General features: G+C 72.2%; 44 protein-coding genes (1 of these 44 only partly in view). 18 read left to right on the forward strand and 26 right to left on the reverse strand.

What is annotated here, in order from left to right:
* The first annotated feature begins 210 nt into the window (after positions 1–210).
* The 3 genes from ACZ6ZQ_RS30240 (at position 211) to glpK (ending at position 3980) form a co-directional block, all read left to right on the forward strand.
* Complete coding sequence (locus ACZ6ZQ_RS30240; RefSeq protein ID WP_469771696.1) at positions 211–1398, forward strand: lipid-transfer protein; 1188 nt, start codon at positions 211–213, stop codon at positions 1396–1398.
* Positions 1399–1653: 255 nt separating this feature from the next.
* Positions 1654–2415 (forward strand): MIP/aquaporin family protein, encoded by a 762-nt coding sequence (locus tag ACZ6ZQ_RS30245; RefSeq protein WP_469771697.1) that lies wholly within the window; start codon positions 1654–1656, stop codon positions 2413–2415.
* Between the two features lie 44 nt (positions 2416–2459).
* Positions 2460–3980 (forward strand): glycerol kinase GlpK, encoded by a 1521-nt coding sequence (glpK, locus tag ACZ6ZQ_RS30250; protein WP_469771698.1) that lies wholly within the window; start codon positions 2460–2462, stop codon positions 3978–3980.
* A gap of 63 nt (positions 3981–4043) precedes the next feature.
* On the opposite strand, the gene ACZ6ZQ_RS30255 is transcribed toward glpK, so the two are convergent.
* From ACZ6ZQ_RS30255 to ACZ6ZQ_RS30270, 4 genes are read right to left on the reverse strand one after another with little or no spacing between them, the layout of a single operon-like run.
* Positions 4044–4649, reverse strand: coding sequence for a GTP-binding protein (locus ACZ6ZQ_RS30255; protein WP_469771699.1), 606 nt, complete (start codon positions 4647–4649; stop codon positions 4044–4046).
* On the reverse strand, positions 4630–5034 hold the full coding sequence (locus ACZ6ZQ_RS30260) for a DUF742 domain-containing protein (RefSeq protein WP_469771700.1): 405 nt from the start codon (positions 5032–5034) through the stop codon (positions 4630–4632). Before ACZ6ZQ_RS30260 ends, ACZ6ZQ_RS30255 begins: the two co-directional genes overlap by 20 nt.
* A 10-nt stretch (positions 5035–5044) precedes the next feature.
* Positions 5045–5479, reverse strand: a complete 435-nt coding sequence (locus ACZ6ZQ_RS30265; protein ID WP_469771701.1) for a roadblock/LC7 domain-containing protein — start codon at positions 5477–5479, stop codon at positions 5045–5047.
* Positions 5476–8352, reverse strand: coding sequence for a nitrate- and nitrite sensing domain-containing protein (locus tag ACZ6ZQ_RS30270; RefSeq protein ID WP_469771702.1), 2877 nt, complete (start codon positions 8350–8352; stop codon positions 5476–5478). Before ACZ6ZQ_RS30270 ends, ACZ6ZQ_RS30265 begins: the two co-directional genes overlap by 4 nt.
* A gap of 487 nt (positions 8353–8839) precedes the next feature.
* Here ACZ6ZQ_RS30270 and ACZ6ZQ_RS30275 point away from each other — a divergent pair, with 487 nt between their 5' ends.
* Positions 8840–9256, forward strand: a complete 417-nt coding sequence (locus tag ACZ6ZQ_RS30275) for a hypothetical protein (RefSeq protein WP_469771703.1) — start codon at positions 8840–8842, stop codon at positions 9254–9256.
* A 21-nt stretch (positions 9257–9277) separates the two neighbouring features.
* Here ACZ6ZQ_RS30275 and ACZ6ZQ_RS30280 read toward each other — a convergent pair whose 3' ends face one another.
* From ACZ6ZQ_RS30280 to ACZ6ZQ_RS30295, 4 genes are all read right to left on the reverse strand, one after another.
* Positions 9278–14404, reverse strand: coding sequence for a hypothetical protein (locus ACZ6ZQ_RS30280; protein WP_469771704.1), 5127 nt, complete (start codon positions 14402–14404; stop codon positions 9278–9280).
* A 41-nt stretch (positions 14405–14445) separates the two neighbouring features.
* The gene (locus ACZ6ZQ_RS30285) at positions 14446–15357 is read right to left on the reverse strand and encodes a hypothetical protein (protein WP_469771705.1); all 912 of its coding nucleotides are present in this window, start codon (positions 15355–15357) and stop codon (positions 14446–14448) included.
* Positions 15358–15658: 301 nt separating this feature from the next.
* Positions 15659–17203, reverse strand: coding sequence for a hypothetical protein (locus ACZ6ZQ_RS30290; RefSeq protein WP_469771706.1), 1545 nt, complete (start codon positions 17201–17203; stop codon positions 15659–15661).
* Between the two features lie 298 nt (positions 17204–17501).
* Positions 17502–18212, reverse strand: coding sequence for a GntR family transcriptional regulator (locus ACZ6ZQ_RS30295; RefSeq protein WP_469771707.1), 711 nt, complete (start codon positions 18210–18212; stop codon positions 17502–17504).
* Positions 18213–18426: 214 nt separating this feature from the next.
* On the opposite strand from ACZ6ZQ_RS30295, the gene ACZ6ZQ_RS30300 reads away from it, so the two are divergent.
* Genes ACZ6ZQ_RS30300 through ACZ6ZQ_RS30315 form a run of 4 tightly spaced genes read left to right on the forward strand, consistent with a single transcriptional unit; the run spans position 18427 to position 21969 of the window.
* Positions 18427–19707, forward strand: a complete 1281-nt coding sequence (locus ACZ6ZQ_RS30300; protein WP_469771708.1) for an MFS transporter — start codon at positions 18427–18429, stop codon at positions 19705–19707.
* Between the two features lie 14 nt (positions 19708–19721).
* The gene (locus tag ACZ6ZQ_RS30305) at positions 19722–20486 is read left to right on the forward strand and encodes a LamB/YcsF family protein (protein ID WP_469771709.1); all 765 of its coding nucleotides are present in this window, start codon (positions 19722–19724) and stop codon (positions 20484–20486) included.
* A complete protein-coding gene (gene pxpB / locus ACZ6ZQ_RS30310) occupies positions 20483–21109 on the forward strand; it encodes a 5-oxoprolinase subunit PxpB (RefSeq protein WP_469771710.1) in 627 nt (208 codons plus the stop codon). The genes ACZ6ZQ_RS30305 and pxpB overlap by 4 nt, the downstream gene beginning before the upstream one ends.
* A complete protein-coding gene (locus tag ACZ6ZQ_RS30315; RefSeq protein ID WP_469771711.1) occupies positions 21106–21969 on the forward strand; it encodes a 5-oxoprolinase subunit C family protein in 864 nt (287 codons plus the stop codon). The genes pxpB and ACZ6ZQ_RS30315 overlap by 4 nt, the downstream gene beginning before the upstream one ends.
* Positions 21970–22040: 71 nt before the next feature.
* On the opposite strand, the gene ACZ6ZQ_RS30320 is transcribed toward ACZ6ZQ_RS30315, so the two are convergent.
* The 6 genes from ACZ6ZQ_RS30320 to ACZ6ZQ_RS30345 all read right to left on the reverse strand — a co-directional run bounded on the left by ACZ6ZQ_RS30320 (position 22041) and on the right by ACZ6ZQ_RS30345 (position 31761).
* Positions 22041–25727, reverse strand: coding sequence for a hydantoinase B/oxoprolinase family protein (locus ACZ6ZQ_RS30320; protein ID WP_469771712.1), 3687 nt, complete (start codon positions 25725–25727; stop codon positions 22041–22043).
* Complete coding sequence (locus ACZ6ZQ_RS30325; protein ID WP_469771752.1) at positions 25724–26659, reverse strand: SGNH/GDSL hydrolase family protein; 936 nt, start codon at positions 26657–26659, stop codon at positions 25724–25726. Before ACZ6ZQ_RS30325 ends, ACZ6ZQ_RS30320 begins: the two co-directional genes overlap by 4 nt.
* A gap of 419 nt (positions 26660–27078) precedes the next feature.
* A complete protein-coding gene (locus ACZ6ZQ_RS30330) occupies positions 27079–28233 on the reverse strand; it encodes a glycosyltransferase (RefSeq protein WP_469771713.1) in 1155 nt (384 codons plus the stop codon).
* Positions 28230–29345 (reverse strand): glycosyltransferase family 4 protein, encoded by a 1116-nt coding sequence (locus ACZ6ZQ_RS30335; RefSeq protein WP_469771714.1) that lies wholly within the window; start codon positions 29343–29345, stop codon positions 28230–28232. Before ACZ6ZQ_RS30335 ends, ACZ6ZQ_RS30330 begins: the two co-directional genes overlap by 4 nt.
* 385 nt (positions 29346–29730) lie before the next feature.
* Positions 29731–31149, reverse strand: coding sequence for a HEAT repeat domain-containing protein (locus tag ACZ6ZQ_RS30340; RefSeq protein ID WP_469771715.1), 1419 nt, complete (start codon positions 31147–31149; stop codon positions 29731–29733).
* A gap of 219 nt (positions 31150–31368) precedes the next feature.
* Entirely contained in the window at positions 31369–31761 is a 393-nt protein-coding gene (locus tag ACZ6ZQ_RS30345) for an ankyrin repeat domain-containing protein (protein ID WP_469771716.1), read from the reverse strand.
* Positions 31762–32051: 290 nt separating this feature from the next.
* Here ACZ6ZQ_RS30345 and ACZ6ZQ_RS30350 point away from each other — a divergent pair, with 290 nt between their 5' ends.
* Positions 32052–32246, forward strand: a complete 195-nt coding sequence (locus ACZ6ZQ_RS30350; RefSeq protein ID WP_351224353.1) for a hypothetical protein — start codon at positions 32052–32054, stop codon at positions 32244–32246.
* 46 nt (positions 32247–32292) lie between these two features.
* The gene (locus ACZ6ZQ_RS30355) at positions 32293–33990 is read left to right on the forward strand and encodes a hypothetical protein (RefSeq protein WP_469771717.1); all 1698 of its coding nucleotides are present in this window, start codon (positions 32293–32295) and stop codon (positions 33988–33990) included.
* Positions 33991–34113: 123 nt separating this feature from the next.
* On the opposite strand, the gene ACZ6ZQ_RS30360 is transcribed toward ACZ6ZQ_RS30355, so the two are convergent.
* Complete coding sequence (locus ACZ6ZQ_RS30360) at positions 34114–35613, reverse strand: SCO1417 family PLP biosynthesis transcription factor (RefSeq protein ID WP_469771718.1); 1500 nt, start codon at positions 35611–35613, stop codon at positions 34114–34116.
* 101 nt (positions 35614–35714) lie between these two features.
* Here ACZ6ZQ_RS30360 and yczE point away from each other — a divergent pair, with 101 nt between their 5' ends.
* The 4 genes from yczE to ACZ6ZQ_RS30380 all read left to right on the forward strand — a co-directional run bounded on the left by yczE (position 35715) and on the right by ACZ6ZQ_RS30380 (position 39224).
* Positions 35715–36392, forward strand: a complete 678-nt coding sequence (yczE, locus tag ACZ6ZQ_RS30365; protein WP_469771719.1) for a membrane protein YczE — start codon at positions 35715–35717, stop codon at positions 36390–36392.
* A 5-nt stretch (positions 36393–36397) separates the two neighbouring features.
* The gene (locus ACZ6ZQ_RS30370) at positions 36398–37162 is read left to right on the forward strand and encodes a glycerophosphodiester phosphodiesterase (RefSeq protein WP_469771753.1); all 765 of its coding nucleotides are present in this window, start codon (positions 36398–36400) and stop codon (positions 37160–37162) included.
* Between the two features lie 51 nt (positions 37163–37213).
* Entirely contained in the window at positions 37214–38581 is a 1368-nt protein-coding gene (locus ACZ6ZQ_RS30375; RefSeq protein WP_469771720.1) for an MFS transporter, read from the forward strand.
* A 268-nt stretch (positions 38582–38849) separates the two neighbouring features.
* Positions 38850–39224, forward strand: a complete 375-nt coding sequence (locus tag ACZ6ZQ_RS30380; protein ID WP_003959706.1) for an RNA polymerase-binding protein RbpA — start codon at positions 38850–38852, stop codon at positions 39222–39224.
* Between the two features lie 179 nt (positions 39225–39403).
* Here the strand turns inward: ACZ6ZQ_RS30380 and fxsA are convergent, their stop codons facing one another.
* From fxsA to ACZ6ZQ_RS30400, 4 genes are all read right to left on the reverse strand, one after another.
* Entirely contained in the window at positions 39404–39985 is a 582-nt protein-coding gene (gene fxsA / locus ACZ6ZQ_RS30385; protein WP_469771721.1) for an FxsA family membrane protein, read from the reverse strand.
* Between the two features lie 78 nt (positions 39986–40063).
* Positions 40064–40831: a polyprenol monophosphomannose synthase gene (locus ACZ6ZQ_RS30390; RefSeq protein ID WP_469771722.1), complete on the reverse strand. Its 768-nt coding sequence runs from the start codon at positions 40829–40831 to the stop codon at positions 40064–40066.
* Positions 40832–41342: 511 nt separating this feature from the next.
* Positions 41343–42965 (reverse strand): amidohydrolase, encoded by a 1623-nt coding sequence (locus ACZ6ZQ_RS30395; protein WP_469771723.1) that lies wholly within the window; start codon positions 42963–42965, stop codon positions 41343–41345.
* 191 nt (positions 42966–43156) lie between these two features.
* Positions 43157–43597, reverse strand: a complete 441-nt coding sequence (locus tag ACZ6ZQ_RS30400) for an Lrp/AsnC family transcriptional regulator (RefSeq protein ID WP_453661929.1) — start codon at positions 43595–43597, stop codon at positions 43157–43159.
* 203 nt (positions 43598–43800) lie between these two features.
* On the opposite strand from ACZ6ZQ_RS30400, the gene ACZ6ZQ_RS30405 reads away from it, so the two are divergent.
* Entirely contained in the window at positions 43801–44214 is a 414-nt protein-coding gene (locus ACZ6ZQ_RS30405) for a hypothetical protein (protein WP_469771724.1), read from the forward strand.
* 21 nt (positions 44215–44235) lie between these two features.
* Here ACZ6ZQ_RS30405 and ACZ6ZQ_RS30410 read toward each other — a convergent pair whose 3' ends face one another.
* The 3 genes from ACZ6ZQ_RS30410 to ACZ6ZQ_RS30420 form a co-directional block, all read right to left on the reverse strand.
* The gene (locus ACZ6ZQ_RS30410) at positions 44236–45306 is read right to left on the reverse strand and encodes a phosphotransferase family protein (RefSeq protein ID WP_469771725.1); all 1071 of its coding nucleotides are present in this window, start codon (positions 45304–45306) and stop codon (positions 44236–44238) included.
* Between the two features lie 283 nt (positions 45307–45589).
* The gene (locus tag ACZ6ZQ_RS30415) at positions 45590–46693 is read right to left on the reverse strand and encodes an Rv3169 family protein (RefSeq protein ID WP_469771726.1); all 1104 of its coding nucleotides are present in this window, start codon (positions 46691–46693) and stop codon (positions 45590–45592) included.
* A gap of 483 nt (positions 46694–47176) precedes the next feature.
* Positions 47177–48349, reverse strand: coding sequence for an acyl-CoA dehydrogenase family protein (locus tag ACZ6ZQ_RS30420; RefSeq protein ID WP_469771727.1), 1173 nt, complete (start codon positions 48347–48349; stop codon positions 47177–47179).
* 334 nt (positions 48350–48683) lie between these two features.
* On the opposite strand from ACZ6ZQ_RS30420, the gene ACZ6ZQ_RS30425 reads away from it, so the two are divergent.
* Complete coding sequence (locus tag ACZ6ZQ_RS30425) at positions 48684–49958, forward strand: glycoside hydrolase family 18 protein (RefSeq protein ID WP_469771728.1); 1275 nt, start codon at positions 48684–48686, stop codon at positions 49956–49958.
* Positions 49959–50053: 95 nt separating this feature from the next.
* Here ACZ6ZQ_RS30425 and ACZ6ZQ_RS30430 read toward each other — a convergent pair whose 3' ends face one another.
* Together ACZ6ZQ_RS30430 and ACZ6ZQ_RS30435 are read right to left on the reverse strand one after the other, a co-directional pair.
* Positions 50054–50194: an SCO1431 family membrane protein gene (locus ACZ6ZQ_RS30430; protein WP_453667182.1), complete on the reverse strand. Its 141-nt coding sequence runs from the start codon at positions 50192–50194 to the stop codon at positions 50054–50056.
* A gap of 125 nt (positions 50195–50319) precedes the next feature.
* Positions 50320–51675, reverse strand: coding sequence for a peptidase C39 family protein (locus ACZ6ZQ_RS30435; RefSeq protein WP_469771729.1), 1356 nt, complete (start codon positions 51673–51675; stop codon positions 50320–50322).
* A 166-nt stretch (positions 51676–51841) separates the two neighbouring features.
* Between ACZ6ZQ_RS30435 and ACZ6ZQ_RS30440 the strand changes: the two genes are divergently transcribed.
* Complete coding sequence (locus ACZ6ZQ_RS30440; protein ID WP_469771730.1) at positions 51842–52480, forward strand: uridine kinase family protein; 639 nt, start codon at positions 51842–51844, stop codon at positions 52478–52480.
* 381 nt (positions 52481–52861) lie between these two features.
* Positions 52862–54766 (forward strand): AAA family ATPase, encoded by a 1905-nt coding sequence (locus tag ACZ6ZQ_RS30445; RefSeq protein WP_469771731.1) that lies wholly within the window; start codon positions 52862–52864, stop codon positions 54764–54766.
* A gap of 60 nt (positions 54767–54826) precedes the next feature.
* On the opposite strand, the gene ACZ6ZQ_RS30450 is transcribed toward ACZ6ZQ_RS30445, so the two are convergent.
* The gene (locus tag ACZ6ZQ_RS30450; protein WP_469771732.1) at positions 54827–55930 is read right to left on the reverse strand and encodes a hemolysin family protein; all 1104 of its coding nucleotides are present in this window, start codon (positions 55928–55930) and stop codon (positions 54827–54829) included.
* Positions 55927–56851 carry the 3' portion of a hemolysin family protein gene (locus ACZ6ZQ_RS30455; protein ID WP_469771733.1) on the reverse strand. The gene runs 416 nt beyond the window's last position, so the window shows 925 of its 1341 coding nt (coding positions 417–1341); its start codon lies off the right edge, out of view; its stop codon occupies positions 55927–55929. The genes ACZ6ZQ_RS30450 and ACZ6ZQ_RS30455 overlap by 4 nt, the downstream gene beginning before the upstream one ends.

Here is a 56851-nt window from a genome sequence, read left to right on the forward strand (position 1 = left end):
GCCGGAGAAGCGAACAGGAAGACACAGTGAGCGACGGGCACGCGGCCGCCGGACCGCAGAAGACATCGATGACCGCACCTCTGCGCCACGTGGCCGGAGAAGCGAACAGGAAGACACAGTGAGCGACGGGCACGCGGCCGCCGGACCGCAGAAGACATCGATGACCGCACCTCTGCGCCACGTGGCCGGTGAAGCGAACAGGAAGACACAGTGAGCGACATCGCCGTGCTCGGCGCGGGCATGCACCCGTGGGGCAAATGGGGACGGAGCTTCGTCGAGTACGGGACCGCCGCGGCCCGGGCGGCGCTCGCCGACGCCGGAATCCGCTGGCAGGACGTGCAGTCGGTGGTCGGCGCGGACACGGTCCGCTGCGGCTACCCCGGCTATGTCGCGGGCGCGACCTTCGCGCAGGCGCTGGGCTGGCAGGGCGCTCGCGTCGCCAGCGTGTACGCCGCGTGCGCGTCCGGGGCGCAGGCCGTCAACACCGCCAGGGCGCAGATCCTGGCGGGCATGGCCGATGTGGTGCTGGTCGTCGGTGCCGACTCCGCCCCCAAGGGGTTCTTCGCCCCCGCGGGCGGGGACCGGCCGGACGATCCCGACTGGCTGCGCTTCCGCGTGCTCGGTGCCACGAACCCGGCGTACTTCGCCCTGTACGCGCGCCGCCGCATGGCGCTGTACGGCGACACCCTGGAGGACTTCGCGCAGGTCAAGGTGAAGAACGCGGCGGCCGGCGCGCTCAATCCGTATGCCCGCTACCGCAGGACCGTGACCGCCGGACAGGTCGCCGCGTCGGCCGTCGTCGCCGACCCGCTGCGGCTGCTCGACATCTGCGCCACCTCGGACGGCGGGGCGGCGCTCGTCCTGTCGAGCGTGGAGTACGCGCGCCGGCACGGCGTGGCCGACCCGGTCCGCATCCGTGCCGTGTCGACCGTCGCCCCGACCTACCCGAGGACCGTCCTCGATCTCCCGGACATCGCCACGGACTCGGCTGCCGCCGTGCAGCCGTCTCCACTGGGCTTCCGGGCGTCCATCGCGCGGGCCGCGTACGAGGAGGCCGGGCTCGGCCCGGAGGACCTGTCGCTCGCCGAGGTGTACGACCTGTCCACGGCGCTGGAGCTGGAGTGGTACGAGGACATCGGCCTGTGCGGCGCCGGGGAGGGCGCGAAACTGGTGCGGGAAGGTGCGACGGCGCTCGGCGGTCGGGTACCGGTCAATGCGAGCGGCGGGCTCGCGTCGTACGGCGAGGCGGTCCCCGCGCAGGCCATCGCCCAGGTGTGTGAGCTGACCTGGCAGCTGCGCGGCACCGCGGGCGGGCGCCAGGTGGCGGGCGCGCGCGCCGGAATCACCGCGAACCAGGGTCTGTTCGGCCATGGCTCGGCGGTCGTCGCGGTCCGCTGAACCGCCGGGCCCGGGTCGGCCCTCCCTGCGGACGAGTCGAGCACATGCTGTGAACTGCGGTTGCTGTCGGCGACCTTGACGGTGCAGTAACACCGGGGGAAAACTGCCTCTTCGTCGGCGCCGGTCCCGCTACCGCCGCAGTTCGACACGCTCACCACGCTCGTCACGGACGCCGGGCGGGGCATGGGACACCCCCTGCACTCCCCCGCTTTCGGCTCCGTAGCCATGGGAACCACACCCAGCCCTGGAGCCGCAATGAGCAACGCAGACATCTTCCTCGGTGAGGTCATCGGCACCGCGATACTGATCCTCTTCGGCGCGGGCGTGTGCGCCGCGGTCACCCTTCACCATTCCAAGGCGAGAGCCTCCGGCTGGATCGTCATCACCTTCGGCTGGGGATTCGGCGTGCTGGCCGGCGCGTACACCGCGGCGCCGCTGTCCGGTGGCCATCTCAACCCGGCCGTGACGGTGGGCGTCGCCGTCGACACCGGCGAGTGGAGCAAGGTGCCGCTGTACATCCTGGCGCAGATGACCGGCGCGATCACCGGTGCCGTGCTGGCCTGGCTGGTCTATTACGCGCAGTTCCAGGGGAACGCCGACATCAAGAACGCCCAGCCGACGCTCGGGATCTTCTCGACCGCTCCGGAGATCCGCAATCCCGTCGCCAACCTCGTCACCGAGACCATCGCGACGATCGGGCTGGTCCTGCCGATCCTGGCCTTCGGGCGGAACGCCGGTATCGGCATCGGCCAGATTCCCGGCCAGTCGGCCGGAATCTACGGCTCCGGGATCTCGATCCTTCTGGTGTCGCTGCTCGTCGTCGGCATCGGTGTGTCGCTCGGCGGGCCCACCGGCTACGCCATCAATCCGGCGCGCGACCTGGGGCCGCGGATCACCCACGCGCTGCTGCCCATCCCCAACAAGGGGACGTCCGACTGGGGCTACGCCTGGATACCGGTGGCCGGCCCGCTCCTCGGCGGTCTCCTCGCGGGTCTGATCTTCAACGCAGCGTTCTGACCATCAAACCGGGGGCTCGGCCCCCAGACCCACAAGGGGACGTCATGACGGACACCTCCCAGAAGTACGTCGCCGCCATCGACCAGGGCACCACGTCCAGCCGCTGCATCATCTTCGACCAGGACGGCGCCATCGTCGCCGTCGACCAGCGGGAACACCGTCAGATCTTCCCCAAGCCCGGCTGGGTGGAGCACGACGCCACCGAGATCTGGTCCAAGGTCCAGGCGGTGGTGGCGGGGGCGCTCGCCAAGGCAGGGCTGCGCGCCGGACAGCTGAGCGCGCTCGGCATCACCAACCAGCGCGAGACGACCGTCCTGTGGGACCGGGCGACCGGCAAGCCCGTGCACAACGCGATCGTCTGGCAGGACACCCGTACCTCTGCTCTCTGCACCGAACTCGGCGGCCCGGACGGGCAGGACCGTTTCCGTGACGCGACCGGACTGCCGCTCGCCAGCTACTTCTCCGGACCCAAGGCGGCCTGGCTGCTGGACAATGTGCCGGGGCTGCGCGGCCGGGCCGAGCGTGGCCAGATCGCGTTCGGCACCATCGACTCCTGGCTGATCTGGAACCTGACGGGCGGCACGGACGGCGGGGTCCACGTCACGGACGTCACCAACGCCTCCCGCACGATGCTGATGAATCTGGAGACCCTCCAGTGGGACTCCTCGATCCTCGCGGCGATGAATGTGCCGGAAGCGGTCCTTCCGGAGATCAGGTCCTCGGCCGAGGTGTACGGGACGGCCGTCGGCCAGCTCCAGGGCGTGCCGGTCGCCTCCGCCCTCGGCGACCAGCAGGCTGCCGTGTTCGGCCAGGCCTGCTACGACACCGGCACGGCGAAGAACACGTACGGGACAGGGAGTTTCCTCCTGCTCAACACGGGAAGCCGGCCGGTTCCGTCGAAGAGCGGGCTGATCACGACCCTCGGCTACAAGATCGGTGACGCCGCCCCCGTCTACTGCCTGGAGGGGTCGATCGCGATCACCGGCGCCCTGGTGCAGTGGTTCCGGGACCAGCTCGGGATCATCCGCAGCGCCGACGAGATCGAAACCCTGGCGGCGAGCGTCGACGACAACGGCGGGGCGTACATCGTGCCTGCCTTCTCCGGTCTGTACGCGCCGTACTGGCGGTCCGACGCCCGCGGTGTCATCACTGGCCTGACCAGGTACGTCACCAAGGCACACCTGGCGCGGGCGGTGCTGGAGGCCACGAGCTGGCAGACGCGTGAGGTCGTCGACGCGATGTACCAGGACTCGGGAGTGCCGATCACCACGCTGAAGGTCGACGGCGGAATGACCGCGAACCAACTGCTGATGCAGCATCAGGCGGATGTGCTGGGCGTACCGGTGATCCGGCCCAAGGTGTCCGAGACGACCTGCCTGGGCGCGGCGTACGCGGCCGGTCTCGCGACCGGCGTCTGGGGCGGTCTGGACGAGCTGAAGGCGCACTGGCGCCGCGATGTCGAGTGGTCGCCCCGGATGGCCGCGGAGACCCGCGAGCGGGAGTACGACAACTGGCGCAGGGCGGTGGAGCGCAGTTTCGGCTGGCACAAGGAGGACGGCGCGTAGGCCTGCTGTCCCGCATGAGCCACGGCCCGTACCCCTGTCGGTGGGGGTACGGGCCGTGTCACTTCAGGTGGTCGCGGGCTCGCGCTCCCGGGTGGAGCGCACCAGCGCGTGTTCCACGACCGCGACCAGCACCGACTTGACCGACTCACGGTCGCGGGCGTCGCACATCATCAGCGGCACCTCGGGGTCGAGGTCGAGTGCGGCCCGCACGGAGTCGGACGGGAAGCGGTCCGCGCCCTCGAAGCAGTTGACCCCGACGGTGAACGGGATCCCCCGGCGTTCGAAGTAGTCGATGGCTGCGAAGGAGTCCTCCAGGCGGCGGGTGTCGGCGAGGACGACCGCGCCGAGCGCGCCCTGGGCCAGCTCGTCCCAGAGGAACCAGAAACGGTCCTGACCCGGTGTGCCGAAGAGGTAGAGCACCAGGTCCTCGCGGAGGGTGATCCGGCCGAAGTCCATGGCGACGGTGGTGGTGCTCTTGGACTCGACGCCGTCGAGATCGTCCACGGGCCGGCCGGCCTCGCTCAGGGTCTCCTCGGTCCGCAGCGGCTTGATCTCGCTGACCGCGCCCACCAGGGTCGTCTTTCCGACCCCGAAGCCACCCGCGACCAGGATCTTCAGTGTCACCGGCTCCACCGGCGGCTCCTTGCGGCTAGAGCGCCCGAAGACCATTGATCACCTCGCGGAGAATACTCACGTCCGGCAGCTCGGCCGGCGGAACGGGACGGGTTACGTGGACCAGTGCGTCCTCGACGAGATCGCCCACGAGGACCCGGACCACCCCGACGGGGAGGTCCAGGCCCGCTGCGAGCTCGGCGATCGACTGGGGGATGGTGCTGCAGCGTTCGACGATCTCGACATGTTCGGGCGAGAGCGTCTGGTCGCGGCCGGGGTCGTCGGCGGCCGGCTCCGGGACGACGAGCGCGATGAGATCGAGCTGCTGCCGGGTCGTACTGCTGGTACGGCCGCGTGTCATCGCGTACGGACGGACCACCGGTCCCGCGTCGTCGTCGAACCAGTGGTGCGGCTGCTGGACCTGCTGTCTGACGTCAGTCATGCCGGTCCACTCACCCTCCGGCGGCCAGTCCGGTGCGTGGTGCCGTCGCGAGGTGGACGCCGACGCGCTTGACCATCAGCGTCATCTCGTACGCGACCTGGCCGACGTCGGAGTCGGCGTCGGACAGCACGGCGAGACAGCTGCCGTCGCCCGCCGCGGTGACGAAGAGGAAGGCGTCGTCGAGCTCGACGACGGTCTGCCGTACCCGTCCCGCGTCGAAGTGGCGGCCGACGCCCTTGGCGAGGCTGTGGAACCCGGAGGCGACGGCGGCCAGATGCTCACCGTCCTCCTGGGTGAGGTCCATGGACTTGCCTGTCGCGAGGCCGTCGCCGGAGAGCACGAGGGCCTTGCGGATGGAGCCGACCCGCTGGACCAGCTCGTCGAGGAGCCAGTTGAGCTCGCCGCTCCTGGTCGTGTCGGGTGCTGCGGCGTTCGGTGCGGTCATCGACCGTTCCCCTCCGGTGTCGTTCCTGGTGCTGTCTCGCCGGGGCCGGTGCCGTCCTCGGCGTTCTGCCGGCGCCCGCGCTGCCAGCCGCGTTGCAGCGAGGCCATGCGGACGCGTACTTCATCCGCGTCACGTTCGATGTCCTGTGCCTCGGCGTCGGCCGCGGCGGGCGTGCCGCTGGTGTGTCCGCTCGATGTGTCACGCAGCTGCGGGGCGAGGCTGGCCTGGCGGACGCGGCGGGGCAGGCCGTTCAGCGTCTGCCCGGACGGTGTGCTTCCGGAGGTGGCGGCGGGGCCGGGACCCGAGGGCCAGGCAGGCGCGTCCCCGGGCCGCGCGGGGGCGTCGGCCGCGGGCGCCGGCGTGCTCCTGAGGGGCAGGGGGCCGCCGGCCGATCCGGTCGCCGGAGCGGTCGCACGGCCGGTGGGTGCCTCCCGTCCCGGGCCGGTGGGCACGTCCCCTCCTTGGCCGATGGGCGGGTGGGAGCGGCCTGCTTCGTCCACCCGGCGCCCACGGTCGGCGACGAGCGTCGGCGGCTTGCGGCGAGGCAGCGGGATCGGCCCCGCTCCCACCGGGCGCGAGGCGCTCCGCGGCCGCTCCGGCACCTGGTCGGAGGCCTGCTGATGCTGCTCGTCCGCGGGCGTGCGCAGGAAGTCGCGGGCGCGGAACAGCCCGCCGCGCTCACTGTCGGTGTCCTCGATGTCCCCGATGTCAGTGACGGCGTTAATCGGTTCGACCGTGTCGATCGCGTCGGTCGGGCCCGTCGGATCGATGGCGTCGAGAGCGGGACGGTCCCCCGGGCCCAGCGTGCCGACGGGCGCCTCCAGTTCGACCGGGCCGTCGAGCACCGAAGGACCGGTCAGTCCGGTGGGCACCTGGGAGAGCGCCGCGAGTCTGCCGCCCTCGGAGCGGCGCCTGGCGGCGTCCCGGTCGCCCCTGGTGGTCTTGCGGTCGAGGCGGAAGCCGGTGCCCTCGGTCTCGGGGGCGTCGGTGAGCAGCGAAGCAGGGATGAAGACGACCGCGGTGGTCCCTCCGTACGGCGAAGGCTGCAGCGAGACACGGACGTTCTGCCGCTGCGCGAGCCGGCTGACCACGAACAGGCCGAGCCGGTCGGTGTCGGAGAGCTCGAACTCGGGGGTCTCGGCGAGCCGGAGGTTCGCGTCGAGCAGCGCATCGGGGGTCATCCCGAGGCCCCGGTCGTGGATCTCCAGCGTGAAGCCGTTCGCGACCCGCTCGCCGTGCACCTGGACGGCGGTGTGCGGGGGCGAGAACACCGTGGCGTTCTCCAGCAGTTCGGCGATGAGGTGGGTGAGGTCGGCGACGGCGGGGCCGCCCACACCGATGCGGGCCAGCCGCCGCACCTCGATGCGTTCGTAGTCCTCGACCTCGGCGACCGCGGCGCGTACGACGTCCATCAGCTGGATCGGCTTGCGCCACTGGCGGGAGGGGGCGGCGCCGGAGAGGATCACCAGGCCCTCGGCGTGGCGGCGCATGCGCGTCGTGAGGTGGTCCAGGCGGAACAGGTCCGCGAGCTCCTCGGTGTCCTCCGTCCGACGCTCCATCGTGTCGAGGAGGGTGAGCTGCCGGTGGAGCAGCACCTGGTTGCGGCGGGCGAGGTTGACGAAGACCTCGGAGACGCCGCGGCGCATGTCGGCCTGCTTGACGGCGGCTTCGACCGCGGCCCGCTGCAGGGTGTTGAGTGCCTGCCCGACCTGGCCGATCTCGTCCTTCTCGTACTCGAGGTGCGGCGCCTCGGTGTGGATGTCGACATGCTCGCCCGCTGCGAGCCTGCGCATGACGCTGGGCAGACGGACCCCGGAGACCTCGTGGGCCTCCTTGCGCAGCCGGGAGAGCGCGCGGGCCAGATCGCGGCCGATGCGTACGGACACGACGATGGAGACCAGAAGAGCGAGGAAGCCGAGAACACCGGCGATTCCTGCCTTGACGAGGACGCCGTACGCGGCGGGCTCGACGCGGTCCTGGTAGCGGTCGCCCGCCTCGGTGGACTGCTTGGCGAGATTCTCCAGAACCGGAGTGGCCAGTTGCTCCCAGCGCTCGACGTCGACGACGCGCGGCTGCTTGGTGGCGCCGGCCGCGATCAGCTTCTCCTCGGCCTCGCGCAGCGGCTGGGTGTCGGGGCTGCGCCAGTACTGTTCGAGGATCTCTCGCTCGGACGCGGGCAGTACCTCGAGGTTGATCTCGTACAGGAGCTTGCGGTTGGCGGCGAGATCGGAGATCGCGCGTATCTCCTCGGCGGTGACGTGGCGCGTGATCAGCGCCGAGGTCACGAGCGCGTCCTCGCGGGAGAGCAGCTCACGGGCGCGTACCACGCCGACGAGCGCGCGGCCCTGCTTCTCCAGCTCCACGCTCTCCAGGGCATGAAGGGAGGTGAGGAAGCTGTAGCAGGGATCGACGAGCCGGTTGTAGAACTCGAGTGCCTGGGCACGGGTGATGGCGCTCTGCTCGACGTTGCGGCGCAGCGAGCCGAGTCCGTCGAGCGCGTCGACGAGCAGATCGAGCCGGCGTGCGACATCAGGGTGCACGGAGTCACGGACGCCTGAGTCCTGCGCGTTCGCGCGGATTTCGGCCACGGCCCTGTCGGTGAGGGCCCGTTGGCGGCGCAATGTGGGCAGGGCGTCGGAGGCGCGTGGGTCGGCCAGATAGACGAGCGTCTGGCGTCGTTCCTTCTGGATGACACGGACGGTGTCCTCGAGGGGATAACCGACCTTCTCGACGATGTACCCGACGTCCAGCAGCTGCTTGGCCTCGCGGCCGGTGAGCGCCGTCGCGAAGCCCCACAGCGCGGTGAGGGACACGAGCGGCACAAGCAACAACGCCACGATCTTCCTGCGGATGGACTTCCCGCGAAAGCGCATGGCCTCCCCCAGCTCGACCCGCGTCGGTCGCGGGTGGTGATGTCCGACGGCTTGTGTGTGTCGTGCGTGTCTATTACGTGGCGCGGTGTTTCGCGGTGCGGTGTTTCCGTGGTGCCTGCGTCGTGTCGCTTCTTGCATCCTGCGTCAACAAACGGCGCGAGCCTACTACTGACGCAGTGACAACTCGAAGGCGCGTCCGGGACGATTTTCAGCCGCAGCCGATTGGGTTGATCATGAGTTGTCCTGGTATTCGGGGAGATGGAACTCCTCACTGTGGCTCAGGACACCTGGCAGGACGTCGCATTCGGTTCGTGAACGTATGGCTGGAATTCTTCGTTCCACGGGAATCTTCCTTGCGGGCCGTTCGTCCTTCTGTGCGGGGAGCAGGAGTTGCGGGGGCAGGGTGGGACTGGGCCCGTCGGCGTAAACGGGCCAAAGCCGGGCAGCCACCCTGCAGTCGGACAGCGGTGGGGAGTGAACGCAGACCATGGGGACGGCGGACGAGACGGGTGTGCCGCGGCGGATCTGGGTGGAGGACCCGGTGGCGCGGCGGCGAATGCCGGATCCGGTGCGCACGGCGGCCGTGCGTGCCGTGATCGTGACGGCGGTGACGCTGATTCAGGCGATGGTGGCCTTCTTCTGCTCGGTGACGGGGTCCTGGCTTGCGTTCCCGATGGTGCTGAGCAGCGTGGGCAGCACAGTACTGGCGACCTGGGCGGTGCTGGACGTCTGGGTGACCCGCCAGGTGTGGAACCAGCGGCACGGGGTGGTGTCGGTGCCGAGCAGCACGGCGCGGCAGCTCCGGCGTGAGCGGCGGCGTGCCCGGCGGACGGCCCGCGCCGCAGCCCGCGAGGCCGCGCGGATACGGAGGCGGGGCACGGGCAGCAGGCTGTCCGAAGCCTGAAGTCCCGTGCCCCGGGGCGGACTAGGGGGCGGTGACGTCGTCCGAGTGCGGTGCGCTCTGCGCCGGAAGCGCCGGAAGCGCCGGCTGCCCGGCCGGGGCCGGCTCGGCGGCGGGTGCCGGCTGGTCCGCGGACTTGGGTACGGCAGTGGATGCCGGCTGGTCCGCGCCTCGCTTGAACATCCGGGTCGCGGTGATCTCTCCGTGCACGGTCTCGCCGTCGGTGCGCTGCTGAGGCAGGCCGGGACGCAGATGCTCCTCGACGCTGATGTACTTCAGCCCCGCCCGCAGGTCCGCGTCGTTGCGCAGCCTGATGACCAGTGGGAACTCGGCGAGGGCGGTCGTGTCGAACAACCCCGTGGTGTACAGCAACTGGACCCCGAGAGCGTCCGAGACCGCGCGCTGCAGCTCCAGCAGATACGTCGCGTTGGCGCGGCCGATGGGGTTGTCGAGGAACAGCGTGCCGGCGTGCCGGTGCTTGTCCCGGCCGCGGTCGTTGCTGCGCAGGGCCGCCATGGTGCAGTACAGCGCGATGGCGGCGGTGAGTAGCTGGCCGCCGGAGAAGACGTCGCCCATCTGCCCGACCGGGACGCGCTCGGCACGCAGCACCGCGTCCGGCTTCAGGATCTCGACGGCGACGCCCTTCGGCTGGAGCGCCGCCTGGACGCCGCGCAGCAGCAGTGACATGCCGTCCCGGCGCAGATCGGAGTTCTTCTTCACGGCGGCGCGGGTCGCCTCGTCGATGACTTCGCCGAGCCGTTCGGCGAGGCTCGCCTGGTCCGGCTCCTCGAAGCGGATGCGGAGGAACTCCTGGCCGGACCATTCGCCGAGGCCCTCGGGCAGTCGGGAGAGCCGCTGTGCCGAGCGGAGCGTGGCGAGCGCGGACTCCACGAGTCCGCGAAGCCGGTCCACGATGGAGTCACGGTTGCGCTCCAACTGGGCGAGCTCGTCGGTGAGGACGCGCAGCCTGGGCGCGAAGGCCTCGGCCCACTTCGCCGCGTGCTCGGGCAGCGCGGCCGCGGGGAGCTCCCGGATCTGCTGGCGGGCGGGGGTGCGTACCGCCTCGTAGCGGGTGGAGTTGGCGTGGCGTACGAGCACGTCGCTCGCCTCGCGCACGGCCGATTCGGCGGCGGACAGGTCGGCCGTGCAGCCGCGCAGCGAGCGGCGGGCCTCGGCCGCGGAGTGCCGGGCCTCCTCCAACGTGCCCGGGTAGGGCTCGGGTGCCTCCTGCTCGTCCTCCGCGTGGTCCCGGAGCAGGTCGCGCAGGAGCGCAGCGGTCTCGTCGAAGCCGCCCGCGGCGTCCTCGGCGCCACGATGGGCGCGCAGCAGCTCGGCGTGGGTGGCGCGGGCGGTGTCCAGCGCCTCGGAGCGGGCGGCGAGTTCGGCGGTGGCCGTGCGCAGCAGGGTCTGGGCCTGCTCGGCGTCCACGGGGACGAGCTCGTCGGGCAGTTCGGTGTGCGCCTCACCGTCCACGGGTGCCAGGCGCTCCGCCTCGCCGCGGAGCCGGCCGAGCTTCTCGCTCGCCTCGGAGGCGCGGGACTCCAGCATCTGGACGAGTGATTCGGCGCGGGCGGCCGCGGCCTGCCGGGACGGGCCGTCGGCGCCGTCGGTGCCCTCCAGCAGCTGGGCGGCGCGGGTGCGGACCTTGTTGGTGAGCCGGTCGAGCTCGCCCAGCGCGGCGCTCTCGTCGCTCTCGGCGCGGGCCTGTTCGGCGCGCAGATCGGCGCCGACGCCGACCTTCTCGTACAGCTGGGAGGCTGCCCGGTACGCCTCACGCAGGGCGGGCAGCGCGGCGCGCGGTACGTCGGGGTCTTCGGCGTCCGGCTCCGGCAGTTGTTCGGGGGCTCCGGCGATCTCGGCGCGCTCGGCCCGGAGCGCGCGTGCGGTGCGACGGGCGTCGTCGGCGGCGCGCTGGGCGGCGCGGCGGTCCTCGTCGGCGGCCCGCGCCCGCTCCAGACAGGTCGTCGCCCGGGCCTCCGACTCGGCCGCGTCGTCGGCGAGTTCACGGAGCTTCGCCTGCCAGCCGGCGCGCTCCCGGAGCCGGAACGCGAGCCCGGCGAGCGCGTCCGCCGCGCGGCGGGCTCGCTGGGCGGTGTCCTGCCGCTCGTCGCGTACGCGGGCGGCGTCGCCGGCGGCCTCGTCCGCCTCCGTGCGTACGGTCCGGGCCTCGGCGAGTGCCTCCTCCGCGGCTTCGACGGCCTCCTTGGCGGTGCGCGCGGCCTCGGCGAGCTCGGCGAGCATGCCGGGCGGGCAGTCGGCGCGCCACGACCCGATGCGGGCGGCGAGCGCACGGTCGCCCGCCAGCCGGGCCGCCAGGGTCCTGATCTCCTCGTCCCGCGCGGCCGCCCTGGCGCGGAGCGCCTGCCGTTCCTCGTCGGCGGCGTGCTCGTCGTGCATGGCCGGGTTCGGCGGGACGAGGAACACCTCGGACGAGCTGCCCTCGCCCCCGACGCCCGGGCCCGGTACCGGCGCGAGGAGCGCGGCGGCGGTGCCGACGGCCACCGCGGAACGCGGCAGCAGCGCGGCCCCGGCCAGTGCCTCGCGTGCCCTCGCGTACGAGACGGGGTCGGTGATCACGACGCCGTCGACCAGCTCCGGCCGCGCGGCCAGAACCGCGGCGTGATCGGCGGGATCGACGGCCTGCGCGAGGTAACGCCACCCGGGCAGCGCGGGAATGCCGTGCTCGCCGAGGAACTCGACGGTGGCCAGCACATCGGGCCCCGGCGGCAGCAGTCCGCCGTCACCGAGCGCTCCAAGAATGCGGGCGTCGTCGGCGGCGGCGGTCCGCAGATCGAACAGCTGCCGCTCGGCGGCAGCGACTCCTTGGTCGAGCAGCTCGCGCAGTTCGTCGGCGTAGCGGTCCAACTCGTCGGCGGTGAGGGGGCCTTCGGTGCTCCGCACGGGACCGTGCCGGCCGTCACCGGCGCCGGACGCGGTGTGGCCGGTCGCCGCGGTGCCCTCGACGGCCGCGTTCCCGGCGGCGGGAGCGGAGCCCGTCGCAGCAGGGCCGGTGCCTTCGCGGTGCTGCCCGGCTCCGCGGGGAGCGGGCCCGGACATGTCGCCCTCGGCGGAGTCGCCGCCCGCGGAGGGCCCGGCGTCCGCCCGTGCCGGTACGGAACCGGCGCCCGGGGCGGAGTTCCCGGGCCCCGCCTGCGCGTGGGCGCCCGGGGTCCCGGCGGCGCCGGTGCCGGACGTGGCCGGGGCGGCCGACGCAGGGCCGTCGGCCGGGTCGGCAACCGCTGTGCCGTCGGCAGGGCCGGCGCCGGCCGTCGCGCCCGGCAGCCGGGGCGTACCGGGCGCGGTGACCGCGGGCAGGCTCAGCAGTTCCGCGAGGCGCTCCGATTCGGCGATCGAGGCGGCGGCACGGAGCTCCGCCTCGTACGCGTGCTCCGCGGCCTGGGCCGCGTCGGACGCGCGGGCCGCGGTCAGTTCGGCACGGGTCTCCGCGGCGGCGGCCTCGCGGGCGCGGTCCGCGGCCGTGCGGGCGGCGTCGCGGGCGGCGTCCCACGTGGCGACCGCGGTCTTCTCGGCGTCGCTCGCGGCGAGGGCGGCCCGGGCCGGGTCGGCGTCGGGGGCGGTGTCGTCGAGCCAGCCGGCACGGACCGCTTCGGCGGTCTCCTGCTCGACCTCGGCGAGGCGCTGGCGCAGATGACCGGCCTCGCTGCGGGCGCGCTGGGCCTCGGTCGCGGCGGCGGTGGCGTCACGGTGGGCGGACTCGCCGGCCTCCTGGAGCGCGGCGGAGCGCTCCTCCTCCTCGTTGGCGACGCGCTCGCCGTCCTCGGCGGCGGAGTGCAGCGCGCGCACGAGATCGGCGGCGGCCTTGGCACGGGCGGCCAGTGCGGGCGCGGCGTCCCGCTCGGCCTCGCGAATGGCCGCGGCGACCCGCGCCGCGCGGTCGGCGGCGGCGCGGTGCCTGAGGACCGCCTCGGCGGCCTGCCAGGCGGAGTGCAGTGTGCGTGCGTCGATCAGCTCGCGGCGCTGCGCCGCGGCCCCCTTCTCGGCGACGGTGAGCGCCAGCGACGCGTGCCGGTAGGCCAGTTCGGCCGCGATCAGGGAGCTGCGGCTGCGGGACTGCTCGGCCTCGGTCACGGTATGGGCGGCTGCGGTGACCTGCTGGGCGAGGTCGGCGGCGCGGCCGCGCTCCTCGCCTGCGCGGACGGAGAGCCTGCGGGCGAGTGTGCGGGTGCGCCGCTCGGCGCCCGCGTGGATGTCGCGGGCCCGGGTGCGCGCCCCGGCCGCCTCCACGATGCGGCCGAGCAGATCGACGGAGCCCGCCGTGAAGTCGCGCTCGGCGGTGAGCTCGGCCCGGCGGCCCAGCTTGTTGCCGAAGCCGCTGACGAGGTCGGCGAGTCCGTCAGTGTCACGGGTGTCGGTGACGGCACGGAGCAGCAGGTCGGTGAAGTCGGAGTCCTTCTTCACCGCGAAGAGGCCCGCGGCCTCACCCTCGTCCGCGTTCATCTCCCGCTGGTAGCGGAAGAGTTCCGGGTCGAGGCCGACGTCGCCGAGGTGCTCGTTCCAGCGGTCGTGGATCTCCTCCCAGTACACCTCGAGATGCGGGTATGCCTTGCCCGCCTCGGTGATCGCGTCCCGGAAGCCCTTCATCGTGCGGCGCCGCCCCTGTGCGCCGGACGCGCCTTCGACGGGCGGGCGGACGGCGGTGGATTCGGCGACCGGCAGGGAGTCGAGGCTGAGTCCGGGCCCGGGCCGGAAGGAGTACCAGGCCTCGGCGAACTTCCGGGGGTCGTTGGAGACCTGCCGGCCCCGCCACTCGCTGACCTTGCCGACGACGACCAGTTCCCCGGTGAGGGTGTGCTGCCACTCCAGGGCGACGTGGCCGCAGTCGTCGGCGAGCAGGAACTTGCGCAGTACGCCGGAGCTGGCGCCGCCCAGTGTGTTGCGATGGCCGGGAAGCATCACCGAGAAGATCAGCTTGAGCAGGACGGACTTGCCGCCGCCGTTCTCCAGGAAGAGCACGCCCGCGGGGGCCGGGCGGCGCGGCGGGCCGACAGGCTCCTCCTCGAAGAACTCGGCTTGCATCGGAGCCGGGTTGGGCACGGGCTCGCCGACTCCGCGCAGGTCCAGCACGGTGTCGGCGTAGCGCGCACCGGCAGGTCCGATGGAGTAGAGGCGGACCCGGGACAGCTCGTACATGGCGGCGGACTCTCGTCGTTCTCAGCAGGGTTCGGCAGGAATCAGGCGTGGAAGGGGAGACCGGCGTCGGCTGCCAGCTCCAGATCGTCGGCGTCGGGCGGCGGCACGAGCGTGGCGGTGCCGTCGGTGACGGGCACGACGCCGAGCTCCAGCAGTTCGGCCATGGCGGCGTTGCCCGCCATGTCGCGGACCTGCAGCTGGTAGCGGGCGGTGGTGCGGTACGCGCCGCCTGCGTCGTCGCCGGTGCGCTGCAGGAAGCCGGAGTCGGTGAGGAAGGCTACGGCCTTGCCGACGATGCCGGTGGTGGAGCCGGCGAGGCGCCGGGCGTCCTTGGTGGCGCCGGTCGCGCTGCGGCGGGCGTAGATCCGCCAGGCCGCTTCCAGCCCGGGGGCGTCGGAGGCCGGGTCGGTGTTCTCCCCCTGCTCCTCGGCACGCTCCTCCAGGCGGCGGCAGGCCTGGCGTACGAACGCGTCGACTCCGTTGACCGTGATCCGGCCGATGTAGCCGTCGTCGGCGAGGTCTTCGGGACGCGGGAACGCCATGGCGGCCACGGCGAGATGGGCGAGGCCGTGCAGGAAGCGGTCGGCGGAGTCGGTGGAGGCACGACGCGCGTAGTCGCCCATGCGAACGGCGAAGACCGAGTCCTCGCCGGCGGTCACGGCCATTCCGGCGCGCGGCGACACTTCGAGGACGACGAGGCCGAGTCCGGTGGCGACGGCATCGGCGAGCCGTGCGAACGCGGGCTCTTCGCGGTAGCGCCGCAGCAGGTCGGCGTACTCGGCGTCCCGCGCGGGCAGCAGCTTGGGCTGGAGCCCGAAGGAGACGAGCCGCGCGGCGTCGGCGGCGTCCGCGGGCGTGACGCCGGCGGACGCGGCCATCGGGCCCGACGGGGGCCCGAGCGGCACGTCCGCCTCACGCCGGGTCACGGCGTGCTCTGCGTGCTGGTCGCTCACGGCTGCTGCTCCTCTGTGCGGTGGTGCGGGGTTACGCGGTGGTGCGGGGTTACGGGGTGGTGCGGGGTTACGGGGTGGCCGGGGGCGCCTGCGGCGGTCCCACTCGGCGAAGCCGCATGTCGACACTGCCCCGCCCCGCCCTCCCCCGCAGCGTCGCCATGGGACTCGGCCGCGTGGGGACCCCGCCCCGGACGCCACGCCGCGAACGCCGGCGGGGCTGGAATCTCCAGCCCGTCCGGCGTTCGAGGACGCGCCCGTAGGGCGTACGGGCGTTTGGGGGCGTCAACCCCCGAGAAGAGGCTCACGCCGCCTCCGTGCGGTCCGCCGCCATGCCCGCCGCGTCCAGCAGGGCCGTGCCGACGATCAGGTCGGCTCCGCCGAACTCGGGGTCGTCCAGCTCCGTGCCGTCGTCGACGGCGAACAGCAGGCGCTGTTCGCCCTGACGGTACGCCGTGCCGACCGGGGGGCTCGCCGCGTGGATCGCGAGGAGGGCGACCAGGTAGGGCAGGTCCGGGTCGCGGCGGCGGGCCTCGGCGAGGAGGCCGGAGAGGCGGCGTGGGGCGTCGTGCTCCAGGTCGAGCAGCTCCATCGCGCTCGCGAGCTGCTCCTCGCTGAAGCGGCTGTCGTCCGGGGTCGCGATCAGGTCGGGCTCGGGCATCTCCGCGCCCAGGTGCTCGCGCTCGACGGGCGGCGTCAGCAGCATGTCCACCAGGTCACCGATGCGGACCGAGGCAGGGCTGCGCAGTCCGGTGCCACGGGCGAAGAAGGCGTCCGTGACGCGTATGGCCCGCTCGACGGAGAGCGGCAGCAGCGGGGCGACGAGCTGCCCGTACAGATCCAGCCCGGAGCGGGCGGCGGGTGCGGCGAAGGCCTGGCGGTCCTGCTCGGCGCGGAAGAGCGGGCCGGCCTCCAGCAGCCGGGACTGGAGCTGGGTGTGACGGCGGATGCAGTCCTTGACTATGTCGACGAGCTCGGCGGCGCGACGCTTGTGCTCGCCCGTCTTCGGATCGGAACCGGTCTCGGCCTCGTCGCGTACCTTGCGGATGTTGGTCAGGATCGCGTTCTCATGGCGATAGCGGTCCGCGACGTGGTCGAGCGCCTCGGCGATCATGTCGGGCACGGCATTGAGCCAGTCGACGGCGCGCACGTTGCGGCGGGTGGCTTCGAGCGTCCTGCGGAGGGTCTCCGCGTACTGCACGGTCCGGTAGCGGGCCTGCTCGGCGGCGAGCTGTGCGTCGGCGAGCCGACCGCGGGCGATCAGGACCTCTAGCTTCACCTCGGCGGCGATCTGCGCGCTGGTGACGTCCGTGTCGAGGGCGCCGACGAGGACGTTGACCGCTTCGTCGGTCGTCCGGAGGTAGACGCTGCCGCCGTATCCGGGGACTTCCTCGATGAGTTTGAAGTCGTAGTCCCGCCGGACATACACCCCATCAGGCCCGAAAGTGCCGTAGACCGCACGGAAACCCCGGTCGACACTGCCGACGTTGATCAGGTTCTCCAGCACCCAGCGGGCCACCCGTTCATGCTCCGTGGCAGGGCGCTGCGGGGCCTGCGCCGCGACGCGCGGGAGGAGTCTCGCCACTATCTGCTCATGGTCGGCGCCGGTGTCGAAGTCCATGTTGAGCGTGACGAGATCGATGGCGGCGAGGGCGACTTCGGCCATCGCGTAGATCGAGTACTCCCCGGCCAGATTCGCCTTGCGGGTGTCCAGATCGTGCAGTGGCGCGGTGCACGCGAGCGCGCGGAGCCGCCGCGCAAGCCCTTCGTCGGCGGCCGGGCCCTGCGCGGGGCGCGGCCCCGCGCTGAGCTGGGGCGGAACGAATTCCGTCGAGGCAGGCGAAGTCACGGTGCACAGACTAGGTCCTCGCACTGACAACGGTCGAAACGGCGCAGAAACCCCGCGCCCGGCACACGAGCGGCCTCCACCCGAGCACGCCCGGCCCTCCGGCGCACGACCGGCGGCGGCACACGACCGGCATGCGCCGGACACCCGTCCGGCGTCCCTCCGGCGTCCGTCCGGCGTCCCTCCGGCGCCTGCCCGGCCACCCGGGCGCGACCGGCGGCGCGTGTCCGACGGGTGGCGCGTGTCCGACGCACGCCCGGTGGCGCGTGTCCGACGCACACCCGGCATCCTCCTGCGCGTCTCAGCGCTCCGCCACGTCCCCGTCCGGCACCAGCCCCGCGTACACCCGCACCAGCTGAGTGCGTGAGTCGTCGAGGTAGTCGGCGAGCAATTGCTCCGCGCCGTCCCGCTCCCCCGCCTTGAGGGCATCCAGAATCTGCCGGTTCCGTACGAGATAGGGCTCGTGCAGCCCCCGGGGGTCGTCCACGACGTGGAAGGCGAGGCGGAGTTCGGCGAGGACGCCCCGCATCAGTTCGTCGGTGCGGACGCTGTGCGCGAGCGCGACGAGCTCCCGGTGGAAATGGATGTTGGCGGTGGAGACGCCTTTCCAGTTCTCCTCGCGTGCCGCCTGTTCGCCGCCGATGACCGCGTCGCGCAGACCGTCCAGCGTGAACGGCGGCTCGCCGAGCCCGTGGACGACGGCGCACTCGACCAGTCGGCGGGTGCGGTAGATGTCCTCGACGTCCTCGACGGCGAGGACCCGGACGAACACGCCGCGGTTGAGCTGATGGACCAGCAACCGCTCGTGGGTCAGCAGCCGGAACGCCTCGCGCAGCGTGTTGCGCGAGACGCCCAGCGCGCCACCGATGCTGTCCTCCGAGAGCCGTGCCCCGGGAAGAAAGAAGCCCTCCGCGATCCGGGTGCGCAGGATGTCCGCAACCCGCTCCGCCGTGCTCGTACGGCCGAGCAACTGGCGGTCGTCAGCCAGCTCGCCGAGCTCTGCCCCCGTCATCCCTGCAGCCCCCACAGCGCCCTCTATTCCGCTCACCATGACCGCCGGCCCGCCGGCGCCGTCCGATTCCATCGTAGAAGCAAGAACGAGACAACGTGACTCTTGTCGGATCGTTCAACAATCCTCTACGGTGTGGTGAGCGTCACTCAGCAGAACCAGCGCATCACTCAGCAGCACCACTCAGCCGCGCCCTCTCCCCCTCTGCGAGGTGCAGATGAGCACGACCCAGCAGACCCAGCCGAAGCCAGGCGAACGCCCCGAGGACACGGGTGCGTTCACCTGGCTCCGGGCGCTCGGACCGCGCGGCCGCCGGGCTTTCGGCGGCGCGTTCGGCGGCTATGCCCTGGACTCCTACGACTTCTTCACGCTGCCGCTGAGCATGGTGGCGATCGCCGCGTTCTTCAGTCTCGACAGCGGCCAGACCGGACTGCTCACCACCGTCACCCTGGTCGTCTCGGCCGTCGGCGGTGCGCTCGCCGGGATCCTCGCCGACCGCATCGGCCGGGTCCGGGCACTGATGATCACGGTGATCACCTATGCGCTGTTCACCGTTCTGTGCGGCTTCGCGCCCAACTACGAGACGCTGCTGGTGTTCCGCGCCCTCCAGGGCCTCGGTTTCGGCGGCGAATGGGCGGTCGGTGCGATCCTCGTCGCCGAGTACGCCACGGCCAGGCACCGCGGCCGCACGCTCGGCGCGGTCCAGAGCGCCTGGGCCGCCGGCTGGGCCCTCGCCGTCATCGTCTACACGCTGGTGTTCCAGTTCGTCGACGCCGACACCGCGTGGCGCGTCATGTTCTGGACCGGCGCGCTGCCCGCCCTGCTCGTCGTCTACGTCCGGCGCAATGTGACGGACGCGCCGGAGGCGGCGGAGCGACGCCGCGCGAGCAGCGAACGGGGTTCGTTCTCCGCCATATTCCGGAAGGATCTGGCGCGCACGACGCTCTTCGCGGTCCTGCTCTCCACGGGCGTCCAGGGCGGCTACTACACCCTCGCCACCTGGGTGCCGACCTTCCTCAAGTCCGAGCGGGGACTCACGGTCGTCGGCACCGGCGGCTATCTGACGCTCCTCATATCCGGAGCCTTCATCGGCTATCTCACGGGCGGCTATCTCACCGATGTGCTGGGCCGCAAGCGGAACATCGCCCTGTTCGCCGTGCTCTCGGCCGCCTGCATCCTGGCGTACACGAACATTCCGTCAGGGGCGGACGGAGTGCTGCTCATACTCGGATTCCCGCTCGGCTTCTGCATGTCGGCCATCTTCAGTGGCTTCGGCTCGTTCCTCGCCGAGCTGTATCCGACGGCGGTGCGCGGTACGGGGCAGGGCTTCACGTACAACACCGGCCGCGCGGTGGGGGCCTTCTTCCCCACCCTCGTCGGATTCCTGGCCGACAGCTGGGGCGTCGGCGGCGCTCTCGTCTTCGGCGCCGTCGGCTACGGTCTCGCCGTCGTGGCACTGCTCGGGCTGCCGGAGACGCGCGGCCGCGAGCTCGCGTGAAAGGAACCTCCACGATGACCTGGGCTTCGATCGACCTCAACGCCGACCTCGGCGAGGGCTTCGGCCGCTGGCGGCTGACCGACGACGAGCAGCTGCTCTCCGTCGTCACCAGCGCCAATGTGGCCTGCGGCTACCACGCCGGGGACGCGGCCACCATGCGGCGGGTCTGCGCCCTGGCGGCCGAGCGCAAGGTACGGATCGGCGCCCAGGTCTCCTACCGCGATCTGGCCGGCTTCGGCCGCCGCTCCATGGACGTCCCGCCCGCCGAGCTGGCCGCCGAAGTCGCGTACCAGATCGGTGCGCTGGAGGTCTTCGCCCGTGCGGCCGGTACGCGCGTCTCGTACGTCAAGCCGCACGGAGCGCTGTACAACCGCGTCGTCCACGACGAGGAGCAGGCGGAGGCCGTCGTCGAGGGCGTCATGCTCACGGGCGAGCGGCTCCCGCTGCTCTGCCTTCCCGGCTCCGAACTGCACACCAGGGCGGAGAAGGCCGGACTCCCCGTTGTCACCGAGGCGTTCGCGGACCGGGCCTACACGGCGGACGGCACCCTCGTGCCACGGGGGCAGGAGGGTGCCGTCGTCACCGACCCGGGCACCGTGGTCGAGCGCTCGGTCTCCATGGCAAGGTTCGGCGTCGTCACCTCGCTCTGCGGCCAGTCGGTCGGCGTCCGCGCCCGTTCGCTCTGTCTGCACGGTGACACGCCCGGATCCGTCGAGCTGGCCCGCCGGGTGCGGTCGCGTCTGGAGGGGGCGGGTGTCCGCGTGGAGGCCTTCGTATGAGGCTGCTGCCCGTGGGTGACCGGGCACTGCTGGTGGAGCTGGGCAGTGCCGAGGAGGCCGAGTCGCTCCATGCCGAGCTGCTGCGCCGCCGCGCCGCCGGTACGCTCCCCCCGGTCCGGGAGATCGTGCCGGCGGCGCGGACGGTGCTGCTCGACGGCGTCGACGAGCCCGGGCGGCTCGCCTCCGAGCTGCCCGGATGGGACATACCGCCGCTCGCGGCGGACGCCCGGGACGTGATCGAGATTCCGGTGCGCTACGACGGGCCCGATCTGGCGGAGGTCGCGGCACTGTGGGGAGTCGCGGAGGAGGACGTGGCGGCGATCCACTCGGCGGCCGAATTCCACGTCGCCTTCTGCGGGTTCGCGCCCGGCTTCGGCTATCTCACCGGGCTCGGCGAGCGGTTCGCGGTACCCCGCAGGGCCACGCCCCGGACGGCCGTTCCCGCAGGCTCGGTCGCGCTGGCCGGACCGTACACGGGCGTGTACCCCCACTCGTCCCCCGGCGGCTGGCAGCTGATCGGGACGACGGACCTGACACTGTGGGAACCGGCGCGCGAGCCCGCCGCGCTGCTGTCCCCGGGAGCCAGGGTCCGCTTCGTACCGGCCACGCGGGAGAGCCGGTGACCGACCGTGCTCTCGCGGTCGTGCGAGCCGGGGCGCTGACCACCGTGCAGGACCTGGGCAGGCCCGGGCACGCCCACCTCGGCGTACCCCGCTCGGGCGCCCTGGATCCGTACGCTCTACGCCTGCTCAACCGGCTCGTCGGCAATCCGGAGCCGGCCGCGGTGCTGGAGACCACGGTCACCGGGTGTGCGGTGCGGCCGCGCTGTGCCGTGACCGTGGCGGTCGGCGGGGCCCCCTGCCCGGTGCAGGTGGACGGCCGGGCCGTTGCCTGGGGCGCACCGGTACGGGTGGCGGCGGGGGCGCTGCTGGAGGTGGGCGCGGCGCGGCACGGCGTACGGAGTTATCTGGCGATCGGCGGGGGAATCGCATCCGATGCGGTGCTGGGCAGCCGGTCGACGGACCTGCTGTCCGGTCTCGGGCCGTCGCCGCTCGCCGACGGTGCGGTGATTCCGCTGGGCCCGCCCGCCGGTCCGGCCGCGCGGGTGGACGGCTCGCCATGGCCCCGTCCGCCGTCCGAACTGGTGCTGCGGGTACGGCTGGGTCCGCGCGACGACTGGTTCACGGAAGCAGCGCTGCGGACGCTGGCCACTGGCGCCTACCGGGTGTCGGCGGCGAGCAACCGCATAGGACTGCGCACCGAAGGCTCGCCGCTGGAGCGCGCCGTGCGAGCCGAACTGCCCAGCGAGGGCATGGTCCTGGGCGCGGTGCAGGTGCCGCCGGACGGGCTGCCCGTCGTGTTCCTCGCCGATCACCCGACGACCGGCGGCTATCCGGTGATCGCGGTCGTCCGGGAGGCGGACCTCGCGGGGGCGGCGCAGGCGGTGCCGGGGACACCGGTGCGGTTCGTTCCGGTGCGGTGAGTCCGGGGCCGGCGTTCCGGTGCGACCGGGAAGCGCGCCGTCTTCGTCACACCACCCCGTGTGTCCGTTCCTCACACTTCCTCTGCGCCCCGCGGCGTGGGGGCTCCCCCGGACGGACGGGAAGGCGCGGACCCGTACCCGCCCCCGCCGGGCGTCCGGACCACCAGGACGTCGCCGGGGCCGACCTCGACCGAGTCCACGCCCTGCAGTTCCTCGACCGTGCCGTCCGCCCGCTCCACCGAGTTCGCGCCGAGCGCGCCCGGCTCGCCGCCGGCCATCCCGTACGGCTCCACCCGCCGGTGACCGGTGAGCAGGGCCACCGTCATCGGCTCCAGGAAGCGGATCCGCCGCACGACGCCGCGCCCGCCCTGCCACTTCCCCGATCCCCCGCTGCCGTCGCGCACGGAGAAGGCGTCCACCCGCACCGGGTAGCGCCACTCCAGCACTTCCGGGTCGGTCAGCCGCGAGTTGGTCATATGGGTCTGTACGGCATCCGCGCCGTCGAAGCCGTCGCCCGCGCCGGAACCGCTCGCCACCGTCTCGTAGTACTGCACCCGCTCGTTGCCGAAGGTGACGTTGTTCATCGTGCCGGCGCCCTCCGCCTGCACCCCGAGTGCCGCGTACAGCGCCCCGGTGACGGCCTGCGAGGTCTCGACATTGCCCGCGACCGTCGCGGCGGGGTAGGCGGGAGCCAGCATCGAGCCGTCCGGTACGCGCACCTCCAGCGGCTCCAGGCAGCCGCTGTTGAGCGGGATGTCGTCGGCGACCAGCGTCCGGAAGACGTACAGCACGGCCGCCATCACCACCGACTTGGGCGCGTTGAAGTTGCCGGGCTGCTGCGGCGACGTACCGGTGAAGTCGAGGACGGCGCTGCGGGCCTGCCTGTCCACACTGATCGCGACCTCGATGACCGCGCCGCCGTCGGTCTCGTAGCGGTACGAGCCGTCGCTCAGCTCGGCGACGATGCGGCGCACGGACTCCTCGGCGTTGTTCCGTACGTGCTGCATATAGGCCTGAACGACGTCGAGTCCGAACTCCTCCACCATGCGTCCGAGTTCGGAGATGCCTTTCTCGTTGGCGGCGATCTGCGCACGAAGGTCGGCGAGATTGGTGTCGGGGTCCCGGGACGGGTGCGCGGCGCCGGTGAGCAGCTCGCGCGTCTCGGCCTCGCGCAGCCGCCCGTCCCGTACGAGGAGCCAGTTGTCGAAGAGGACGCCCTCCTCGTCGATCGTGCGGCTGAAAGCGGGCATCGAGCCCGGCGTGATGCCGCCGATCTCGGCGTGATGACCGCGCGAGGCCACCAGGAAGCGCAGCTCACCGCCGCCGCCCCCGCCGCCCCCGCTGTCGCCGTCGTCGCCGCCGTCGTCGTCGAAGACCGGCGTCACCACGGTCACATCGGGCAGATGCGTGCCACCGTGGTACGGGTCGTTGATGGCGTACACGTCGCCAGGGCGCAGCTTTCCCTCGTTGCGGCGCAGCACCTCCTTGATGGACTCGCCCATCGAGCCGAGATGGACGGGGATGTGGGGTGCGTTGGCGATGAGATTGCCTTCGGCGTCGAAGAGGGCGCAGGAGAAGTCGAGCCGCTCCTTGATGTTGACGGAGTGGGCGGTGTTCTCCAGACGCACGCCCATCTGCTCGGCGATCGCCATGAAGAGGTTGTTGAAGACCTCCAGCAGCACGGGGTCGACGTCGGTGCCGACGGCGGAGCGGCCGGGCCTGGGCCGTACGCGTGTGAGCAGCAGATGGCCGCCGTCCCCCACAGCCGCCTGCCAGCCCGGGTCGACGACGGTCGTCGCGTCCGCCTCGGCGATGATCGCGGGGCCTTCGACGGTGTCGCCCGGGGACAGATCCTCCCGACGGTAGAGCGGTGTGTCCGTGCGGCTGCCGTCGACGAACATTCCCACGGTCGCCCGCACCCGGGCCCCACCGCCCTCAGTGGCCTCTTCGACGACAACCGATCCGTGGGGTCCCGCCGTCCCCACCGCCTCGACCGAGACCGCCTCCACGACGAGGGGCTTGTCCATGGTGAACGCGTATCGCGCCCGGTGCGCCGATTCGAACGCCTCCCGCATCGCGTCGAGCGTGCCGAGGGGGACGGGCACGCCCGCGTCCGTACCGGCGTAGCGGATGATCACGCGTGCGTGGGTGGTGATGGCGTCGTCGGGTACGGCGTCGTCGCGGAGCTCCGCGCGGGTGCGTTCGGCCAGTTCGCCGCACAGGTCCTCCACGCGGCGCACGGCGGCGTCGTTCAGCTCGGCCTCGACCGACTGCTCACGCATGGCGGTCGCGTCGGCAAGACCGATGCCGTACGCGGAGAGCACACCGGCGAGCGGCGGCACGATGACGGTGTTGACGCCGAGGGCGTCGGCGACGGCGCAGGCGTGCTGGCCGCCGGCGCCGCCGAAGCACGTCAGGGCGTAGCGGGTGACGTCGTGGCCGCGCTGCACGGAGATCTTCTTGACGGCGTTCGCCATGTTGAGGACGGCGATCTCCAGGAAGCCGGCCGCGACCTCCTCCGGGCTGCGGGCGGTGCCGGTGGCGTCCCGTACCTCCCCCGCGAGCCGCTCGAACCGCTCCCGTACGACGTCGGCGTCGAGCGGCTGGTCGCCGTCGGGCCCGAAGACGGCCGGGAAGTGCGCGGGCTGGACCCGGCCGAGCATGACATTGGCGTCGGTGACGGTGAGCGGGCCGCCACGCCGGTAGCAGACGGGGCCCGGTACGGCGCCCGCCGAGTCCGGTCCGACGCGGTAGCGCTGGCCGTCGAAGTGGAGGATCGAGCCGCCCCCGGCGGCGACGGTGTGGATGTTCATCATCGGCGCGCGCATCCGTACGCCGGCGACCTGGGTGCCGAGCTCCCGCTCGAACTCCCCCGCGTAGTGCGACACATCGGTGGAGGTACCGCCCATGTCGAAGCCGATGATCCAGCCGAAGCCCGCCTGCTCCGAGGTGCGGGCCATGCCGACGACCCCGCCGGCCGGGCCGGAGAGCACGGCGTCCTTGCCCCGGAAGTGGGCGGCTTCGCGCAGTCCGCCGTTGGACTGCATGAACATCAGCCGGATGGAGCGGAGTTCCCCGGCGACCTCGTCGACGTACCGGCGCAGGATCGGTGAGAGGTACGCGTCCACGACGGTGGTGTCGCCGCGCGGCACGAGCTTGATCAGCGGGCTGACCTCGTGCGAGCAGCTCACCTGGGTGAAGCCGAGGGAGCGGGCGGCGTCGGCGACGGCGGACTCGTGGGCGGGGTGGCGGTAGCCGTGCATGAGGACGACGGCGACGCTGCGGAAGCCGTCTTCGCGGGCCGCCCGCAACTGTTCCGTGACCGGCGCCAGTTCCAGCGGCCTGACGATCTCGCCATGGGCGTCGGTCCGCTCGGGGACCTCGATGACCCGGTCGTACACGGCCTCGGGGAGGACGATGCGGCGCTCGAAGAGACGGGGGCGGTTCTGGTACGCGATGCGCAGCGCGTCCCGGAAGCCTTCGGTGATGACGAGGACGGTCGGCTCGCCGTGCCGCTCGAGCAGAGCGTTGGTGGCGACGGTCGTGCCCATTTTGACGACGTCGATCCGGTCCGCCGGCACGGTGTCCTCGGGTCCGAGCCCGAGCAGCAGCCGAATGCCGGCGACGGCCGCGTCGCGGTAGTGCTCGGGATTGTGGGAAAGCAGCTTTCGGGTGACGAGATGTCCGTCGGGGCGTCTGCCGACGACATCGGTGAACGTCCCGCCACGGTCGATCCAGAACTCCCAGCGCCCGCTCATTCCCCCATTCTGGCAAGGGGCGGGTCGAGAGAGAGTGAGGCGAGCGCGGAGGAGAGGGCGTTTTCGGCGACGAGGTCGAGGCAGGCGCCGGTGCCGCGGGCCCAGTGGCGCACCTCCGCACCGGCGAGGCACACGAGCTGGGGCAGGAGGTCCGTGCATCTGCGGGCCACCCAGCCGGTGCCGGCCGTGGCCAACCAGAGCGCCTTCGCGATACGGCTGGGCGCGGGCTGCGTCGGTTCGACCCCGGGCGCCGGGCCGAGGGCGAGCCCTTCGGCGGCGAGCAGCTCGTGGAAGCGTGCGGCGATCATGCGGTGGCCGCGCTCACCGGGGTGGAGCCGGTCCGCGCTCCACATGGTCCGGTCCTCGACCCAGGTCGCGTCGGCGATGTGCAGGTGGAGGGCTCCGTACCGCTCGGAGAGGGCGTGTACGACGGCGTTGACGCCCCGCTGCCGACGGGCGAGAGGCCGGGCGAGCGGTGCGGGCAGCCCGAGCATCGCGCCCGGGTCGGGCAGACACGCCGTGAGCAGCCGGGTGCCGCGTTCGCTGAGAGCGGCGCAGACCTTGTTGAGCCGGACGGCGAGGTCGTGGATGTCGAAGGTGTGCCGGAGCGTGTCGTTCACCCCGACGACGACCGCGGCGATGTCGGGACCGTACGCGACGGCCTTGGGGGTCTGCTTCTCGTCGACGTCGCGGGTGAGCGCGCCGCTGACGGCGAAGTTCCGGAACTCCGCGGGTCTGCCGGCCTCCCCGACACCCAGGGCGAGCAGCGCGGCCCAGCCCCGCCAGGCGCCGTCGACCCGGTCGCCGACACCTTCCGTGAGGGAGTCACCGAGCGCGGCGAACCGCAACGGCCGCGCGGGGGCGACGCCACGCGCCGCCGGCCTCGCCGGTGCAGGGGCCCTGGCGGACCGCGGCTCCGGCACACCGGCCATGGCCGGCTCGACCGGCGTCGCGGCGCCCATGGCCCCTGCCCCTGCCCCTGCCCCTGCCCTCGCAGGGGGCAGCATCGCCACGCCGGCGCCGTGCCCACCCGCCGCCGCGGGCGCCTTTGCCGGTACGCCGACGAGTTCGGCCACGGGCCGGGCCGGTGCCGAGTCGTTCACCGACCCGCCACCAGCCGGGAACGCGGCACCCGCGGGCACGGAACCGAGCGCGGCCGGCGACCGGGCCGGTGCCGAGTCGTTCACCGACCCGCCACCGGCCGGGAACGCGGCACCTGCGGGCACGGAACCGAGCGCGGCCGGCGACCGGGGCGGCGCGGAGTCGTTCCGCGACCCGCCACCGGCCGGGAACGCGGGAGCGAGCGCGGCAACGGAGTCGGGCACGAGGCCCGGGGGGCTCAGAGGCGTGCTCATGCCGCCACCTCCGGGTGGCCCGGGACGCGGGTGGGGGCGTCGTGGGCGGAGAGGAAGGCCGCTATCGCGCGGTCCCAGCTGAAGAGTTCCGCGCGGGCGCGGGCCGCGGCGCGGCGGGCCGCTTCGGGGCGGGAGGCGAGTTCCCGCACCGCGTCGGCGAACGCCTCCGGGGTGTCGAGCGCCGCGATGCCCGCGTCGCCGATGACCTCCGGGAGCGCCGAGGAGGCACTGGCCACGACCGGCGTGCCGCAGGCGAGGGCCTCCAGGGCGGACAGCCCGAAGGTCTCCGCGGGCCCGGGCGCCAGACAGAGGTCCGCGGCCGCCTGCAGGTCCGCGAGGGCTTCGCGGTCGGCGACGTGGCCGAGGAAGTGGACCGGCAGCCTCGCGTCCTGCGCCCGCCGGATCAGCCCGCTCCGCATCGGCCCCTCTCCCGCGACGACCAGCGCCGCCCGCACCCCGCTCTCGCGCAGCGTGGCGAGCGCGTCGAGCGCCATGCCCGGACGCTTCTCCACGGACAGCCGGGAGCAGAGCAGCAGCAGGACCTCGGCGCCCTCGGCGTAGCGGGCGCGCAGCACCTTGCTGCGCCGGCCGGGACGGCAGCGTTCGAGCTCGACGCCGAGCGGTGCGCGGAGCACATTGCTCGCGCCGATGCGTATGAACTCCCGTTCCGCCCACTCCGTCGTGCACACGATCCGCGAGTACGACCAGGCGCTTCGCCGGTTGAGCCGGTCCGCGGTGCGCTCGGCGAGTGCGCCCGGTACGCCCCAGGTGCGCAGCACGCCGTCCGCCGTCTCGTGGGACACCATCACCGAGGGGATCCGGCGGCGGCGCGCCCACTCTCCGGTCCACCGCAGCGTGGTGCGGTCGGAGACCTCCAGCCGGTCGGGGGCGATCTCCTCGAGGAGCTCTCGCAGCCGGGTGCGGCCGGCCAGGACGCGGTAGCCGCCGGTGCCGGGCAGGACCGGTCCGGGGATGGTGACGACCCGCCCCTGGGAGGTCATCTCGTCGCTCTCCACGTCACCGGGCACGATCAGTACCGGCTCGTGCCCGGCCGCGAGATAGCCGCGGCCCAGCTCTCTCAGGGCCGTGCGCAGGCCCCCGGACGCGGGCGTCACGAAGTTCGCCAGCCGGACGATCCGCAGCCCGCTCATGCCGCCACCGCCGTACGGTCCCGGAGCACCTCGGCGTAGTGGCCGAGCAGCTGATCGCCGACGGCCGCCCAGGTCCGGCCCTCCACCATGGCCCGCCCGGCCTGCCCGTACGCCTCCCGGCGCGCCGGGTCCGCCACGAGCGCCGCCACCGCGTCCCGCACCTCGCGTACGTCGTGCGGCGGGACGAGCAGCCCGGTGCGGCCGTGGTCGACGAGGTCCAGTGGCCCGCCGGCGGCGGGCGCGATGACCGGCAGACCGCTGGCCATGGCCTCCTGCACGGTCTGGCAGAACGTCTCGTACGGCCCGGTGTGCGCGAAGACGTCGAGCGAGGCGAAGATCCGGGCGAGGTCGTCGCCGGTGCGGCGGCCGAGGAACACGGCGCCGGGGAGTGCGCCCCGCAGCGACGCGCCGCTCGGTCCGTCTCCGACGACCACGACCCGTACGCCCGGGAGCTCGCACGCCCCGGCGAGCAGCTCGACGCACTTCTCGGGCGCCAGCCGGCCGACGTATCCGACGATCGTCTCGCCGTTCGGGGCGAGCTCGCGGCGGAGCGCCTCGTCCCTCAGCTCGGGCCGGAACCGCTCGGTGTCGACCCCGCGCGGCCACAGCCGCACCCGGGGCACTCCGTGCTCCTCGAGATCCCGCACGGCGGCACTGGACGGCGCGAGGGTCCGGTCGGCGGCGGTGTGCACCGTACGGATGCGTCGCCACGCCGTGCCCTCGCCCGCGCCCATGTAGGTACGGGCGTAGCCGGCGAGGTCGGTCTGGTAGACGGCGACGGCGGGGAGCCCGAGCTTCGCCGCGACTCCCATCCCGCGCACCCCGAGCACGAACGGGCTGGCGAGGTGGACGACATCGGCCCGGTGGGCGGTGAGCGCCGCGGCCAGCCGCCGGCTGGGCAGGGCCACGCGGACCTGTGGATAGCCGGGCAGCGGCAGGGACGGCACGCGTACGACGGGGCACGGTGCTTCGATGTCGGGCCCGGCCACGGTCGGGGCGATGACGAGCGGATCATGACCGCGCGCGGCGAGGTGCCGGGCGGTCTGCAGGGCGCAGTGCGCCACACCATTGACGTCTGGCGGGAAGGATTCGGTGACGATGACGACACGCATATGGGTGTTCTCGTCGCGCCGGGGGTGGTCCGGCCAACGTGGATCTTTCCGCCCGTGAAACGTCCCATGAGCGTTTGGACCACGCCCCGCCGGCAGCCGTACGGACCTGCCCCGCGATGCCCCGACCTGCCCCTTTCGGCCAGCCGGCGACGGCGATTCGAGCCACGTGTGCGGGGCGGCCGCGGTGCTCGGTCGTCACAGCGCGCGCCGGGCCGTCCCGGGGACTCACGCCGGTGGGTCTCGCCGCGGCGGCGCTGGATGTGTCGCGGCGGCAGCGCACGTCGGGGGCCGTGCGCGCGCCGCGGCCGTACACGCGCGGGGCAAGGGGCATGCGTCAGTGCGGCAGCACATGCCGGGGCGGGGGCGGGTCAGGGCCGGGGATGCGTCAGAGCGGAGGCCCGTCCGGCACTATGCGGCTGCGGACCGCCGTCTGGACCTCGGCCTCCTCGGCCGGGTCGGCGGCGAGGCGGCGCAGTCGTTCCGCCACACGTGCATCGCCGGTCTCGGCGTGCAGAGCGGCGACTTCTCTCGTGGTCTCCTCGCAGTCCCAGAGGCATTCGACGGCGAAGCCGGTGGCGAAGGAGGGGTCGGTCGTGGCGAGCGCGCGGGCCGTGCGGCCGCGCAGTTGCGAGGACGTGGTCTCGCGGTAGACGTGGCGCAGGACGGGGGCCGCGCAGGCGATACCGAGCCGGCCGGTGCCGTCGACGAGGGTCGACAGCAAGGGGGCGTCGGGCCCTTCGGCGCGGACGGTCTCGCGCAGGGCGCCGAGGACCAGCTCGGCGTCCTCGGCGCCGCCGCGGCAGGCGAGGACACCGGCTGCGGAGGCACCGAGCGCGTCGGGGCGGTGGACCCAGCCGCGCGCCCGGTCGACGGCGGCGTCGCCGCACATCCGCTCGAACGCGCAGACGGCGGCCTCGGCGACCGCTCGGGACGGATCGAGCGCCGCGGCCTCGATGAGGTCGAGCACGACGGGATCCCGCGCTTCGGCCAGATAGTGCAGAGCGGCGCAGCGTGCGCCGTCGGCACCGCTGCGCGCCGCCTCGATGATCGTCTGACGGTCGCCGGGTCCGGCCACCGCGCCGAGGCAGCGCGCGGCCGGCACATGCAGTGCGCTGCCGCGCTCCAGTCCGTGCTGGGCCCACTCGAGGACGGCCTGGACGCTCCAGCCGGGACGGGGCCCGCTCGGGCGCATCTGTCGCTGCCAGCGGTCGAAGGAGCCGCGTTCCTGGGCGGCGCGCACGCGCGCTCCGACCGCGTCCCGCCGGTCCTCGGCCCACAGCCGCCAGGGCCGCGGCTCGAACGCGTCCCGTACGGCGGCGGCCAGCTCGGCGTCCCCCTCCGGGGTGGCCGGGAAACGGCCGAGGACGGGTCCCGCGAGCGAGCGCAGCCCTGAGTCGTCGTCGCGCAGCGCGAGCTCGTCGAGGGCCCAGGCCCAGTTCGAGCCCGTCGCGGCGTACCGGCGCAGCAGACTGAGGGCGTCGTCACGTCCGTACGAGGCGAGGTGGCCGAGCACGGACAGCGCGAGCCCGGTCCGTGCGTCGTCGGAGTCGAAGTGGTCCTCGGCACTGAAGAGGTGGGCCTCGATCTCTTCGAGGCCGCCGCCCAGATCCAGGTAGAGGCGTGCGTAGTAGAGGGAGCGGTTCTCGACCTGCCAGTCGTGGCGGGGGTCGCTCAGCACGCAGTGGTTGAGGGCCGCGAGGGCTTCGGCGCGGGGTGCGGCGAGCGCATGCAGCGTGCCGTCGCCGCGTCCCCTCTGCAGCAGGCCGAGCAGGGTGCCGCTCGGCGCTATGACTGGTTCGAACATGGAAAGTGCCTCACATCAAGCTGTCGACGCAACCGGGGGTGTGTTCGCCTAGGCCGCGCAGCAACATGATCGGCTGCCCGTCGTCTTCCGCCTGATGAAGTCCATCTTCCTCTGCCTCTCGTCGGTGGCCCCTTGCGGGCCCGACGTCATGATGACCCAGCCATTTCGTCACCGCGACCACATTTACGGCGCCGCTCTCACCTGGTGTTCAACACCCGTTCACTGGGCGGCGAACAGCTCCAGGAGGTCTGTCTTCCCAAACATCCGCGCAGTATCCACAGCGGACGGAGTTCCAGCTTCCGGATCGGCTCCGCCGTCCAGGAGGGCGCGGATCACCGCGTCCTCGCCCTTGAAGACGGCCCCTGCGAGCGGGGTCTGGCCGCGGTCGTTGGCGCGGTCCGCGTCGGCTCCGCGGGCGAGGAGGGCCGTCACGGCCGGGGCGTGGCCGTGGTAGGCGGCGAGCATCACGAGGGAGTCGCCCTTGTCATTGGTGAGGTTTGCCGGAACCCCGGCGTCCACGTAGGCGGCGAGGGCCTCGGCGTCTCCCTGACGCGCCAGATCGAAGATCTTCGACGCCAGCTCGACCACCTCGGGATCCGGAGTTTCACTCATGGGACGGACCGCCTTTCACTGCGTTGACCTGGTGCTGAGTACGGGCGGAGCGGCCCCGTACGAGTGAACCGACAGGGTACTGCCCGATCGCGGACATGACCCCGCCCCGCCGTGGCAAAGATCGTGGACAGTGCGCGGCCAAGATCAACGCGCCCAGGGCAACGATCCGGCATCCGCCAGTCAAGTGAAAAGACCAATTTTTCACCCGAATGCACCTTTTATCGCATAGATACCTCCTGTGAGCATGGAAGACCTCATGGTGACTGTCCCCTCAACCAGGAGAACTCCTCATGATCCTGTCCATGTCAGGCGTCGTGCTGCTCGGAATCATCGTCTTCCTGTTCTTCAAGAAGGACGGACTGAAGGCGTCGCACGCGCTGGTCTCCGCACTCTTCGGCTTCTACCTCGCGGGCACAGCCATCGCCCCGAGCATCACAGCGGGAGGCGCGAGCCTCGCCAGCCTCTTGGGCGGGATCAAGTTCTGACCTCCCCGCGCGCCCCCTTCAACAACTCCAGGAGCAGGAGAACCACGTGGCCCGGCGACCACTCCCCCGCATTCCGAGCAGCGGCACCGACCGGATCGCACGCAGCCGAGAGCTCGCGCGGACGGCCGCCGACAGCGCCACCGACGTCCTCCATCCGCTCATCACGATCAGCCGCGGTCTGCGGCGGCTGACCGCCGCAGGACGGCGCAAATGGGCCGAGACACCCAAGGAACGGCGTGGCCCCACGCTGTTCCTGGCGGCAGCCGGTGTGCTGCTGGTCACCCTCGTCCCGTACGGGCCGCTGCTCGGCCTGATCACGGTGATGGGGCTGGCGGCGTGGACGGGGCGCGAACGTACGCCGGCGCGGACCGGGCCCGACGAGGCGGAGCTGAAGCGGCTGCGGGCGCTCTACGAGGCGCTCGTCCCGTACTTCTCCGTCCCGGAGGACCCGAGTCCGCTGTTCACCCACGGCGGGGAGTGGGCCAAGGCGTTCAGTGACCACGAGTTCGACGGCGACGGCCGGCTGACCCGGCTTCGGGTGAGCTACCCGGCTTACTTCACCGACAGCGAGGCTGAGGCGCGCACCCGCATCGAGCAGCTGCTGCACACCAAATCCGGCCGGGGGCGCGAGTACCACTTCGAGTGGGACGAGGAGGGCAACCAGCTCCTGATGAGCGTGCTTCCCGCCCTTCCCACCACCATCGCCGCCCAGCGCTTCGTCACCACTCCCGGTGAGGTAGTGCTGGGCTTCACCGATCCGGGCGCCGTCCAGCGCACCGTGCCGGTCGTCGACGGCGGCCGTGTGCAGGACGCGCCGCCCGTGATGTGGCGCACCGGACCCCGCTCGACGGAGCCGCATCTGCTGGCCGTCGGTCACCCCGGCAGCGGGACGACGACGCTGCTGCGCTCGATCGCCCTGCAGGCGCTGCCGTACGGGGATGTGCTGATCGTGGAGGGCAGCGGGACGGGCGAGTACGCCTGTCTGACGGGGCGGGCCGGTGTGCTCGCCGTCGAATGCGGGCTGGCCGGAGCGCTGGCGAGCCTGGAGTGGGCGGCGCACGAGACGGAGCGGCGGCTCATCGCCGCGAACCGGGCCCGGCAGGCCGGCCACCCCGCCCCCGACGACACCAAGCGCCCGCTGTGGATCCTGCTCGACCGGCCCAGCGTGTTCAGCCATCTCGCGGCCGCCGACGGGCGGACCGACCCTCAGCAGCTGCTCCAGGTGCCGTTGCGGCACGGCAGGGCGGCGCAGGTCACGGTGATCGTGGCCGATCAGTTCGACTGCATGGACTTCCTGAGCGAGACGGTGCGGACGCACACCCGCGCCCGCGTCGTGCTGGGCCCGGCCACGCCCGACCAGGTGGAGACGGTGCTCGGCGCTCCGCCGCACACCACGCCCGCGCCCCACGTCCCAGCCGGGCGCGGCTACGCACGGCTGGGGACGGGCGGGGTCCTCCGGCTCCAGGTGCCGGCCACGCCCGACCCGTACGACGACGCGACGAGCGAGGCCCACCGGCAGGCGGTGACGGAGCTGCTCCCGGAGCGCCAGACCCCACCCGACGAGCGCGCGGCCGCGGACGCACGGCCCGAGCCCGTCCCCGAGCCGATCCCGGAGCCCGTCGTCGAGCCCGTGCCGGTGCCCATCGTCGAGCCGGTCCCGGAGCCCGTCGTCGAGCCCGCCCCGGAGCCGGCCTCGGGCCCCCACCCGCGACCGGCCGCGGCACCCGTACCGGCCGAGGGCTGACGCACACTCGCACGTACCGCCCCCGGCGCGAGCGCGCTGCCGCCCAGCCGGGCCGGGCCGTGGAGCGCGGCGCCCGGCCCGGGAAGGCCGCAGAAGGTGCCCCGGCAGGAGTGGCTGCGACCGTCAGGCCACGAACGTCCGGGGGGCCTCCGTGCCCGTGGTCACTCCCGTCTCCACCAGCCGGGCCGCCGCCGCCAGGCGGGACGCCGCCTCCTCCGCGACCGGTCCGCCGACGGTGAACGGAAGGCGTACGAACCCCTCGAACGCCCCGTCCACGCCGAACCGAGGGCCCGAGGGGACGCGCACACCGACACGTTCGCCGACCTCCGCGAGGCGCGAACCGGAGAGGCCGCCCGCGCGCACCCAGAGGGTCAGACCGCCCCCCGGTACCTCGAACTCCCAGGTGGGCAGTTCCTTGCGCAGCGCTGCGACGAGTTCGTCACGGTTCTGGCGCGCCTGGGTGCGGCGCAGCGCCACCGCCTCGTCCCAGCCGCCCGTCCGCATCAGCCAGTTGACGCCGAGCTGCTCCAGGACGGGGGTCCCCAGGTCTGCGTAGGCGCGGGCGGCGACGAGGGAGCGGATCACGTCCGGTGCCGCCCGGACCCAGCCGATGCGCATACCCGCCCAGAAGGCCTTGCTGGCCGAGCCGACCGTGAGGACCGTGGAGCCGGCCGGGTCGAAGGCGCAGACCGGCCGCGGCATCTCCACGTCGTCGTCGAGACAGAGCTCGGACATCGTCTCGTCCACGACGAGGACCGTGCCGGCGGACCGGGCGGCATCGACGAGCTGCCGCCGCTGGTCCTCGTCGGCCAGCGCCCCGGTGGGGTTGTGGAAGTCGGCGACGACATAGGCGAGCCGGGGGGCGGCATCGCGCAGCACCTGCCGCCAGCGGCCCATGTCCCAGCCCTTCAGTCCCTGGGCCATCGCCACGGGCACGAGCCGCGCCCCGGCCTCCCGCATCAGCTGCAGGATGTTGGCGTACGAGGGCGACTCGACGGCGATGCGCTCACCGCGGCCGGCGAACAGATGGCAGATCGCGTCGATGGCGCCCATCGCACCCGTGGTCACCATGATCTGCTCGGGCATCGTGGGGATGCCCCGCTCGGTGTACCGGTCGGCGAGCATCTGGCGCAGCGCGGGCAGGCCCGCCGGGTAGTCGCCATGGGTGTGTGCGTACGGTGTCAGCTCCTCCAGGGCTCCGTGGAAACCCCGGCTGAGCCAGGGCTCGGGAGCGGGGAGTGCGGCGCAGCCGAGGTCGATCATCGAGCCGAGGGACTCCGGCGGGAGGGGCTCGAGACCGCGCGCGGGCAGCGGGTTCCCGGCAGGCACGGCGGTCCAGCTGCCGGCGCCCCGGCGGGACTCGAGGAATCCCTCGGAGCGCAGGGCTTCGTACGCCGCGGCGACGGTCGTGCGGCTGACGGCGAGGGAGAGCGCGAGCTCTCGCTCGGCGGGGAGCCGCGCGGCGACGGGCACACGGCCTTCGAGGACGAGTAGCCGGACACCGTCGGCCAGCGCGCGGTAGGCGGGCGGCTTGCGCGTGCCGGGGCCGGCCGGACGGGGCTGCTGAGCGTTGAGCTGCCGGGCGAGCTGAGCCGCTCCGACCGCCGAAGTCCACTCGGCCATAGAAGTCAGTCCACCTTCCTCGAATTGGCCATGGCTGGCCTCGGATTCCCAGCCACAGAGTGTCACGAGTCAGTCCACTCTCACCACTGGGGGGCAGAATTTTGTCCATCGCCACCGGGTCCACCGGCGCCTCCGGCCGCCATCTCGTCCGCCGGCTGCTGCAGCTCTACGTCGGACTGACGCTGTACGGAGTGAGTTCCGCGGTGCTCGTGCGCGGCGGACTGGGACTCGAGCCCTGGGGTGTGCTGCACCAGGGCATCGCCGAACGGACCGGGCTGACCATCGGCGTGGTCTCGATCATCGTCGGCGCGGTCGTCCTTCTGCTGTGGATCCCGATCCGGCAGAAGCCGGGGCTCGGCACCGTCTCCAACGTCTTCGTCATCGGTGTCGCGATGGACGGCACGCTCGCCGTCGTGCCGGACGTGCACGGGCCGGCCGCACAGGTCCCGGTGATGATCACCGGGATCGTTCTCAACGGTGTCGCGACCGGCCTCTACATCTCGGCCCGCTTCGGCCCGGGACCGCGCGACGGGCTCATGACGGGTCTGCACCGGCTCACGGGCCGCTCGATCCGGCTGGTCCGTACGGCGATCGAGGTGGCGGTCGTCGCCACCGGGTTCGTGCTCGGCGGCACGGTCGGCGTGGGCACCATCGCCTACGCCCTTGCCATCGGGCCGCTGGCACAGCTGTTCCTGCGCGTGTTCGCCATCCCGGCTGCGGACGAAGGAAGCACGGTGGTCGCCGGGGCGACACCGAAGCAGGCGATACTGCGTCCGTGACTCGTGTGACGCGCCCCCGGCACCCCTATCTCGACCACCCCACCCCGATACCGTTCGCCCATCGCGGCGGTACGGCCGACGGGCTGGAGAACACCGCGACCGCCTTCCGGCGGGCGGCCGCGACCGGCTACCGCTACTTCGAGACCGATGTGCACACCACCGCCGACGGGAAGCTCGTCGCCTTCCACGACTCCACGCTGGACCGGGTGACGGACGCCCGCGGCCGGATCGCGGAGCTCCCCTGGAGCGAGGTGAGCCAGGCCCGGGTGGCGGGCACGGAGCCGCTCCCCCTCTTCGAGGATCTGCTGGAGGAGTTCCCCGAGGTCCGCTGGAACGTGGACATCAAGACCGAGGGGGCTCTGGAGCCGCTGGTGGATCTGGTGCGGCGGACGGCGGTCTGGGACCGGGTGTGCATCGGCTCGTTCTCGGAGAGCCGGGTCGCCCGGGCGCACCGGCTGGCCGGCCCGCGGCTGGCGACCTCGTACGGTGTGCGCGGGGTGCTGGCGCTGCGGCTGCGCTCTCTCGGCATCCCCGCGGCGGTGCGCGCGGGTGCGGTGTGTGCGCAGGTGCCGGAGTCCCAGAGCGGGATCAGGGTGGTGGACCGGCGCTTCGTCCGCGAGGCGCACGCACGGGGGCTTCAGGTGCACGTGTGGACCGTGAACGACCCGGATCGCATGGCCGCTCTCCTGGACCTCGGGGTGGATGGCATCATGACCGATCATCTGGAGATGCTGCGCACGGTGATGACCGACCGGGGAGTCTGGGTCTGAGGGGTCTGAGCGTCGCGCTCTCTCCACGGGGACGAACAAGGGGGGCGCGGCGTGACCGCTGATACCGCGGACCGGGCCGCCGGGACGGACGACGCCGATCGCCGGCGCGAGCAACGCGGCTGGTACTTCTACGATTTCGCCTGCTCGGTCTATTCGACGAGCGTGCTGACGGTCTTCCTGGGCCCCTATCTGACCGCGGTGGCGAAGGCCGCGGCGGACGCGGACGGCTTCGTCCATCCGCTCGGCATTCCGGTCCGTGCCGGTTCGGTGTTCCCGTACGCGGTCTCCGTCTCGGTGGTGCTGGCCGTGCTGGTGATGCCGCTCGCCGGCGCCGCAGCGGACCGCACGGGCCGCAAGAAGCCGCTCCTCGCCGTCTCGGCGTATCTGGGGGCGGGCGCCACGGCGGGGATGTTCCTCCTCGACGGCGACCGCTATCTGCTCGGCGCCCTCCTGCTGATCGTCGCCAACGCGTCGCTGTCGGTGTCGATGGTCCTCTACAACGCGTATCTGCCGCAGATCGCCGAGCCCGAGGAGCGGGACGCGGTGTCCTCGCGCGGCTGGGCCTTCGGCTACACGTCGGGCGCGCTGGTCCTCGTGCTCGATCTGGTGCTCTACACCGGCCACGACTCCTTCGCGCTCTCCGAGTCGGAGGCGGTCCGCATCTGTCTGGCCTCGGCCGGACTGTGGTGGGGCGCCTTCACGCTCGTGCCCCTGCGGCGGCTGCGCGACCGGCGGGTGCCTGCGGGCCAGGGCACCCAGCCGGCCGAGGGCGGGGTCGGTGCGGGCTGGCGGCAGCTGGTGGCGACCCTGCGGGACATGCGCCGGCATCCGTTGACGCTGTCGTTCCTGCTGGCCTATCTCGTCTACAACGACGGGGTCCAGACGGTGATCTCGCAGGCGTCGGTGTACGGCTCGGAGGAGCTGGATCTGGATCAGACCACGCTGATCACGGCGGTGTTGCTGGTGCAGGTGCTGGCTGTGGCGGGCGCGCTGGGGATGGGGCGGCTGGCCAGGTCGTACGGGGCGAAGCGGACGATCCTCGGTTCGCTCGCCGTGTGGACGTTGATCCTCATGGCCGGTTTCCTGCTGCCGGCCGGGGAGCCGGTCTGGTTCTACGCGCTGGCCGCCGCGATCGGGCTGGTGCTGGGCGGCAGCCAGGCGCTGTCGCGGTCGCTGTTCTCGCATCTGGTGCCGCGCGGCAAGGAGGCCGAGTACTTCTCGGCGTACGAGATGAGCGACCGTGGGCTGAGCTGGCTGGGACCGCTGGTGTTCGGTCTGGCGTTTCAGCTGACGGGCAGCTACCGGGATGCGATCATCTCGTTGGTGATCTTCTTCGGGCTCGGGTTCGTGCTGCTCGCGAGGGTTCCGGTGCGGCGCGCGGTGGCCGCTGCGGGGAACCCCGTTCCGGAACGGATTTAGACGTTGAAGTGAAAGGCCGGTAGTGTACGCCTTTGGCCTGCCAGGCGGACCGTTACTGCGCGCTGAGGAACTCAAAACGCTGGGTGACACTTTCTGCCAGATGTGACAAACCGGGCACTGGTGGGTACCCAAACCCTGGAAAAGCAGCGGCACGACGGGCGACGACGCATGACCGGCAACGGGAATCTTTACCGCCGACCGGACGTTGACCGGATGACGACGACAGCGACACCTGTCCTGTGGGCGACAAGCCCGGGAGGCACGATTCATGAGTGAGCGAGCTCTTCGCGGCACGCGCCTCGTGGTGACCAGCTACGAGACCGACCGCGGCATCGATCTGGCCCCGCGCCAGGCGGTGGAGTACGCATGCCAGAACGGACATCGTTTCGAGATGCCGTTCTCGGTAGAGGCGGAGATTCCGCCGGAGTGGGAGTGCAAGGCGTGCGGCGCCCAGGCACTCCTGGTGGACGGGGATGGCCCCGAGGAGAAGAAGGGCAAGCCTGCGCGTACGCACTGGGACATGCTCATGGAGAGGCGCACTCGCGAGGAGCTCGAGGAGGTGCTGGCCGAGCGGCTGGCGGTCCTGCGCTCCGGAGCCATGAACATCGCGGTGCACCCGCGCGACAGCCGGAAGTCCGCGTAACGACGCACCACCACATCGCACAGAGCGCAGAAGCCGCGGGCTGCCGCACACATCATGTGTGCCGCAGCCCGCGGCTCTTTGTCTGCTGCGGGATCTGCCGCGGGCAGGGCCCCGACCACCGGCCGGCAGTCGGGACGACCCGGGCGACAGAAAGACGGGAACGACCCGGACGACGGGGACTACGAGGTCAGCGGAGGGCGCGAGCTCTCATCCGCACGGGGCGGCGTCGGCACGTCCTCGCGGATGACCTCACCCTGCACGACCTTTCCGTCTGGGCGGTGAATGCGGGCCTGCCGAAATGCGTCGCCGAGGGAACCGGGAGCGGCCTGCCGCATCCGCCGGTCCAGGGACCTCTCCGTGTACCGGCCGGCCGCCGTGCGGACCGGCGGGAGCAGCAGCAGGAGGCCCGCCGCGTCGGAGATCAGGCCCGGCAGCATGAGCAGCAGCCCGGCGAGCATGAGGAATCCGTTGCCGGTGCTGGAACGGTCGGCGGCGGCAGTCGTGGGCGCGAAGCCCGACTGCTGCTGCTGGAGGGTCTCGCTGAGGCTGCGGAACGCCCGCCGGCCGGCCCGCTTGATGACCACGGCGCCGAGCATGCCACCGCCGACGAGCAGGGCGAGGACGGTGAGTCCGCCGGCCGCACCGGCCACGACGGTCAGCAGCCAGATCTCCAGCACCAGCCAGGCGGCGATGCCAAGGGGAAGGAAGGTGCGGGCGCGTGAGCGCCTCGGGGCGGTCGGTGTCGTTGCGCCGGTCGTCATGCCCCCAGTGTGCCTGGGCGTCCGCCGGAGTGTCGTAAAGGCGGGATCAGTAAGAACGCGGGACCGCGAGGAGGCCGATCAGGAGCGCTTGCGTCCGAGGATCTTGCCGGCCCGGCCGGCGATGCCCCAGGCGGTGACCCGCCACAGTGCCTCGACGAGGATGTCCCGGCTCATCTTGGAGTCGCCCCGCACGCGCTCGACGAAGGTGATCGGGACCTCCACGACATGGAAGCCGGCACCGACGGCGCGGCGGGCCAGGTCGACCTGGAAGCAATAGCCGGCAGAGGCCACGTCGTCCAGGCCGAGTCCTTCCAGGGTCTCCTTGCGGAATGCCCGGAAGCCGCCGGTGACGTCGCGGATCGGGACGTCGAGCAGCACGCGCGAGTAGAGGCTGCCGCCGCGGGAGATGAACTCACGGGACTTGGGCCAGTTCACGATCCGGCCGCCGGGGACCCACCGGGAGCCGAGCACGAGATCCGCGCCCTTGAGTGCGGTGAGCAGCCGGGGCAGTTCCTCGGGCTGGTGGGAGCCGTCGGCGTCCATCTCGACGAGGACTCCGTAGCCGTTCTCGATCCCCCAGCGGAAGCCCGCGAGATAGGCCGCACCGAGGCCCTCCTTGCCCTTGCGGTGCAGGACGTGGACCTGACCGTCCTCGGAGGCGAGCTCGTCGGCGATCTTGCCGGTGCCGTCGGGGCTGTTGTCGTCGGCGACCAGAATGTCCGCCTCCGGTACGGCGGAGCGCACCCGGGAGACGATCGGCTTGATGTTCTCCGCCTCGTTGTAGGTCGGGATGATCACCAAGGCTCTGCCGAGCGGGCCGTATCGCCTCTGACCGCCGTCGTTCACTGCTGCCCCTTAACGTCCGTACGCAGAGACCCACCATAGCGAGCGCTGGTCGCGGAGCTGCGGCGGCACGGACTGTGAGCACGGTATGCGAGCGCAACGACGGCGGGAACGGATCAGGGCCCGGCGTCCTTCGGGCCGGCCCGGGATCCGCTGGCTGCGGGTCGACCGAAAGCCGTTGTCTACTGAACGCCGGGCCCCACCCGGGTCACACCTGCCACCCGGCCGAAACCTTCCCTCGCCCCCGAGGCGCGGGCGCTGAACCTGGCTCCCAGTGGTGATGCGCCGACGCGGCGCACCACCCCATGACCCAGCGGCGTTCGACGACTGCGTGGAGGTTCGACCGGCCGGACGTCCCGTGGTGGACTCGGCCGAACCTACCGGCCTGCGGGCGCACTCTGTCAACAGTCGTGCGATCTGCGGCGATTGACCGAATCGGCTGGTCACCGACGAAGATCCGCAGGTCGCGACGGAGCACATGGAGCAGTCCCTGACGGTGCGAATTATCCCGATGTCACTCGTTCGGTCGTACGTAGACCGTTTGTCCGAAGACCACCGTCCGCAGGCACACCGGGAGCGCCCTGCCGGGGGTGAGATCGGGCAGGCCAGGGGTGCCGGAGCGGGGGTCGGTCGACCAGCGGGCGACCCGGTCGTCGGGGGCCTGGACGACGAGTTCGTCGGTGCGCCAGATCGCGTAGTCGGCGGGTGCGCCGGGTACCAGAGTGCCCGCGTCGTCCCGTCCGGTCGCCCGCCAGCCGCCCCGGGTGTGGGCGGTGAAGGCGGCGCGCACCGACACCCGGTGCTCGGGGGTGCGGTGGAAGGCGGCGGCGCGGACGGTGCCCCAGGGGTCGATCGGGGTGACCGGGCTGTCCGAACCGAAGGCGAGCGGGACCCCGGCGCGCAGCAGCGCGGCGTACGGGTTGAGGGTGCGGGCGCGTTCGATGCCAAGGCGCTGGGCGTACATGCCGGTGTCGCCGCCCCAGGCCGCGTCGAAGGCGGGCTGGACGGAGGCGGTGAGGCCGTACTCGGCGAAGGCGGCGACGGTCTCCGGGGTGAGCATCTCGGCATGCTCGACGCGGTGGCGGGCGGCCCGGACGTGGGCGAGACCCAGGGCGGACGCGGCGGCCCTCATGCCTTCGACGACGTTGGTGATCGCGTGGTCGCCGATGGCGTGGAAGCCGGCCTGGAGTCCGGCCTCCGTGCAGGCCGTGACGTGCGCGGCGACGCCGGCCGCGTCGAGATGGGCGACACCGGAGTGCGCGGCGTCCGCATACGGCTCGTGGAGGCAGGCCGTGTGCGAGCCGAGCGAGCCGTCGGCGAAGAGATCCCCGGCGGCGCCGGCGGCGCCGAGGGCCCGCGCCCGCTCCACGTCCGTGTCGGCCCAGTAGCCGACGACACGCGGGCCGGGCTCGTCGGCCGCGGTCTTGAGCAGGCCCGTGAAGTCGTCCTCGGAGGAGATGTCGGGGCCACCGCACTCGTGGACGGTGCCGATGCCCAGGGAGGCGGCGTGGCGCAGCGCGGCGCGCTGGGCCTCGGCCCGCTGCTCCGGCGACACGGCGGCGTACGCGGCGGAGCGCACCGCGTGGTGGGCGTCCCCGGTGAGCGGCTCCCCGTCGCGGAACCCGGCCATGCCGCGGATGCCGGGCACCTGGTCGAGCAGGGCCGTGGTGACGACGGCCGAGTGGACGTCGATCCGGGTGAGATAGAGCGGGCGGCCGCCGGTGAGCTCGTCCAGCTCGTCCCGGCTCATCGGCCGCCGCTCGGGCCAGCGGGACGCGTCCCAGCCGTGGCCGATCAGGATCCGGTCGGCGGGCCGGGCCGCGGCGTACGTCCGGACGCGCTCGGCCGCCTCGGCGAGCGAGGCGGCGCCGGACAGATCGAGGCCGGTGAGGGCGAGCCCGGTCGCGGTGGTGTGCACATGCGCGTCGACGAACGCGGGGGTGACCAGTGCGCCGTCCAGGTCGATGACCTCGTCCACCCCCGAGGCGAAGGCGTCCGCAGCCCCCTCGGAGCCGACCCAGGCGACATGCCCGCGTTCGACGACCATGGCGGTCGCGAACGGGTCGGCGGGACTGTGGACGTCTCCACCGCGCAGCAGCACGGTGCGGTGTTCGGCCGGAGGCACGCTCTCACTCATGGAGACAGCCTAGGGAGTGTCTTCAAAGGAGCGTCGTCCGCCCGCAGGGCGGGCCCGGCGGCGTCTGGTGCTGGGGGCACCTCCCGTGCCCGAAGGGCTACGGGGGAGTGCGTGCCAGGCGTCGCCGGGCAGACGGGACTTTGAAGGACACGACCTGGTGCCGCGACCGGCAGAGCTTGCCGGGAGGGGCACTAGATACGCGGCGGCCGCGCCTCGTACGGGGTGGAGAGGACCACGGTGGTACGCGTCGAGACACCGGCCAGCGAGCGGATCTGGCTCAGCAGTTCCTCCAGCTCCAGGGGAGTGCCGACACGGACCTTGAGGATGTAGTTCTCGTCGCCGGCGACGCTGTGACAGGCCTCGATCTCGGACACGCCGGACAGCCGCTCGGCGATGTCGTCCGGGGCGCTGGGGTCGAAGGGTTTCACCGAGATGAACGCGGTGAGAGGCAGGCCGACCTCTTCGGGGTCCACGACGGCGGCGTATCCCCGGATGACGCCGCGCTGCTCGAGCCGTCGCACGCGCTGATGCACCGCCGAGGTGGACAGGCCGGTGGCCTTGCCCAGGTCGGTGTAGCTCATGCGCCCGTCCTTGACGAGCAACTCGACGATCTGACGATCCAGCTCCTCCATGCGGTCAACCTATTGCCCCAGGTCACTTCCGGCACAGTCGGCCACCCTCCGGACGGGCACCTGCGGCGGGCATGTGACGAACGCCACAGCCCTGGGGCCGTGTCCGTCGAGACCTCACGGTTACCTTCGGAGCCCGCAGGGAAGTGCTTGGTGTGGTCGAGGCCGTAAGCGCCTGGTCGGCCCACCCGAGGGGGAGAATCTCCATGCAGGTTGTGAAGCGCACCGGACATACCGAACCCGCGCCCGTCGAGGGCACGGCTTCCGTCGGTCCCCAGGAGGACGACGAGCAGGACTTCTACGACACATTCGAGATGTACCGGGTGATCTGCCCGGACTGCGCGCAGCCGATCGCGCTGCTCGCCGACGAGGACAGCCTGCCGGAGCACGCGCTGTGCCCCACGCCGTGGAACCCGTTCGTGCTCTCGGTCTGCGCGGGGACGGGCCGGCCGGCCGCGGACGCGCGCCCCGCCGACGAATCGCTGGATGTCCAGGAACAGGACACCGCACTGCTGTTGACGCTCCCTCAGGGGCTCGACTGGCGGACGCAGCCCTTCTCGCACGTCGGCGGTCCGGGCTCGCAGCCCATCAAGGTGCCCCCGATGCGACGGGCGGCCTGAGCCGCTCCGAACGGCCGGGTCCTACCAGTACGTTCCCTGCACCATGGCGGCGAGACTGTCGTGGTGCAGGATCATCCGGTCCGGGTTCTCCGGCACCTCCACCTCTTTGAAGTGCACCTGGCGGTATGCCACGCGCAGCATCACGACGGCGTGCCGCAGGGCCGCGTAGAGGGTGTGGAATTCCATGTCGCGCGGTGTGTGCCCGGTCAGTTGGGCGTAGCGGCGCTCGATACGGTCCCGGCGCAGGAAGTCCGGCAGTCCCGGCTGCCCGAAGGTGACGGTCAGGTCCTGGAAGAACCGGTGCAGGTAGACCGTCCAGCCGAGGTCGACCTCGCGCGGCGCGAGTGCCGCCATCTCCCAGTCGAGTACGGCGGCGGGTTCGAAGCCGTCGTAGATGATGTTGCCGATGCGGGCATCGCCCCAGTTGAGTACGGCGGGGCCCTCGTCGGCGGGCCAGTGCGCCTCCAGCCAGTCGAAGGCGCTCTCGATGAGCGGTGAGCGCGGCAGTCCGTCCACCACCCAGGCGTAGTAGTCGCGTTGGGCCTCCACATGGCGCCGCAGCGCGCTGCCCCCGGCGGCCTCGGCCGGATACTGGTCGTGGAGACGGGCGATGAGGGAGATCGTGGACTCCTCCAGTGCGGCGCGCTCGGCGTCGGTCGCGGAGTGCAGCCAATTCCCGTCGTACGTATAGGGCATGACGTCCGGCGGGACGCGGCCCTCGACCCGCTCCATGACGAAGAAGGGCGCGCCCAGGTGCGCCGGGTCCTCCTCCAGCCAGAGCACGCGCGGCACAGGCACGTCGGTGTGCCGGGCGACGTCGCGCATCGTCTCGTACTGCCGGCGAAGATCGTAGACGGGGAAGACCGTGTACGCGTCGGGGTCCGCGGCGAGGCGCAACGCGCAGGCACGCAGGGGCGGTTCGGGGTGGTCGATGTCGAAGAGCAGCGTCTCGCTGGACATACCGTTGGACTCGGGGACGCGCACGCCGGTGACCTGCGCGCCGGGCAGCCGGGTGCCGAGCCAGGCGGTCAGCCGGAGCGCGAGCGCGCCCGGGTCGCGGGTGGTGGTGCGGGGGCGCGGTGCGGTGGCCATGGGGGTGCTCCTCCCGGGTTGGGCGGGCTCTGGACGGCGCCGGTCAGGCAACGGAGTCGTAGGCCCTGTCCGGGCGATCTTGTCGGGGCCGCAACGCCAGCTAGGGCACCTCGCTGCGTTGTCGGAGTCGCCCAAGTACGTCCAGTACGAGGGCGATCTCCCCCAGCTACCGCTGGGAGGTGCCCCCACCGCCTTGCGATGCGTCCCCTCGGCCCTCCGGGCCTGGGGAGACCCCATGCATCTGACGCCGCGGCCTGATCCTCGAAGATCGCCCGGACAGGACCTAGCCGGTGAAGCCGCTGGGGTCGTGGCGGCCGAAGCTGCCGTGCTCGAAGATCCCGTAGCCGGTCCGGCCTTCGAGGGTGAAGCGGGCGGCGTGGTCGGTGACGCCGAAGGCCGCCATGGGGTGGGCGGCCGGGTCGGACAGGTCGTAACTGCGCCGGTCGGTCCAGCCGCGGCCCTGCCAGGTGCCGTGCTGCCAGTCGGTGGCGGGCGGATAGCCGGCGCCGACGGCGAGCGGGGACGAGCAGAGGACGTCGACGCCGAGCTCGAGGGGCTTACGGTCCGGGTCGGTGAGGTGGACGACCGCGCGTGCGGGGTGGCGGGTGCCGCGGCGGTAGGTGATGTCGGTCCGGGGCCAGCCGAGTTGTACGTCGCGTTCGCCGTCACGTACGAGGACCGCCTCGTTGAGCGTGCGGTAGCCGTCGGCGTCCTCCTGGGCGATGACCATCAGGAACCGGTCGTCGAAGCGGACGGGAATCCAGAGCCAGTGGAAGCCCTCCGGGCGGAACTCGGCCGCGCGGCCGGCTTCCTCCCCCGGTATGGGCCGCACTCCCCAGCTGCGGTCGCGGGTGCCGGTCCACTCCCCTGCCGTGACGGCTGTCTCCTCGCCGGCGGCCCGGATGGTGCCCGTGCAGTGACCGGCCTGGACGAAGCGCCGCCCTTCGAGCGTGAGCCGCTCCCCGCGGCGCTGCACATGGTGGGGTTCCCAGACGGCGGGAAAGCCGGCCTGCCACACGACGTCGAACGAGAGCGCCTCCGGGTCCGCCGGATCGGCCTCGCAGCTCAGCCGGATCCGGCGCAGCGGCTCCTCGACGGTGATGCGCAGCGGCCCGACGGCGAGGCGCATCCGGTCGTCACCGAGCGCGTCGGAGGCGCGCACGGCGTGCAGCCGGTCGCCGATCCGGAGAGTGGCGTACGCGTCGATGACGCCGGCGTTGGGGTAGACCCCGAGCCCGGCGATGAGCAGGGCACGGCCGTGGTGGTCGAGCACATGGAAGATGCAGCGGTCGTAGGCGTTCCGGTCGCCGGTGACGACATGCTTCATCGAGAGCGGGGCCTGATGGATCGGGTACTCGTCGAGCGCGACGGGACGGTCCTGGGACACGGCGGCCTCCTGGTCGAAGGGAAGATGACGGTACGTCAGAAACCCTTTGGAGGGCCATACTCGTGTCACCGCGGCGACGCCCGGCGGCTCGTTCCGGCCAGGGCGGCCGGCCGGTCCCATGGCACGCCTGGCCGCCCGCTCGACGCGCCGGAGACGAGCGGGACCCGGCCGAGGTCATCCGCGCACCCGGACGCGTCGATGGGTACGGTGCGAACAGGGGCCCGAATCGGACCGGCGGTGACCCCGCGCGGCCGACGGGCGTTTGGACGGGCATGACCCCGCAGTACCCCCCGGGCGGCTCGGGCCGCCGCCGGCTGACGATGCCACGCCAAGAAGAATCGGTTCCCCATTCGGCCGATCCGCCCATCTACCGCGACCTGCTGCGCCGCTGGGCGAGCGCGGGACGCACCCTTCCGGGCCGCCGTGACCAGGAGTGGAACAGACTCACGGCGGCGCCGGTGTGGAACGGGCGGACCGGCTGGGTCAGCGGGACTCTGGCCCAGCGAGGTGACGGGCGATGACCATGCGCTGGATCTGATTGGTGCCCTCGACGATCTGCAGCACCTTCGCCTCGCGCATCAGCCGCTCGACGGGGAAGTCCGCCGTGTAGCCGTACCCGCCCAGGACCTGCACGGCGTCCGTCGTCACCCGCATCGCGGCGTCGGTGCAGAACAGCTTCGCCATGGCCGCCTGCTGGGAGAACGGCCTGCCCGCGTCCCGCAGCCGCGCGGCGGCCAGATACAGCGCACGCCCCGCCTCGATCTTCGTCGCCATGTCGGCGAGCATGAAGCGCAGACCCTGGAAGTCCGCGATGGGGTGACCGAACTGCTGCCTGGTCGTGGCGTACGCGAGGGCCTCGTCGAACGCGGCCTGGGCGACGCCGATGGCGCATGCGGCGATGCCGAGTCGCCCCGAGTCCAGTGCCGACAACGCGATCGCGAAGCCCTGCCCCTCGTCCCCGATCCGGCGGGAGTCCGGGACGCGTACACCGTCGAAGTGCAGCTGGGCGGTGGGCGAGCCCTTCATGCCCATCTTCTTCTCGGGCGCGGCGGCGCTCAGCCCCTCGGCGTCACCCGGCACCAGGAAGGCCGTGATGCCACGGGCGCCTTCCCCGCCGGAGCGGGCGAGCACGGTGTAGAAGTCGGCGACCCCGCCATGCGTGATCCAGGCCTTGGTGCCGGTGATGACCCAGTCGTCGCCGTCGCGCACGGCCTTCGTACGCAGCGAAGCGGCGTCCGACCCGGAGGACGGCTCTGACAGGCAGTACGCGCCGAGGAGTCCGCCGCCCAGCATCGCGGGCAGGTGCGCGGCCTGCTGCTCCTTGGTGCCGTAGTTGGCCAGGGCATGGCAGGCGAGCGAGTGCACGCTGACGCCGAGTCCCACGGTGAGGCGGGCCGCGGCCAGCTCTTCGAGTACCTGCAGATAGACCTCGTACGGCTGGTCCCCGCCGCCGTACTCGGAGTCGTAGGGAAGGCCGAGCAGACCTGACTCGGAAAGCAGCGAGAACGTCTCGCGCGGAAAACGACCCGCGTCCTCCTCCTCGGCCGCGCGGGGAGCGATCTCCCGCTGGACGATCTCACGGACCAGGGTGATGAGATCCCTGGATTCCTCGGTGGGCAGTGTGCGGTCCACCGGCTGCGGGGCACGGTCGGGCATAGCGGCGCTTTCCTCCCTGTCGGGCGCTGCGGCGGTCGCGCGCGAAGGGTTGGGCGGCGCCGCCGGATGTCACCTGATGCGCCGATGCTGCCCTCCCGGATCACGGAAGTGGCTGACCAGCGGCTGTGGCGGGTTGAGTATGCCCGATCGGCGGTCGTCCGTCACGGGGCGGAATCTCCCCCTCCGGTTACGTTGAGCTTTCCCTGGAATTGGTCCGAACCATTGACCCACTGGTCTAGTCCTCCTACTGTTACCTGCAGCACATGACCCGTTCATGTCATATCTGACCTGCAGTACCTCCCCACTCGCGCTCCCTCCCCCACGAGGAGACACGATGTTCGGATCCCCTCCCCCACGCGCCCGGTTCCGGGCACTGATCGCCACCGTCTGTACGGCCGTCCTCGGCGCGGGCCTGCTCGCCGGCGCGGACCTGGCCACCGCCACCGGCCCGGCCGGGCCGTCCGCCGCCCCCGCGGCCGCCCCCACGACCGCAGTCGCGCCCAAGGCCGGCTCCAAGGTGGTCGGCTACTTCACCAACTGGGGCGTCTACGGACGCAATTACCACGTCAAGAACATCGAGACGTCCGGCTCCGCGAACAAGCTCACCCACATCAACTACGCCTTCGGCAACGTCACGGGCGGCAAGTGCGTGATCGGTGACGCGTACGCCGACCACGACAAGGCGTACACCGCCGACCAGAGCGTCGACGGCAAGGCCGACACCTGGGACCAGCCGCTGCGCGGCAGCTTCAACCAGCTGCGCAAGCTGAAGAAGCTGCACCCGAATCTGAAGGTCATCTGGTCGTTCGGCGGCTGGACCTGGTCCGGCGGCTTCACCGAGGCGGCGAAGAACCCGGCGGCCTTCGCCCGGTCCTGCCACAGCCTGGTCGAGGACCCGCGCTGGGCGGACGTCTTCGACGGCATCGACATCGACTGGGAGTACCCCAACGCCTGCGGTCTGTCCTGCGACACCAGCGGTCGGGACGCCTTCCGGAAACTGATGTCGGCGCTGCGCGCGAAGTTCGGCCCGTCGAACCTCGTCACCGCCGCGATCACCGCCGACGCGAGCAGCGGCGGGAAGATCGACGCCACGGACTACGCCGGCGCGACGCAGTACGTCGACTGGTACAACCCGATGACGTACGACTTCTTCGGCGCCTGGGCCGCCCAGGGCCCGACCGCGCCGCACTCCCCGCTCACCTCGTATCCGGGCATCCCGCAGCAGGGCTTCAACTCCGACGCGGCGATCAAGAAGCTCAAGGGCCTCGGGATCCCCTCCTCGAAGCTGCTGCTCGGCATCGGCTTCTACGGGCGCGGCTGGACGGGCGTGACACAGAAGGCACCGGGCGGCACGGCGACCGGGCCGGCCCCCGGCACGTACGAGCAGGGCATCGACGACTACAAGGTGCTCAAGACCAAGTGCCCGGCCAACGGGACGGTCGCGGGGACCGCGTACGCGCACTGCGGCACACAGTGGTGGAGCTACGACACTCCCGCCACGATCGCCGGGAAGATGACGTACAAGAACCAGCAGGGCCTGGGGGGCACGTTCTTCTGGGAGCTGAGCGGTGACACGACGAACGGGGAGCTGATCAAGTCGATCAGCTGATCCGGGAACACCGGGATCGAAGGGGGCGGGGAGCCGGTCGGCTCGCCGCCCCCTCTGTCACCGGAGTCCGGGGTCGGTCACCGCGCTCCGGTCCGTCACAGCAGTCCGGCCTGGGTGACCAGCATCGCGAAGACGACCACGAGGGTCCAGCCCAGGATGTGTTCGAGGATCTTGGGGCCGTCGTCCTTGGGGCCCCCGGTGCGGGCCCGGGTGGCGGTGGCGGTGGTCGCGGTCATGGCTGCTCGCTCGGTCGTCGTCGTGGTCGTGGACGTCCCCCCGCTGGCATACCGGTCCACAGTGCCAGGCGCTCGGCCCGCGGGCAGTGACACCGGTCACCGCCCGCAGGCCCGGAACGCGTGCGTCAGCTGATGCCGAGGGCGGCAAGAGCCTTGCGCTGGGCGGCTGTCGGCTGCTCCGGCCAGTACAGGTAGCACACGCCCCCTGTGCCGGACACCACTTTCCCGCTCGCGTTGTACCGCTTCGTCCGCAGCCAGATCCTCTCCCACTCCGCCCGCTGGTAGACCCGGCGGACGGCCGCGTTGCTCGGCGACGCCGGATCGTTGGCGATCACATCGCCGTCGGCGGTGAACCCGACCACGGTCATCAGATGCCCCGAGGTCCCGTATCCGGCGCCGGTCAGCTCCTCCTTGATGAACGACTGGGACGTTATGGCCGGGATCCCGGCCTGTACGAGCGTCTCCAGGTCACCGAGCGACTCCAGCCGGGTCACAACGGCGTTCATGTCCTGGTACGTGGCCGCGTAGGCCGCGTTGAAGGGCCAGTTGCCGCAGCCGTCGTACTGGTAGTCGAACGTGCTCCGGGCCGCGTGGCAGATCTGCGGGTCGGCGAAGGAGGGGTTCACCCAGGCGAGATCCTCGGCCGTGGGCTTCCTGCCCCAGTACTCGATGATCATCTGCGAGGAGGTGGGACTGCACCAGGCCTCGCCGCCGTTGTCGTACTCGGGGTACTGCCCGACGTGGGTGTTCTGCGAGTAGCGCGGCACCGCCAGCTCGCGGGCGACCAGTGGCGCGGAGGCGGGCACGGTGAAGCGGTCGGGGATGTCGGAGGCCATGGCTCCCACCCGCCAGACGGTGGGGGTGAGATCCGTGCCGGGTGTGCGGTGGAGCGTGAGGCGCAGCCGGTAGGAGGCCAGCCGCAGCCCGCTTGCCGGGTCGTCGACCGAGAAGGTGTCGGTCCAGATGGTGCTCCTGCCGTCGGTCTGGTCGTCGACGGAGGTGCGCCGGATGTCGCCGTCGCCCGACGCCCAGCGGCCCATGACGAACCACGGGGTCCTGGTGCCGTCCGAGTACGTGCCGGAGAGCTCGGTCTGCAGCCACGTGCCGGGCGGGGTGCGGGCGTTCCAGGAGGCGATGACCTCGGTCGCGGGAACACCGGCGCGATGCTCGGGCGAGGTCCAGGTCGCGTACTCCCAGGCCTTCGTCGTCCCGGTGTGCGGATCCGGGTACTCGGTGCGCCCGGCGGGTGCGGCGATCACCAGGCCCGGCCGCCGGCCGGGAACGGCGCGGGTGCCGTCCTGTTCGCCGCCGCGCCAGTCGGTGTGGGACGTCCAGAAGCGGTTGTCGACGAGCGGGCGCTGCAGGGTGGAGGGGGCCGGAGCGCCGGCGGCCGCGGGCGCGGCGGAGGTGAGCGCGGTCCCGCCGGCCGCGGCGGCCAGTGCGGCGGTCAGTACGGCTCTGCGCGAAGCAGGTCTGGGCATGGGACCTCCGGGACGTCTCGGGCGCGATTGGGCAACTATCCCGGGTCGTGCGCGCCTTCTGCCAGCGATCCGCCTCGTGCCGCCCCACCAATATTGGTCTCGACCAGTGGAGTGACCTGCGGCGGCCCGCGATCGCCCGCCGAGGCGGCCCCTTAGGGTGGCCCCTATGAACCCCCTCGTCCCCCTCGACAGCGCCGCCGCAGAACTGCGCAGCCTGGCGCCGTCCTGCGGCCCGGTCCGGCTGATCGCGGTCGACGGTCACGCGGGCTCCGGAAAGAGCACGTTCGCCGCCCTGCTCGCCGGGGCGCTCGGCGGCGCGCCCGTGCTCCGCCTCGACGATCTGGCCACGCACGACGAACTCTTCGAATGGACCGGCCGGCTGCTCGACCAGGTGATCGGCCCGCTGTCCCGCGGCGACAGCGCGCTCTACGAACCGTACGACTGGCATCGGCGCCGCTTCGGGAACCCCCGTACGCTGCCCGCCGCACCGGTCGTCCTGATCGAGGGGGTCGGCGCCGGCCGCCGGGCCCTGCGCCCCCATCTCGCCCGCCTCCTCTGGATGGACCGGGGCCCGCGCGAGTCCTGCATCCGCGGGCGCCACCGCGACGGGCCGGCGCTCTCCGGATTCTGGGACGGCTGGACCGTGGCGGAGACTCGCCATTTCGCCGAGGACCCGTCGCGGCCGTACGCCGACACGCTGGTACGCGAGTGGCCCGAGGGATACGGGTGGCTTCCGGGGCCCCACGTGACAGCGGGAGCGAACCACTTCCTCACGGAACGTGACCAGCTCTCCCCTCCGTACTGAGCAGTCGGAAATCCACCCCGCCGAGTGCCTCAACTCGGCTTGACCGAGGGGCCATACAGGTCTTACGTTCTCAATGTGCAGCTTTCCGGAGCTGCCGAGACGCGAGGCCCCCGGTTGTTCCCCCGTGATCGGGGGCTTCGTTCTGTCCTCATCGCGCTTCCTCAGCGCTTTTCCCGCACCCCTCGCTCACCCAGGGTCACCGTCTGCGGGACGCACGCCCGGCCTCGCGCCGCCCTCGCGCCACCCTTAATCACCCGCCCCCTGCGCAGGTACGATGCACCTCTGTGCGGTCAATTCCCGTCCGCGAGAAGGTGGTTCAGCACGCTCCGACGGGCGCCCGCCCGGCGGGAGGTCACGGGGGCACGGTATGTGGGGGACCCGATGGACATCGGCACGCAGGGCGCGCTGGCCCCGGCCGACCTCGCCTGGGTGCGCGGCGTGGACGCCTACACCATGGGCGCGTACCCGCAGGCGGAAGAGGAATTCAGGACCGCGGTGCGGCTCGACCCCGCGATGGCGGACGGCTGGCTCGGCCTGCACGCGCTGCGCGTCGACACCACCACCGCCCTGCTGCGGATGTTCCGCAACCGGGAGCGCTTCGGCGAGCAGCGGTCCCGCCACCGGCGCACGCTGAACTCCTGGTACTGGCTGGGCTGGTGGGTCCAGCCGGTGCTGGAGAGCCCGCGCGATCTATTGCTCGCGCACGCCTCGCACTGGCTCGACGGCCGCCATGTGCCCGAGCTCGACCAGGCTCTCGCCGGTCTGCCGCCCGTCGACGCCGACCCTCAGGTGCGGTTTCTGCACGCCTGCCGGGCGTATCTGGTCAAGGACTGGGATCAGCTCGTCCGGCACACCGAGCCGCTCGTCCATGATCCGCTGCTCGGGATCGAGGCCGGGCTGTTCGGCGGCATGGCGCGGGTCCGGCTGGAGATGTACGGGCAGGCCGAGCCGTTGCTGTCCACCGCGCTGATGCGCTGTCGCAGCGAGCAGCCGCAGCGCAAGGAGCTGCGGTACTGGCTGGCGCGCGCCCATGAGGGCACGGGGCGCAGCGCGGCCGCGCTGCCGCTGTACCGGGCGGTGCACCGGGTCGATCCGGCCTTCATGGACACCTCCGCGCGGCTCGCGGCGATCGCCGAGTACGACGGGATCGACGGCACCGACGAGTCGGTCGGTGTGGCATCGGTGTCGCTGGCGGGCGCGGGTTTCGGGCAGGAAGCGGCGGACGCCCAGTCGGCCGAGACGGAGCCTCCGCTCGTACCCGAGCCGCGGCTCGGCGCAGACCCGCAGACCCAGCTCGGCGGTGCGGTACCGGCCGGACCGCCGGACGGCGTACGGGAGAAGACGGCCCTGCCGCCCCAGCCGGCGCCCACGCAGTTCCCCTCCGGCGCGACGGATTCCGTGCTGCTCGCCGATGCGCTCGCGGAACTGGAGCGGATGGTGGGCCTGGAGCCGGTGAAGCGGCAGGTGAAGGCTCTCTCCGCGCAGCTGAACATGGCCCGGCTGCGGGCCGGGCAGGGTCTGCCGGTACAGCCCCCGAAACGCCACTTCGTCTTCTCCGGCCCCTCCGGCACGGGCAAGACCACCGTGGCCCGCATCCTCGGCCGGGTCTTCTACGCGCTCGGGCTGCTCGGCGGGGACCATCTCGTGGAGGCGCAGCGGTCCGATCTGGTCGGTGAGTTCCTCGGCCAGACCGCCGTGAAGGCGAACGAACTGATCGACTCCGCCCTCGGCGGGGTGCTGTTCGTGGACGAGGCGTACTCCCTCTCCAACTCCGGCTACAGCAAGGGCGACGCCTACGGCGACGAGGCGCTGCAGGTGCTGCTGAAGCGCGCCGAGGACAACCGCGACCATCTGGTCGTCATCCTCGCGGGCTATCCCGAGGGCATGGACCGGCTCCTCGCCGCCAACCCCGGGCTGTCCTCCCGCTTCACCACACGGGTGGACTTCCCGTCGTACCGCCCGCTGGAACTGACCGCCATCGGCGAGGTGCTCGCCGCGGGCAACGGCGACCTGTGGGACGAGGAGGCACTGGACGAGCTGCGGTCGATCAGCGGCCATGTGGTCGACCAGGGCTGGATCGACGAGCTGGGCAACGGGCGGTTCCTGCGCACGCTGTACGAGAAGAGCTGCGCGTACCGGGATCTGCGGCTGTCGGGGTACGCCGGCACTCCGACCCGCGAGGATCTGGCGACGCTGCGGCTCGCCGACCTGATGCAGGCGTACGGGGAGGTGCTGTCGGGCCGCGGTCCGGTGGACCGCGGCCCGCAGGACCCTACGGGGCCGTGACGCCGTACGCCCGTGCGGGACGGGTGCGCCGGCCCGTTCGGCGGGCCGGCGTCTGTGCCGTCAGACGCCGGACGGGCTGAGCGGGGGGTGAGCCCCCACCGTGCCCTCGGGGCGCCGGGGCGCCGGGGCCGGGGCGCGGTGGGCAGGGTCCCGCACCTCGCCCACCAGCATCTCCAGCACGTCCTCAAGGGCGACCAGTCCGAGCACCCGGCCCGATGCGTCCGCGACCTGCGCCAGATGGGTGGCGGCGCGGCGCATCACGGTGAGGGCGTCGTCCAGCGGCAGCTCGGCCCGCAGCGTGGCCATGGGGCGCCAGACGTGCTGCGGTACGGCCCGGTCGTCGTCCTCCATGTCGAGGACGTCCTTGACGTGCAGATAGCCCATGAAGGGGCCGCTGCCCTCGCCGCACACCGGGAAGCGCGAGTAGCCCGTCCGTACGGTGAGCTCCTCGATCTGCCGGGCCGTCACCGACGGGGGCACGGTCACCAGGGCCGACCGGGTGATGAGGACGTCCGTCACCGGGCGGCTGCCCAGCTCCAGTGCGTCTTCGAGCAGATCCTGCTCCTCCCGCTCCAGCAGTCCCGCCTGGCCCGCGTCCTCGACCAGCCGGCCGAGCTGGTCGCTGGTGAAGACCGCCTCCACCTCGTCCTTGGGCTCGACGCGGAACAGCCTGAGCACCAGCCGGGCACAGGCGCCGAGCGACACCGTCACCGGACGGCACAGCCGGGCGAAGCCGACCAGCGCGGGGCTGAGCCAGAGGGAGGTCTTCTCCGGGGCGGCCATCGCCAGGTTCTTCGGGAGCATCTCGCCGATGACGAGATGCAGGAAGACGACGACGGCGAGGGCGATGACGTAGCCGAGCGGATGGATGAGGCTCTCGGGGACATGCGCCGCGTGGAAGACCGGCTCCAGGAGATGCGCCACGGTCGGCTCCGCCACCGCGCCGAGGGTCAGCGAACAGACGGTGATGCCGAACTGCGCCGCGGCCATCATCTGCGGCAGGTTCTCCAGCCCGTGCAGCACTTGGCGGGCCCGCGAGGAGCCCGCGGCCGCGAGCGGTTCGATCTGGCTGCGGCGTACGGACACGAGTGCGAACTCCGCGCCGACGAAGAAGCCGTTGGCGAGCACGAGCAGCAACGCGAACAGCAGTTGGAGGACGCTCATCGCACGGCCTCCACGGCGGCCTGCACATCCGCGGTCCGCACGAGCCGGACCCGCTCGGCCCGGTACCGGTCCACCTGCCGTACGGAGAGCCGCCAGCCGGGCAGGTCGGCCCGGTCGCCGGGCGCCGGGATCCGGCCGAGGAGATCGGCGACCAGCCCGGCGACGGTCTCGTACGGCCCGTCGGGTACGTCGAGACCTATCCGCCGCAGGGTGAGGACGCGGCAGCTGCCGTCGGCCTCCCATGCCGGATTGCCGTCCTCGGGAGCGGCCGGGGCCAGCTCGGGCCTGCCGTCCCCTTCGGCGTCGTGCTCGTCGCGGACCTCGCCGACGAGCTCCTCGACGATGTCCTCCAGGGTGACGACGCCGGCCGTGCCGCCGTACTCGTCGACGACGACAGCTATCGGCTGTTCGCTGCGCAGCTGCTCCAGCAGCTGCCGTACGGGCAGGGTCTCGGGCACCAGCAGCGGCGGGACGGCGATGCGGCCGACCGGGGTACGCAGCCGCTGATGTGCCTGGACGGCCAGTGCGTCCTTCAGATGGACCATGCCGACGATCTCGTCGATGCGGTCCCGGTAGACGGGGAAGCGGGAGAGTCCGGTGGCGCGGGTGAGGTTGAGAACGTCCGCAGCGGTCGCGTCGGACTGGAGGGCGCTCATCTTCACGCGCGGGGTCATCACATGCTGGGCGGTGAGATGCCCGAGCGACAGGGTTCGTACGAACAGATCCGCCGTGTCCTGTTCGATTGCCCCGGCGCGGGCCGAGTGACGGGCGAGGGAGACCAGTTCACCGGGGGTGCGGGCGGAGGCCAGCTCCTCCTTGGGCTCCACGCCGAGCGCCCGGACGAGCCGGTTGGCGACGGCGTTGAGCAGTGCGATCACGGGCCGGAAGACGGTCGAGAAGCGGTGCTGCGGGCCGGCCACG

Source organism: Streptomyces sp. NPDC053673, from assembly GCF_055585225.1.

Excerpts from the sequence above, each read along its gene's own strand:
- ACZ6ZQ_RS30245 (WP_469771697.1), top strand. The coding sequence starts at position 1,654 with ATGAGCAACGCAGACATCTTCCTCGGTGAGGTCATCGGCACCGCGATA.
- glpK (WP_469771698.1), top strand. The coding sequence starts at position 2,460 with ATGACGGACACCTCCCAGAAGTACGTCGCCGCCATCGACCAGGGCACC.
- ACZ6ZQ_RS30255 (WP_469771699.1), bottom strand. The coding sequence starts at position 4,649 with ATGGTCTTCGGGCGCTCTAGCCGCAAGGAGCCGCCGGTGGAGCCGGTG.
- ACZ6ZQ_RS30260 (WP_469771700.1), bottom strand. The coding sequence starts at position 5,034 with ATGACTGACGTCAGACAGCAGGTCCAGCAGCCGCACCACTGGTTCGAC.
- ACZ6ZQ_RS30265 (WP_469771701.1), bottom strand. The coding sequence starts at position 5,479 with ATGACCGCACCGAACGCCGCAGCACCCGACACGACCAGGAGCGGCGAG.
- ACZ6ZQ_RS30270 (WP_469771702.1), bottom strand. The coding sequence starts at position 8,352 with ATGCGCTTTCGCGGGAAGTCCATCCGCAGGAAGATCGTGGCGTTGTTG.
- ACZ6ZQ_RS30275 (WP_469771703.1), top strand. The coding sequence starts at position 8,840 with ATGGGGACGGCGGACGAGACGGGTGTGCCGCGGCGGATCTGGGTGGAG.
- ACZ6ZQ_RS30280 (WP_469771704.1), bottom strand. The coding sequence starts at position 14,404 with ATGTACGAGCTGTCCCGGGTCCGCCTCTACTCCATCGGACCTGCCGGT.
- ACZ6ZQ_RS30295 (WP_469771707.1), bottom strand. The coding sequence starts at position 18,212 with ATGACGGGGGCAGAGCTCGGCGAGCTGGCTGACGACCGCCAGTTGCTC.
- ACZ6ZQ_RS30300 (WP_469771708.1), top strand. The coding sequence starts at position 18,427 with ATGAGCACGACCCAGCAGACCCAGCCGAAGCCAGGCGAACGCCCCGAG.
- ACZ6ZQ_RS30305 (WP_469771709.1), top strand. The coding sequence starts at position 19,722 with ATGACCTGGGCTTCGATCGACCTCAACGCCGACCTCGGCGAGGGCTTC.
- pxpB (WP_469771710.1), top strand. The coding sequence starts at position 20,483 with ATGAGGCTGCTGCCCGTGGGTGACCGGGCACTGCTGGTGGAGCTGGGC.
- ACZ6ZQ_RS30320 (WP_469771712.1), bottom strand. The coding sequence starts at position 25,727 with ATGAGCGGGCGCTGGGAGTTCTGGATCGACCGTGGCGGGACGTTCACC.
- ACZ6ZQ_RS30325 (WP_469771752.1), bottom strand. The coding sequence starts at position 26,659 with ATGGCCGGTGTGCCGGAGCCGCGGTCCGCCAGGGCCCCTGCACCGGCG.
- ACZ6ZQ_RS30330 (WP_469771713.1), bottom strand. The coding sequence starts at position 28,233 with ATGAGCGGGCTGCGGATCGTCCGGCTGGCGAACTTCGTGACGCCCGCG.
- ACZ6ZQ_RS30335 (WP_469771714.1), bottom strand. The coding sequence starts at position 29,345 with ATGCGTGTCGTCATCGTCACCGAATCCTTCCCGCCAGACGTCAATGGT.
- ACZ6ZQ_RS30340 (WP_469771715.1), bottom strand. The coding sequence starts at position 31,149 with ATGTTCGAACCAGTCATAGCGCCGAGCGGCACCCTGCTCGGCCTGCTG.
- ACZ6ZQ_RS30345 (WP_469771716.1), bottom strand. The coding sequence starts at position 31,761 with ATGAGTGAAACTCCGGATCCCGAGGTGGTCGAGCTGGCGTCGAAGATC.
- ACZ6ZQ_RS30350 (WP_351224353.1), top strand. The coding sequence starts at position 32,052 with ATGATCCTGTCCATGTCAGGCGTCGTGCTGCTCGGAATCATCGTCTTC.
- ACZ6ZQ_RS30360 (WP_469771718.1), bottom strand. The coding sequence starts at position 35,613 with ATGGCCGAGTGGACTTCGGCGGTCGGAGCGGCTCAGCTCGCCCGGCAG.
- ACZ6ZQ_RS30380 (WP_003959706.1), top strand. The coding sequence starts at position 38,850 with ATGAGTGAGCGAGCTCTTCGCGGCACGCGCCTCGTGGTGACCAGCTAC.
- fxsA (WP_469771721.1), bottom strand. The coding sequence starts at position 39,985 with ATGACGACCGGCGCAACGACACCGACCGCCCCGAGGCGCTCACGCGCC.
- ACZ6ZQ_RS30395 (WP_469771723.1), bottom strand. The coding sequence starts at position 42,965 with ATGAGTGAGAGCGTGCCTCCGGCCGAACACCGCACCGTGCTGCTGCGC.
- ACZ6ZQ_RS30400 (WP_453661929.1), bottom strand. The coding sequence starts at position 43,597 with ATGGAGGAGCTGGATCGTCAGATCGTCGAGTTGCTCGTCAAGGACGGG.
- ACZ6ZQ_RS30405 (WP_469771724.1), top strand. The coding sequence starts at position 43,801 with ATGCAGGTTGTGAAGCGCACCGGACATACCGAACCCGCGCCCGTCGAG.
- ACZ6ZQ_RS30410 (WP_469771725.1), bottom strand. The coding sequence starts at position 45,306 with ATGGCCACCGCACCGCGCCCCCGCACCACCACCCGCGACCCGGGCGCG.
- ACZ6ZQ_RS30420 (WP_469771727.1), bottom strand. The coding sequence starts at position 48,349 with ATGCCCGACCGTGCCCCGCAGCCGGTGGACCGCACACTGCCCACCGAG.
- ACZ6ZQ_RS30425 (WP_469771728.1), top strand. The coding sequence starts at position 48,684 with ATGTTCGGATCCCCTCCCCCACGCGCCCGGTTCCGGGCACTGATCGCC.
- ACZ6ZQ_RS30430 (WP_453667182.1), bottom strand. The coding sequence starts at position 50,194 with ATGACCGCGACCACCGCCACCGCCACCCGGGCCCGCACCGGGGGCCCC.
- ACZ6ZQ_RS30435 (WP_469771729.1), bottom strand. The coding sequence starts at position 51,675 with ATGCCCAGACCTGCTTCGCGCAGAGCCGTACTGACCGCCGCACTGGCC.
- ACZ6ZQ_RS30440 (WP_469771730.1), top strand. The coding sequence starts at position 51,842 with ATGAACCCCCTCGTCCCCCTCGACAGCGCCGCCGCAGAACTGCGCAGC.
- ACZ6ZQ_RS30445 (WP_469771731.1), top strand. The coding sequence starts at position 52,862 with ATGGACATCGGCACGCAGGGCGCGCTGGCCCCGGCCGACCTCGCCTGG.
- ACZ6ZQ_RS30450 (WP_469771732.1), bottom strand. The coding sequence starts at position 55,930 with ATGAGCGTCCTCCAACTGCTGTTCGCGTTGCTGCTCGTGCTCGCCAAC.